At 70.4% G+C, this 57,671-nt stretch carries 46 protein-coding genes (1 of these 46 running past the window's edge); 28 read left to right on the top strand and 18 right to left on the bottom strand.

Translation table 11 applies throughout. The features are described 5' to 3' along the window. The 3 genes in view from ABD716_RS07800 to ABD716_RS07790 are tightly spaced (each overlapping or abutting the next) and all read left to right on the top strand, a layout consistent with a single transcriptional unit that may run on beyond the window. Window positions 1-444: the 3' portion of an FUSC family protein gene (locus ABD716_RS07800; protein ID WP_344775534.1), read on the top strand. Its footprint begins 969 nt before the window's first position; the window shows 444 of its 1,413 coding nt (coding positions 970-1,413); its start codon lies off the left edge, out of view; its stop codon occupies window positions 442-444. Beyond that, the gene (locus tag ABD716_RS07795; protein WP_344775532.1) at window positions 437-1,360 is read left to right on the top strand and encodes a ribokinase; all 924 of its coding nucleotides are present in this window, start codon (window positions 437-439) and stop codon (window positions 1,358-1,360) included. Before ABD716_RS07800 ends, ABD716_RS07795 begins: the two co-directional genes overlap by 8 nt. Then, window positions 1,360-1,740, top strand: coding sequence for an RNA-binding S4 domain-containing protein (locus ABD716_RS07790; RefSeq protein WP_344775530.1), 381 nt, complete (start codon window positions 1,360-1,362; stop codon window positions 1,738-1,740). Before ABD716_RS07795 ends, ABD716_RS07790 begins: the two co-directional genes overlap by 1 nt. 16 nt (window positions 1,741-1,756) lie before the next feature. Here ABD716_RS07790 and ABD716_RS07785 read toward each other — a convergent pair whose 3' ends face one another. Further along, window positions 1,757-2,929 carry an acyl-CoA dehydrogenase family protein gene (locus ABD716_RS07785; protein ID WP_344775528.1) on the bottom strand — a complete coding sequence of 391 codons (1,173 nt, stop codon included), beginning with the start codon at window positions 2,927-2,929 and terminating at the stop codon, window positions 1,757-1,759. Window positions 2,930-2,986: 57 nt separating this feature from the next. Here ABD716_RS07785 and ABD716_RS07780 point away from each other — a divergent pair, with 57 nt between their 5' ends. Next, a complete protein-coding gene (locus tag ABD716_RS07780) occupies window positions 2,987-4,003 on the top strand; it encodes an aldo/keto reductase (protein WP_344775526.1) in 1,017 nt (338 codons plus the stop codon). A 56-nt stretch (window positions 4,004-4,059) separates the two neighbouring features. Here the strand turns inward: ABD716_RS07780 and ABD716_RS07775 are convergent, their stop codons facing one another. Further along, window positions 4,060-4,281 (bottom strand): hypothetical protein, encoded by a 222-nt coding sequence (locus tag ABD716_RS07775; protein WP_344775524.1) that lies wholly within the window; start codon window positions 4,279-4,281, stop codon window positions 4,060-4,062. A 47-nt stretch (window positions 4,282-4,328) separates the two neighbouring features. On the opposite strand from ABD716_RS07775, the gene ABD716_RS07770 reads away from it, so the two are divergent. Both ABD716_RS07770 and ABD716_RS07765 read left to right on the top strand, forming a co-directional pair. Then, entirely contained in the window at window positions 4,329-4,802 is a 474-nt protein-coding gene (locus ABD716_RS07770; protein ID WP_344775521.1) for a MarR family winged helix-turn-helix transcriptional regulator, read from the top strand. A 353-nt stretch (window positions 4,803-5,155) separates the two neighbouring features. Then, a complete protein-coding gene (locus tag ABD716_RS07765; RefSeq protein ID WP_344775519.1) occupies window positions 5,156-6,154 on the top strand; it encodes a hypothetical protein in 999 nt (332 codons plus the stop codon). Between the two features lie 128 nt (window positions 6,155-6,282). Here ABD716_RS07765 and ABD716_RS07760 read toward each other — a convergent pair whose 3' ends face one another. Continuing rightward, the gene (locus ABD716_RS07760) at window positions 6,283-7,512 is read right to left on the bottom strand and encodes an MFS transporter (protein ID WP_344775517.1); all 1,230 of its coding nucleotides are present in this window, start codon (window positions 7,510-7,512) and stop codon (window positions 6,283-6,285) included. Window positions 7,513-7,753: 241 nt separating this feature from the next. Here ABD716_RS07760 and ABD716_RS07755 point away from each other — a divergent pair, with 241 nt between their 5' ends. The 4 genes from ABD716_RS07755 to ABD716_RS07740 all read left to right on the top strand — a co-directional run bounded on the left by ABD716_RS07755 (window position 7,754) and on the right by ABD716_RS07740 (window position 13,033). Further along, the gene (locus tag ABD716_RS07755) at window positions 7,754-10,252 is read left to right on the top strand and encodes a ribonucleoside-diphosphate reductase subunit alpha (protein ID WP_344775515.1); all 2,499 of its coding nucleotides are present in this window, start codon (window positions 7,754-7,756) and stop codon (window positions 10,250-10,252) included. A gap of 6 nt (window positions 10,253-10,258) precedes the next feature. Beyond that, window positions 10,259-11,242 carry a ribonucleotide-diphosphate reductase subunit beta gene (locus ABD716_RS07750; protein ID WP_344775513.1) on the top strand — a complete coding sequence of 328 codons (984 nt, stop codon included), beginning with the start codon at window positions 10,259-10,261 and terminating at the stop codon, window positions 11,240-11,242. A gap of 119 nt (window positions 11,243-11,361) precedes the next feature. Continuing rightward, entirely contained in the window at window positions 11,362-12,258 is an 897-nt protein-coding gene (locus ABD716_RS07745; RefSeq protein ID WP_425553406.1) for a sulfurtransferase, read from the top strand. Window positions 12,259-12,334: 76 nt separating this feature from the next. Continuing rightward, window positions 12,335-13,033 carry a hypothetical protein gene (locus ABD716_RS07740; protein WP_344775511.1) on the top strand — a complete coding sequence of 233 codons (699 nt, stop codon included), beginning with the start codon at window positions 12,335-12,337 and terminating at the stop codon, window positions 13,031-13,033. Between the two features lie 15 nt (window positions 13,034-13,048). Here the strand turns inward: ABD716_RS07740 and ABD716_RS07735 are convergent, their stop codons facing one another. From ABD716_RS07735 to ABD716_RS07725, 3 genes are all read right to left on the bottom strand, one after another. Further along, the gene (locus tag ABD716_RS07735; RefSeq protein ID WP_344775509.1) at window positions 13,049-15,721 is read right to left on the bottom strand and encodes a phosphoenolpyruvate carboxylase; all 2,673 of its coding nucleotides are present in this window, start codon (window positions 15,719-15,721) and stop codon (window positions 13,049-13,051) included. 92 nt (window positions 15,722-15,813) lie between these two features. Further along, entirely contained in the window at window positions 15,814-19,662 is a 3,849-nt protein-coding gene (gene hrpA, locus ABD716_RS07730; RefSeq protein WP_344775507.1) for an ATP-dependent RNA helicase HrpA, read from the bottom strand. Window positions 19,663-19,739: 77 nt separating this feature from the next. Beyond that, window positions 19,740-20,660, bottom strand: coding sequence for an alpha/beta hydrolase family protein (locus tag ABD716_RS07725; protein ID WP_344775505.1), 921 nt, complete (start codon window positions 20,658-20,660; stop codon window positions 19,740-19,742). Window positions 20,661-20,754: 94 nt separating this feature from the next. Here ABD716_RS07725 and ABD716_RS07720 point away from each other — a divergent pair, with 94 nt between their 5' ends. Continuing rightward, window positions 20,755-22,035: an O-acetylhomoserine aminocarboxypropyltransferase/cysteine synthase family protein gene (locus tag ABD716_RS07720; RefSeq protein WP_344775502.1), complete on the top strand. Its 1,281-nt coding sequence runs from the start codon at window positions 20,755-20,757 to the stop codon at window positions 22,033-22,035. Window positions 22,036-22,452: 417 nt separating this feature from the next. Here ABD716_RS07720 and ABD716_RS07715 read toward each other — a convergent pair whose 3' ends face one another. The 4 genes from ABD716_RS07715 to ABD716_RS07700 all read right to left on the bottom strand — a co-directional run bounded on the left by ABD716_RS07715 (window position 22,453) and on the right by ABD716_RS07700 (window position 26,257). Next, entirely contained in the window at window positions 22,453-23,634 is a 1,182-nt protein-coding gene (locus tag ABD716_RS07715; RefSeq protein WP_344775500.1) for a MalY/PatB family protein, read from the bottom strand. Between the two features lie 40 nt (window positions 23,635-23,674). Further along, a complete protein-coding gene (locus ABD716_RS07710) occupies window positions 23,675-24,523 on the bottom strand; it encodes a PPK2 family polyphosphate kinase (protein WP_344775497.1) in 849 nt (282 codons plus the stop codon). Between the two features lie 41 nt (window positions 24,524-24,564). Further along, the gene (locus tag ABD716_RS07705) at window positions 24,565-24,897 is read right to left on the bottom strand and encodes a hypothetical protein (RefSeq protein WP_344775495.1); all 333 of its coding nucleotides are present in this window, start codon (window positions 24,895-24,897) and stop codon (window positions 24,565-24,567) included. Between the two features lie 91 nt (window positions 24,898-24,988). Next, a complete protein-coding gene (locus ABD716_RS07700; protein WP_344775493.1) occupies window positions 24,989-26,257 on the bottom strand; it encodes a citrate/2-methylcitrate synthase in 1,269 nt (422 codons plus the stop codon). A 52-nt stretch (window positions 26,258-26,309) separates the two neighbouring features. Here ABD716_RS07700 and ABD716_RS07695 point away from each other — a divergent pair, with 52 nt between their 5' ends. The 4 genes from ABD716_RS07695 (at window position 26,310) to ABD716_RS07680 (ending at window position 30,163) form a co-directional block, all read left to right on the top strand. Then, window positions 26,310-27,464, top strand: a complete 1,155-nt coding sequence (locus tag ABD716_RS07695) for a citrate/2-methylcitrate synthase (RefSeq protein ID WP_344775491.1) — start codon at window positions 26,310-26,312, stop codon at window positions 27,462-27,464. A gap of 26 nt (window positions 27,465-27,490) precedes the next feature. After that, window positions 27,491-28,249 carry a hypothetical protein gene (locus ABD716_RS07690; RefSeq protein ID WP_344775489.1) on the top strand — a complete coding sequence of 253 codons (759 nt, stop codon included), beginning with the start codon at window positions 27,491-27,493 and terminating at the stop codon, window positions 28,247-28,249. 102 nt (window positions 28,250-28,351) lie between these two features. Next, window positions 28,352-28,789 carry a hypothetical protein gene (locus tag ABD716_RS07685; protein ID WP_344775487.1) on the top strand — a complete coding sequence of 146 codons (438 nt, stop codon included), beginning with the start codon at window positions 28,352-28,354 and terminating at the stop codon, window positions 28,787-28,789. A gap of 87 nt (window positions 28,790-28,876) precedes the next feature. Beyond that, window positions 28,877-30,163, top strand: coding sequence for a M18 family aminopeptidase (locus ABD716_RS07680; RefSeq protein WP_344775564.1), 1,287 nt, complete (start codon window positions 28,877-28,879; stop codon window positions 30,161-30,163). Between the two features lie 119 nt (window positions 30,164-30,282). On the opposite strand, the gene ABD716_RS07675 is transcribed toward ABD716_RS07680, so the two are convergent. Continuing rightward, window positions 30,283-30,651 carry a DUF5997 family protein gene (locus ABD716_RS07675; protein WP_344775562.1) on the bottom strand — a complete coding sequence of 123 codons (369 nt, stop codon included), beginning with the start codon at window positions 30,649-30,651 and terminating at the stop codon, window positions 30,283-30,285. Window positions 30,652-30,732: 81 nt separating this feature from the next. Between ABD716_RS07675 and ABD716_RS07670 the strand changes: the two genes are divergently transcribed. Beyond that, the gene (locus ABD716_RS07670; RefSeq protein WP_344775485.1) at window positions 30,733-31,458 is read left to right on the top strand and encodes a LysR family transcriptional regulator substrate-binding protein; all 726 of its coding nucleotides are present in this window, start codon (window positions 30,733-30,735) and stop codon (window positions 31,456-31,458) included. Here the strand turns inward: ABD716_RS07670 and ABD716_RS07665 are convergent. Then, complete coding sequence (locus tag ABD716_RS07665) at window positions 31,361-32,293, bottom strand: sulfurtransferase (RefSeq protein ID WP_344775482.1); 933 nt, start codon at window positions 32,291-32,293, stop codon at window positions 31,361-31,363. The genes ABD716_RS07670 and ABD716_RS07665 overlap by 98 nt on opposite strands. Window positions 32,294-32,501: 208 nt before the next feature. Between ABD716_RS07665 and ABD716_RS07660 the strand changes: the two genes are divergently transcribed. Next, complete coding sequence (locus tag ABD716_RS07660; protein WP_344775480.1) at window positions 32,502-33,506, top strand: ATP-binding cassette domain-containing protein; 1,005 nt, start codon at window positions 32,502-32,504, stop codon at window positions 33,504-33,506. Next, a complete protein-coding gene (locus tag ABD716_RS07655; RefSeq protein ID WP_344775477.1) occupies window positions 33,503-34,336 on the top strand; it encodes an ABC transporter permease in 834 nt (277 codons plus the stop codon). The genes ABD716_RS07660 and ABD716_RS07655 overlap by 4 nt, the downstream gene beginning before the upstream one ends. Before the next feature lie 8 nt (window positions 34,337-34,344). On the opposite strand, the gene ABD716_RS07650 is transcribed toward ABD716_RS07655, so the two are convergent. The 3 genes from ABD716_RS07650 to ABD716_RS07640 all read right to left on the bottom strand — a co-directional run bounded on the left by ABD716_RS07650 (window position 34,345) and on the right by ABD716_RS07640 (window position 40,773). After that, window positions 34,345-37,770: an AfsR/SARP family transcriptional regulator gene (locus ABD716_RS07650; protein WP_344775475.1), complete on the bottom strand. Its 3,426-nt coding sequence runs from the start codon at window positions 37,768-37,770 to the stop codon at window positions 34,345-34,347. A 47-nt stretch (window positions 37,771-37,817) separates the two neighbouring features. Further along, a complete protein-coding gene (locus tag ABD716_RS07645) occupies window positions 37,818-38,753 on the bottom strand; it encodes a nucleoside hydrolase (RefSeq protein ID WP_344775473.1) in 936 nt (311 codons plus the stop codon). Window positions 38,754-39,072: 319 nt separating this feature from the next. After that, window positions 39,073-40,773: a dolichyl-phosphate-mannose--protein mannosyltransferase gene (locus ABD716_RS07640; RefSeq protein WP_425553405.1), complete on the bottom strand. Its 1,701-nt coding sequence runs from the start codon at window positions 40,771-40,773 to the stop codon at window positions 39,073-39,075. A gap of 50 nt (window positions 40,774-40,823) precedes the next feature. Between ABD716_RS07640 and rsmI the strand changes: the two genes are divergently transcribed. After that, on the top strand, window positions 40,824-41,639 hold the full coding sequence (gene rsmI / locus ABD716_RS07635; protein WP_344775469.1) for a 16S rRNA (cytidine(1402)-2'-O)-methyltransferase: 816 nt from the start codon (window positions 40,824-40,826) through the stop codon (window positions 41,637-41,639). On the opposite strand, the gene ABD716_RS07630 is transcribed toward rsmI, so the two are convergent. Further along, the gene (locus ABD716_RS07630; protein ID WP_344775467.1) at window positions 41,636-42,073 is read right to left on the bottom strand and encodes a DUF4190 domain-containing protein; all 438 of its coding nucleotides are present in this window, start codon (window positions 42,071-42,073) and stop codon (window positions 41,636-41,638) included. The two genes, rsmI and ABD716_RS07630, sit on opposite strands and share 4 nt — an antisense overlap. A 133-nt stretch (window positions 42,074-42,206) precedes the next feature. Here ABD716_RS07630 and metG point away from each other — a divergent pair, with 133 nt between their 5' ends. Genes metG through ABD716_RS07610 form a run of 4 tightly spaced genes read left to right on the top strand, consistent with a single transcriptional unit; the run spans window position 42,207 to window position 46,469 of the window. Further along, entirely contained in the window at window positions 42,207-43,781 is a 1,575-nt protein-coding gene (metG, locus tag ABD716_RS07625) for a methionine--tRNA ligase (RefSeq protein ID WP_344775465.1), read from the top strand. 3 nt (window positions 43,782-43,784) lie between these two features. Continuing rightward, window positions 43,785-44,684, top strand: a complete 900-nt coding sequence (locus ABD716_RS07620; RefSeq protein ID WP_344775463.1) for a TatD family hydrolase — start codon at window positions 43,785-43,787, stop codon at window positions 44,682-44,684. After that, the gene (gene rsmA / locus ABD716_RS07615) at window positions 44,681-45,538 is read left to right on the top strand and encodes a 16S rRNA (adenine(1518)-N(6)/adenine(1519)-N(6))-dimethyltransferase RsmA (RefSeq protein ID WP_344775461.1); all 858 of its coding nucleotides are present in this window, start codon (window positions 44,681-44,683) and stop codon (window positions 45,536-45,538) included. The genes ABD716_RS07620 and rsmA overlap by 4 nt, the downstream gene beginning before the upstream one ends. Next, complete coding sequence (locus ABD716_RS07610) at window positions 45,531-46,469, top strand: 4-(cytidine 5'-diphospho)-2-C-methyl-D-erythritol kinase (RefSeq protein WP_344775459.1); 939 nt, start codon at window positions 45,531-45,533, stop codon at window positions 46,467-46,469. Before rsmA ends, ABD716_RS07610 begins: the two co-directional genes overlap by 8 nt. Before the next feature lie 183 nt (window positions 46,470-46,652). Here ABD716_RS07610 and ABD716_RS07605 read toward each other — a convergent pair whose 3' ends face one another. After that, window positions 46,653-49,547: a helix-turn-helix transcriptional regulator gene (locus tag ABD716_RS07605; RefSeq protein ID WP_344775457.1), complete on the bottom strand. Its 2,895-nt coding sequence runs from the start codon at window positions 49,545-49,547 to the stop codon at window positions 46,653-46,655. A 153-nt stretch (window positions 49,548-49,700) separates the two neighbouring features. Between ABD716_RS07605 and ABD716_RS07600 the strand changes: the two genes are divergently transcribed. Next, window positions 49,701-51,617: an ABC-F family ATP-binding cassette domain-containing protein gene (locus ABD716_RS07600; protein ID WP_344775455.1), complete on the top strand. Its 1,917-nt coding sequence runs from the start codon at window positions 49,701-49,703 to the stop codon at window positions 51,615-51,617. Between the two features lie 139 nt (window positions 51,618-51,756). Here ABD716_RS07600 and ABD716_RS07595 read toward each other — a convergent pair whose 3' ends face one another. Then, window positions 51,757-53,580 carry a DUF4209 domain-containing protein gene (locus tag ABD716_RS07595; protein ID WP_344775453.1) on the bottom strand — a complete coding sequence of 608 codons (1,824 nt, stop codon included), beginning with the start codon at window positions 53,578-53,580 and terminating at the stop codon, window positions 51,757-51,759. A 235-nt stretch (window positions 53,581-53,815) separates the two neighbouring features. On the opposite strand from ABD716_RS07595, the gene ABD716_RS07590 reads away from it, so the two are divergent. From ABD716_RS07590 to ABD716_RS07575, 4 genes are all read left to right on the top strand, one after another. Beyond that, entirely contained in the window at window positions 53,816-54,334 is a 519-nt protein-coding gene (locus tag ABD716_RS07590) for a Pycsar system effector family protein (RefSeq protein WP_344775451.1), read from the top strand. Continuing rightward, complete coding sequence (locus ABD716_RS07585; RefSeq protein ID WP_344775449.1) at window positions 54,331-55,029, top strand: adenylate/guanylate cyclase domain-containing protein; 699 nt, start codon at window positions 54,331-54,333, stop codon at window positions 55,027-55,029. Before ABD716_RS07590 ends, ABD716_RS07585 begins: the two co-directional genes overlap by 4 nt. 144 nt (window positions 55,030-55,173) lie before the next feature. Then, on the top strand, window positions 55,174-56,355 hold the full coding sequence (locus tag ABD716_RS07580) for an ATP-binding protein (RefSeq protein ID WP_344775447.1): 1,182 nt from the start codon (window positions 55,174-55,176) through the stop codon (window positions 56,353-56,355). Between the two features lie 44 nt (window positions 56,356-56,399). Continuing rightward, complete coding sequence (locus ABD716_RS07575) at window positions 56,400-57,632, top strand: DUF6414 family protein (protein WP_344775445.1); 1,233 nt, start codon at window positions 56,400-56,402, stop codon at window positions 57,630-57,632. Window positions 57,633-57,671 lie beyond the last annotated feature (39 nt).

Genomic DNA, 57,671 nt, shown 5'->3' with positions numbered 1-57,671 from the left:
CTCGGGCAGGGCGGCACCGAGGTGCTCGGCCAGCGCCTGCTCGCCATCCTGCTCGGCGGCCTCATCGCGATCGTCGCCAGCTGCTTCGTCGCGCCCGTGCGCTCGATCGACGTGGTGCGCCGCCGCACGGCCGAGCTGCTGGCACTCGGGCGCGAGGTGCTCACCGGCGACCGCTCTGCGCCCGCATATGCCGGACTCGCCGCAGAGACGCGCGCGGCGACGGCGCGCATCGAGCAGCTTGCGCCGCCCTTCCATGCCCTGCGCATCGTCACCTTCGGCCGTGTGCCCGCCGGGCGCCGCACCGCCGATCTCATCGATCGGGGAGTGGCGCTGGGCACCGGTCTGCAGCGGTTCGTCGCGGCGCCGTCGCGCGAGCTCGGCGGTCGGCTCGGTGGCGAGCTGCGCGCCCTGCGCGAGAGTTTGGTTGCATTGAGACGTGACTGAGCACATCGTCATGGTCGGGGCGCTGAACGCCGACCTCGCCATCCGCGTCGAGCGGCTGCCCGCGCCCGGCGAGACCGTCGCGGGGCGCGACGTGCAGGTGCTGCCGGGCGGCAAGGCCTCGAACCAGGCGGTCGCCGCGGCTCGTCTGTGCGGGCGCGTGCGGCTGGTCGGGGCGGTCGGCGACGATGAGAACGGGCGGATGCTTCGCGAGCACGCGGCCGCGGCGGGGGTCGACGTCGCGCACGTCGCCGTCCTTCCCGGGGTGGCGACCGGCCAGGCGATCATTCCCGTCGACGACGCCGGCGAGAACGCGATCATCCTTGTGCCGGGCGCCAACGGGGCGATCGCTCCCGACGACATTCCCGTCGAGGCATATCTCGATGCCGCGATCGTCTGCCTCTCGCTCGAGGTGCCGATGCCGGTCGTGCAGCGCGCCGCGGCCCGGGCCGCCGCGGCCGGCGCGCGGGTCGTGCTCAACCCCTCGCCGTACCGCTCGCTGCCCGCCTCGCTGCTCGACGCGACCGACGTGCTGATCGTCAACGAGCTCGAGGCCGGCCAGCTGCTCGGCACCCCGATCGACCTCGACGCCGATGGCATCGCGGCACTGCGCGCCGCCGTCGCGCCCCGCGGAATCTCGCAGCTCGTCGTCACCCGTGGCGCGCAGGGCGCGCTCGCGGTTGACGGCGGCGCGGTGGCCGAGATCGCGGCGACGCGCGTCGAGGCGGTCGACACCACCGGCGCGGGGGATGCCTTCACCGGCGCCCTCGCCGTGGGTCTCGCCGCGGGGCGTTCTCTGCCGGATGCCGCGGCCGAGGCATCCCTCGTCGCCGCGTTCAGCACCACGCGGCGCGGCGCGCAGCCGTCCTACCCGACTGCCGCCGAGCTCGCCGACCTTCGCGCCGCGGGGGTGCACTGATGGCCGCCGCGGGCGCTCCGCCGACCAGCGTGCGCGTCGACGTGTGGGCGTGGTCGGTGCGGCTCTACAAGACGCGGTCGGCGGCGACCGAGGCGGCCAAGGCGGGGCACATCCGCGTGAACGGCGACCGTGCGAAGCCCGCCCAGCCGGTCAAGATCGGCGACGAGGTGCGCGCCTTCACCGACCGCGAGCACATCGTCTTCGTGAAGCAGCTGCTGACGAAGCGCGTCGGCGCCGCGGTCGCCGCTGCCGCGATCGACGATCGCACGCCGGCTCTCCCGCCGAAGGAGGAGCGGGCTGCGCCCGTCGTGCGCGAGCGCGGCTCGGGGCGCCCGACGAAGCGCGACCGCCGCGCCCTCGAGCGGCTGCGCGGGCACTGACCGGCGAGCCGGGCCGCTACTCGGCGGGCCCCAAGAGCGCGTTCGCGACGGTGCTGTGCGCCGACTCGTCGTCGGAGGGGTGGAAGATGCCCGCGAGCACATCGCGGTAGAGCCGCCCGAGCTCGGACGAGGTGAAGTACGACGAGCCGCCCGAGACGCGGATCGCCTTGTCGACCACCTCGCGGGCGGTCTCGGTCGCGCGGATCTTCACGCCGACGAGCTTCGGGAACCACTGGCCGCCGTGGTTCACGAGGCCGTCGACATCGCTCGCGACGGCCTGGATCTGCGGAGCGAGCGCGTCCTGCTGGATCGCCGCGGACGCGAGTCGGAAGCGGATGTCGGGGTCGTGGGCGTAGGGCTTGCCGGTCTTGAGCGAGGTGCGCCGCTGCACCGTCTCGGCGGCGATGTCGAGCGCGCGCTGGCCGATGCCCGTGTAGACCGAGGCGAGCAGCACCTCGAAGTTCGCGAAGATGCCGAACACGAGGCTGTCGGGGTTCGGGCCGGGGGCGAGTCGGCGCACGATGCGCTCGGCCGGGGCATACGCCCCCTTCAAGACGGTCGTGCGCGACTGCGACGCGCGCATGCCGACGGTGTCCCAGTCGTCCTTGATCTCGACACTGCCGCCGGCGACCGCGTCGCGGGTGATGAAGCCGTAGACGACGCGGGGGCCGTCGGCACTCGCCGTGTCGAGGCCGGTCACGCCGAGCCGGGTCCATGCGGGCGAGAGCGAGGTGAAGATCTTGGTGCCCGTGAAGCGGTAGCCGCCGCCCGGCTCCGGAGCGGCCTCGGTCGTCGAGCCGAAGAGCACGAGGTCGTTGCCCGCCTCGCTGATGCCGAAGCCGAACAGCTCGCCCGCCCCCGCCTCGCGCAGCACGAAGTCGAGGGAGTCGTCGCCGCGATCGCGCAGCACCTTGGCCACGCCGGTCCACACGAGGTGCATGTTCACGGCGAGCGCGGTCGCGGGGGCCGCGCCCGCGAGCCGCTGCTGCTCGCGTGCCACCTCGGCGAGCGTCATTCCGAGGCCGCCGTAGCCCGCGGGCACGAAGGCCTTCAGGTAGCCCGCGGCGGCCAGCTCGGCGAGATCCTCGTCGAAGAACCCGTTGTCGCGGTCGTATCGGGGGGCGCGCGACCGGATGCGCGCGAGGAGCTCATCGGAGAGAACGGAGACGCCCGGGATCGATTCAGCCACGGCGTGAGCATATTCCCGGCATCCGACATGCGTGGCGACCCACTTAGAGTGGAACCCATGCAGCAACGGACGCTCGGCAGGACGGGGCGCGAAGTCTCCGTCATCGGACTCGGTACGTGGCAGCTCGGGGGCGACTGGGGGAACGTCAGCGAAGTCGACGCGCTCGCCGTGCTCGAGGCATCCGCTGAGGCCGGCGTCACGTTCTTCGACACGGCCGACGTCTACGGCGACGGGCGCAGCGAGTCTCTCGTCGGGCGATTCAAGGCGGCGCATCCGGATGCCCCGCTCACGGTCGCGACGAAGATGGGTCGCCGCGTCGACCAGGTGCCCGAGAACTACACCCTCGCGAACTTCCGCACCTGGCTCGACCGCTCGCGCGCGAACCTGCGCGTCGACACGATCGACCTGGTGCAGCTGCACTGCCCGCCGAGCCCCGTCTATTCGAACGACGAGGTCTTCGACGCCCTCGACCAGCTGGTCGACGAGGGCGTCATCGCGAACTACGGCGTCAGCGTCGAGACCGCGGCGGAGGCGCTCGCCGCCATCGCGCGGCCGAAGGTCGCGACCGTGCAGATCATCCTCAACGCGTTCCGCCTCAAGCCGCTCGACGAGGTGCTGCCCGCGGCACGCGAGGCCGGCGTCGGCATCATCGCGCGGGTGCCGCTCGCCTCTGGGCTGCTCTCGGGTCGCTACACGAAGGACACCACCTTCCCCGAGAGCGACCACCGCAACTACAACCGGCACGGCGACGCATTCGACGTGGGCGAGACGTTCTCGGGCGTCGACTTCGAGACGGGCGTCGCCGCCGCGCAGGAGTTCTCCGACGCCGTGGCCCAGCTGCGCGAGGAGTGGAAGATCGACAACCATGCTCTGCTCACGCCCGCGAAGGCCGCACTCGCCTGGGTGACCCAGCAGCCGGCCGTCTCGACGGTCATCCCCGGCGCTCGCAACGCCGACCAGGCGCTCAGCAATGCCGCCGCCTCATCGGTTCCCGAGCTCGGGCCCGAGTTCAATGCGCGCGTGCGCGACATCTACGACCGCTACTTCCGGGCGGCGATCCACGAGAAGTGGTGACCGGGGGGCGCTGAGGCAGGCGGTGCGCAGGCTCGCAGTGCGCGGGCCGGCTGCGCTCAGGCGGTCGGGCACACGAGCCGCGTCGGCTCGCGCTGATCGGCGGCCCGCAGCACCTCGTGCTCTGTCATCGGGTGCCCGCAGATCGGGCACGGGGCGGACGCATTGCGCACCTCCGGTGCTTCCGGGTGGCCGGCGCCGATCTGTGCAGGGCCCGTGAACGTGCGCACGACCCGATTCGCCTTCTGATAGAAGCTCCAGAACCCCTTGGCCTCGGCCACCACGCGCCCGCTTTCGTTAGTGCACTAATCGTTTGTACACTGATCATATGTCGGATGCCGCCCCTCGCGCCACTTCATCGGAAGACCTGCTCGCGCTCGAGAACCAGGTGTGCTTCGCGCTGGCCGTGGCCTCGCGCAGTGTGATCGGGATGTATCGGCCGCTGCTCGAGCCGATGGGGCTCACGCATCCGCAATACCTCGTGATGCTCGCCCTGTGGGAACGCGGGCCGCACTCGGTGCGTGCGCTGGGCGATGCTCTGCGCCTCGAGCCGGCGACGCTCTCGCCGCTGCTCAAGCGCCTCGAGGCGCTCGGCTACGTGCGGCGGAGCCGCTCGCCCGAAGACGAGCGCGCACTGCGGGTCGAGCTGACGGATGCCGGGCGTGCACTGCGTGCCCAGGCCCTCGAGGTGCCGCCCGCCGTGATGCGACTGCTCGGCATGGACGTCGCAGAGCTTGCGACGCTGCGCGACACCCTGCACGGGCTGATCGCGGCGGTCGAGTCCGCTCCCTCGCGCGCGTAACCCTTCCCGTTCCCGTTCCCGTTTCCGTTCCCGTTCCCGTTCCGCGGCACGGCCTGCGTCCCGTTCTCCCCGGCACGGTCTGCGTCCCGCCGCCCAGCACGGTCTGCGTCCCCGTTCGCCGGCAGGGTTTGCGTCCCGGGCCGACAGGTGCGCCCTCCGGGTGAGTCACTTCTGTCGGCCGGGGACGCAAAAGACCGGACGAAGAAGACGGGACGCAAGAGACCGGGGACGCAAGAGAACTGAGCGCCGCGGCGGTGCGGCTTCCCCAGCACAGCGCTCGACATGCGTGAGTAGTCCACGGATCCGCGGGACGAGGCGACGGCGCCCCGATTGCCTGGGCTAGCAATGCGTGCATGGAACTCGAACCTCCTGACTTCACCCGGTTGCGTCTCGCTTTCCGAGACAGCTCGCACGGCGACGCGGTGCGGGCGTTTGAGCGCCGTCGGGCGAGGGGCGAGTTGGAAGCTCTGCGCGTCGGAGTGCTGCGGCCGGTGCTTCCGCCGCTCGCGACGATCGAGGGCGACGAGCGCTATCTGGAAAGCCGTCGTCGCTACCTCGACCTCATCGCCGCCGTCGGGCTGACACGTCGATCGGCTCCTGTCGTGTTCTCGCACCGCAGCGCGCTCGCCATTCTCGGGTTGCCGACCGTCGCTGCGTGGGGCCGATCGGTCGACGTTCTTGAGCCGGCCACGAGCGCACGACGCAGCAAGCACGGCGTTCGTGTGCACCGCACCGGCTATCTGCCGGAGGAGATCATGCCCTGGGGCCCGTTCTTTGTGACGACGCCGGCGCGAACGATCGCGGATCTCGCGCGGTCTGGGGACTTCATGTCGACGGTCGTCGCTCTTGACGCGGCCCTGCGCCCGACCGCGCGGTCGCTCGTGAGGCTCTCGAAGTCGGACGTGGCTGAGGTGCTCTCGCGCCACGGCGACTGGGGGCTCGCTCGAGCGGAGTTCGCCGTCGAGTTCGCCGACGGCCGAGCGGCCAACGCCGGGGAATCGGCCAGCCGCGTCACGATCTATCAGCTGGGCTGTGAGGTGCCGGACCTGCAGGTGCGCCACTTCCACGCCGAGGGCTATTTCGACGTCGACTTCAAGTGGCGGCGCGGCCCGGGAATGCCACGGCCGCTGATCGGCGAATTCGACGGAGGGGGGAAGTATGTGAAGCCTGAATACCTCGGGGGCATGACTCCGGGGGAGGCCGTGCTCAAAGAGAAGCGCCGCGAAGACATCTTGAGGCGCCAGGACAACGACTTCGGCCGGTGGGGGTGGCCGGAGGTGAGGCATCCGATCGACCTCGACCGGATCCTGCGCGAGTGCGGACTACGGCCGATTCGTCGCCGGCTCATCTGACCTTTGCGTCCGCCGCCGACAGATGTGCACGACGAGCCGGACGCGGATGTCGGGCGAGGACGCAAAACCTCCACCCGGGGAGTGGGGAGCGGGGAGCCGGAGGGGCGCGGGGAGCCGGAGGGGGCGGGTCAGCTCGGCTGGATCGCGATCGGCTCGGTGTCGGGGATGGGGCTCGAGTCGCGGCCCCGCAGGTCGGGCAGCTTGCGCACCGCGAGCGCGGGCACGATCACGCCGACGAGCGCGAAGGCCCCCGACACGAAGAACGCCCACTGCGGGCCGTTCGAGTCGATGACCGAGCCCGCGATCGCCGAGCCGATGCCGGCGCCGATCAGCTGGCCGGTGCCGATCCACCCGAAGGCCTCTGCCGTGTCGCTGAACTTCACCGACGACGAGGTCATGGCGAACATGGCCGCGAGCGCGGGCGCGATGCCGGCGCCGGAGATCAGCAGCGCCGGGACCATCCACCAGACGTTCAGCCAGATGCTCGCGAGCGCGACACCGGCGAACATCAGCAGCATGCGCCGCGCGAGGGACCAGGGCGAGAGCGGCAGATGCCCGAAGGTGATGCCGCCGAGCAGCGAGCCGAGAGACCAGATCGCGAGCACGACCCCCGACTCGTAGCCGTGGGCAGAGGCATCCGCCCCGGTGCCCTGGAAATTCGCCACGACGCCCGCCTCGACGGCCGAGCACGAGCCGATCAGCAGCAGGCCGACGAAGGTCGAGATGATGACGGTGGGCCGGGTCAGCACGACCCCGAAGCGGCGCTTCGAGCGAGGAATGCGCACGCGCCCGAGCTCGGGCGACAGGATGAACCACAGGCCGCCGAACACCATGAAGAACGCGCACAGCACCAGCGCGAGCACGGTCGAGACCTGCGTCGCGACGAAGGTGACGACGACGGGGCCGGCGATCCAGATGATCTCCTGTGCGGAGGCGTCGAGCGAGAACAGCGGGGTGAGCAGCTGCGAGGTCACGAGCTTCGGGTAGATCGTGCGCACCGCCGGCTGCACCGGGGGCGTCGCGAGCCCCGAGACGAACGCGACCAGGATCGTGAGCGGGATCGACATGGTCACGAACGCGATCGTGAGGATCGCCGCGGCGCAGAGCGCCGTCGTGACCGCGAGAACGGGGCGGATGCCCAGCCGGCCCATCAGGCGGCTGGTGAGCGGCCCGGCGACGGCCTGGCCGACGGCCCCGCCCGCGAGCACGAGACCCGCGGAGCCGTAGCTGTCGTGCACCTGCTCGACGTGGAGCAGCATGCCGAGGGACAGCATTCCGGAGGGGAAGCGCGCCGTCAGCTGCGCGGCGATGATCCGGGCGACGCCCGGCGTCTTCAGGACACTCGAATACGCGCTCACGGTCTGCCCAGTCTATCGATCGCGGCGGCCTGACCCGGCGCGCGCCGCGATGTCGGTGGTGCCGCTTAGCCTGTGGAAAACGGGCAGAAGTTATGCACATTTGTGGACGACACGCCCACTAGATGTAGGGGCAAGGGGGAACGGGCGCCCCGCTATATAGTGATCAAGCTGTTCGGGGAACTGCAGCCCAACCGGTGGCGAAAAACAGCGCAGAACACAGGGGAACGAAGGAGAAACAGTCGTGGCAATCACCGTTGTCAAGCGCGATGGAACGCGCGAGCCGTATGACGCGAACAAGATCAACCTCGCCATCGAGAAGGCCGCGGAAGGCCTCGACGAGAACATCACCTGGGTGACGCAGATCGCGAGCGAGCTCGAGCTCACGCTGTTCGACGGCATCACCACGCAGCAGCTCGACGAGGCGGTCATCCAGGTCGCCCTGCAGAACGTCAAGGACGACCCGGCGTTCGACACCGTCGCCGCGCGCCTGCTGCTGAAGACGATCTACAAGAGGGTGCTCGGCGATTACGCCACGGATGCCGAGCTGAAGCAGAAGCACCAGGAGCAGTTCCGCGCCTATGTCGAGCGCGGTGTCGCCGAGCAGCTGCTCGACCCCCGCTTCCCGCAGCTCTTCGACCTCGACCGCCTGGCGGCGGCGCTAGAGCCGGCGAACGACCAGCTGCTGCGCTACATCGGCCTCGTCACGCTGAACAACCGCTACGGCATCAAGGCCCGCAACGGCGAGCCGCTCGAGGTGCCGCAGTACTTCTGGATGCGCATCGCGATGGGCCTCTCGCTCAACGAGGCCGACCCCACCGCCATCGCCCTCGAGTTCTACGAGACGATGTCGCGCCTCGACTACCTCGCCGCAGGCTCGACGCTCGTCAACGCCGGCACCAAGTTCCCGCAGCTCTCGAACTGCTTCGTGATGGAGATGCACGACGACATCGAGCACATCGCCAAGTCGGTGCGCGACGTCATGTGGATCACGAAGGGCACCGGCGGCATCGGCCTGTCGGTCACCAAGCTGCGCTCGCAGGGCTCGCCGATCCGCTCGAACAACACAGTCTCGACCGGCCCCATCCCGTTCATGCACACCATCGACTCGGTGCTGCGCGCGGTCAGCCGCGGCGGCAAGAAGTTCGGCGCCCTCGCCTTCTACATGGAGAACTGGCACCTCGACTTCCCCGACTTCCTCGACCTTCGCCAGAACTCGGGCGACCCCTACCGCCGCACCCGCACCGCGAACACCGCCGTGTGGATCTCCGACGAGTTCATGAAGCGCGTGCAGAACGACGAGCCGTGGTACCTCTTCGACCCGCTCGAGGTCGGCGACCTCAACGAGCTCTACGGCAAGGCGTTCTCCGAGCGCTACGCGTTCTACGCCGCCGAGGCCGAGGCCGGCCGCCTGCGCATGTTCAAGAAGCTGCCCGCCCGCCAGCAGTTCAAGGACATCCTGATGAGCCTGCAGACCACGGCGCACCCGTGGCTGACCTGGAAGGACACGATCAACAACCGTGCCCTGAACAACAACACGGGCACGATCCACCTGTCGAACCTCTGCACCGAGATCTGCCTTCCGCAGGACATCGACAACATCGCCGTCTGCAACCTCGCGTCGATCAACCTGCCGCGCCACCTGCGCGCCGACGGCACCTTCGACTGGGAGTCGATCAAGCGCTCGGTGCGCCTCGCCGTGCGCCAGCTCGACAACCTGATCGACATCACGATGTCGTCGGTGCCCGAGGCCGACAACGCCAACCTCAACAACCGCGCCATCGGCTTGGGCATGATGGGCTACACCGACGTGGTCGAGAAGCTCGGCCTGCCGTATGACTCGGAAGAGGCATACGACCTGATCGACGAGGTCGCCGAGCGCATCTCGTACTACGCGATCGAGGAATCCGTCGACCTCGCCGCCGAGCGCGGCGCGTACCCGAACTTCGCCGGTTCGCGGTGGAGCCAGGGCCTTGTGCCCTATGACACCCTCGACCTGACCGAGAAGGATCGTGGTGTGCCGATCGACGTCAGCCGCCGCACCACCCTCGACTGGGACTCGCTGCGCGAGCGCGTCAAGGGCGGCGTGCGCAACGCGACCCTCATGGCCGTCGCGCCGACCGCGTCGATCGGCCTCGTCGCCGGCACCACGCCCGGCTTCGACCCGCAGTTCTCGCAGATCTTCAGCCGTGCGACCTCGAACGGCAAGTTCCTCGAGGTGAACCGCAACCTGGTCGCCGCCCTTCAGGAGAAGGGCCTGTGGGAGCAGGTGCGCGAGCAGGTGCTGCGCAGCCAGGGCGACATCCAGGGCATCGCGGCGATCCCCGACGAGATCAAGCGCGTCTACAAGACGAGCTTCCAGCTCTCGCCGATCGCATTCCTCGAGGTCGCGGCCCGCGCCCAGAAGTGGATCGACCAGGCGATCAGCCGCAACATGTACCTCGAGACGCGCGACCTCTCTGACATGGTCGACATCTACTCCGAGGCCTGGAAGCGCGGCGTGAAGACGACGTACTACCTGCACATGAAGCCGCGCCACCAGGCCGAGCAGTCGACCGTGCGCGTCAACAAGAGCGAAGAGATCGGCGGGGCGCGCAAGGGCTTCGGCGCCGCAGGCTCGGGTCAGGCATCCGCGCCGGCCGCGACGCCCGCCGCAGAGCCCGCGGCCGCCGGCGCCCCCGCGCGCCGCGGCTTCGGCTTCGGCGGCCTGACCTCCTCCACCACCGAATCGGAAGGCAAGTAACACCGCATGGGAATCCTCGGTACAGGCGTCAAGGACGGCCTGCTCCTCAAGCCGATCACCTACAAGTGGGCGATGGACCTCTACGACCAGGCGGTGGCGAACACCTGGTTCCCCAATGAGATCCAGCTCGGCGAGGACCTGGCGGACTTCAAGAGGATGACGGAGGAGGAGCGCCACGCGGTCACCTTCCTGATCTCGTACTTCAACCCGAACGAGCTGCTCGTCAACAAGGCTCTGGCCTTCGGCGTGTACCCGTATGTGAACGCACCTGAGGCGCATCTCTACCTCGCGAAGCAGATGTGGGAGGAAGCCAACCACTGCATGTCGTTCGAGTACGTACTCGAGACCTTCCCCATCGACCGCGACGAGGCCTACAACGCCCACGTCGACATCCCGTCGATGGCCAAGAAGGAGGAGTTCGAGGTCAAGTTCATCCGCCGGATGACCGAGGAGACGCTCGACATCACGACGACGGCGGGCAAGCAGGACTTCATCCGCAACCTCGTCGCGTACAACATCATCCTCGAGGGCATCTGGTTCTACTCGGGCTTCATGGTGGCGCTCTCGTTCCGCCAGCGGAACCTGCTGCGCAACTTCGGCTCGCTCGTCGACTGGATCGTGCGCGACGAGTCGCTGCACCTGAAGTTCGGCATGAACCTGATCCTCACGGTGCTCGACGAGAACCCCGACCTGCAGACGCCCGAGTTCGCGAACGAGATCAAGCAGATGATCCTCGACGCGGTCGAGATGGAAGAGCAGTACAACCGCGACCTGCTGCCCGGCGGCATCCTCGGGCTCAACGCGAACTACATCAACCAGTACGTGAAGTACCTCGCCGACCGCCGCCTCGAAGAGCTCGGCTTCGAGCCCGAGTACAAGGTGAGCAATCCCGCGAAGTGGATGGCCACCGCGAACGACACGCTCGAGCTGGTCAACTTCTTCGAGTCGACCAACACCTCGTACGAGTCGAACGCGAAGGCGTCGAGCTGAGTCCCTCGGTTCATCGAGCACCGCGGTGAACCGCACGTAGGGCGCGAACCGCACGTAGGGCGCACGTTTTCTTCCGAAACGTGCGCCCTACGGCGTTTCCGCCGCGTTAGCGTCGAGGCGTGACCGAACGCGAACGCCCGATCCTCACCGACCCCGACGAGCTGGAAGTGGCCCTGCGCGATGGGCGCTATGCCGACGGCGGCCCTGTGCGCGTGCTCGATGTGCGCTGGGGCGGCGTCGGCCGACCCGCCGGCAAGCCCGACGGCCGCGACGCCTTCGAGCTGGGGCACATCCCCGGGGCGGTCTACGTCGACCTCGACACCGAGCTCGCGCTGCCGCCCGCGCGCCGCCGCCCCGAGGACGGCCGCCACCCGCTGCCCGAGCTCGACGAGCTGCAGCAGTCGGCGCGCAGCTGGGGCATCGACCCCGGCGACACCGTCGTCGTCTACGACGACCTCAAGAACCTGTCGAGCGCTCGGGCATGGTGGCTGCTGCGCTACGCGGGCGTCGCCGACGTGAGGCTGCTCGACGGCAGCCTGCGCGCATGGGTGAGCGCGGGAAATCCGCTCGAGAAGGGCCCGGGCGACCCGCCGGTTCCGGGCACCGTGACGCTCGCGTACGGCGCCCTTCCCGTGATCCCGCTCGAGGGCGTCGCCGAGTTCGCAGCATCGGGCGTGCTGCTCGACGCACGAGCGGGCGATCGCTTCCGCGGCGAGGTCGAGCCGGTCGATCCGCGCGCCGGCCATATTCCGGGCGCGGTGAGCGCACCGACCACCGCGAATGTCGACGCGAACGGGCGGTTCCTAACGCCGGGGGAGTTGCGCGCGCGGTTCGAAGAGCTCGGCGTGACGGATGCCTCAGCCGTCGGGGCCTACTGCGGCAGCGGCGTCACCGCGGCGCACGAAGCGGTCGCGCTGACCCTGGCGGGCTTCGCGCCCGTGCTCTACCCCGGCTCGTTCAGCCAGTGGTCGAACCACCCCGAGCTGCCGATCGAGACGGGCGAGACCGCGGAATAGGCATCCGTCAATCCCCCTTGCCGCGACGGTTCTGCAGAGTGATGATCTAGGGATCATCGACACGAGCGAGGTCGCAATGAGTTCACGCATTTCGACACCGGATTACCTTCCGCGCCTCGGGGCGGGGCGGCACCGCACGCCGCGCCGTGGCGCCTGCTTCATGGAGTTCGCCTCGTACCTCGCGGGCGAACGCTGGAGCGATCACCCCAGCTGCACCGACCCGGTGCTGGCCGCGCTCGCCCGCGCGGTCAACGACCTGGTCAGCGACACACGCCGGCAGGAGCTGCTGCAGGACGTGCCGCGCGTCATCGGCCTCACGGCCTCGCGCGCCGGCACGCTGCGGGTTGCGGCGAGCGCCGCCGCGTCGGCGCTTCCCGTCTCGAGCATGCACCGGCAGCACGCCCTCGCTGTCGGGCTGCGGGCGAGTCTCGGAGCGCTGGACGAGCTGGGCGTCGACGCGCCCGAGCTGCGGGCGCGGGCCGAGGCCGCGTTCACCGCAGCGCCGGGGGCGACCGAGTGGGTCGCGCGTCACGTGGAGTTCAACGGCGCCATCCCGCCCGGCCGGCAGGAGCGGGCGGGGCTCGAGATCGTCCGTGTCGCCGCGTGCGGCATCGCCGAGGCGTGCGTCTGGGACGCCGACGACCGGCTGATCGCCCTGCTGCGCACGGCCATCGCCGAACTCGAGCAGGCGAAGACGTCGGCGCCCCGCGCACCAGAGGCACGTCCGGCGGCACGAGGCGAGGCGCTGCGGCCCGAGGCATCCCTCACGGCCTGAGCCCCCCGCCGCCTGTCACCCGGTGTTCTGCAGGCCGGCGGCGACTCCGTTCACCGCGAGCAGCATGAGCCGATGCGGCTGGTCCTCGGCGTCGGTCGAGCCGGTCGCGCGGATCTCGCGCAGGGCACGCAGCTGCAGCAGCGAGAGCGCGTCGACATAGGGCGACCGCAGCTGCACCGCGCGCTGCAGCACGGCACGGCCCTCGAGCAGCTCGCTGTGGCGCGAGGTCAGCAGCACCTGCTCGCGCGTCAGCGCCATCTCGTCGAGCACGAGCTGCGCGAGGTCTGCGCGGCCGTCGAGGGCCAGGTAGCGGCGCGCGAGGCGCTCGTCGGTCTTCGCAAGCGACATCTCGACGTTGTCGATCATGGTGCCGAACAGCGGCCACTCGTGGTAGGCCTTCTGCAGCAGCTCGGGGTCGCCGATCGAGGCGAGCGCCGTGCCGAGGCCGAACCAGCCGGTGAGGTTCACACGGGCCTGCGACCAGGCGAACACCCAGGGGATCGCGCGCAGGTCCTCGAGCGACTCGAGCGACAGGCCGCGGCGTGCGGGGCGCGAGCCGAGGGCCAGCAGACCGACCTCTTCCTGCGGCGTGACGCGGCCGAACCACTGCGCGAAGCCGTCGGCCTTCACGAGCTCGAAGAAGCGTGCGCGGCTGGCTTCGTCGAGGCGCGCCGCGAGGGCGGCGTAGGCGACGGATGCCTGCTCGTTGCGCTCCTGATTCGAGGGTGCCTCGGCCAGCAGCGTGGCGCTCGCCATCTGCTCGAGGTGTCGCGCGGCGATGGTCTGGTCGCCGTACTGCGCGAAGATCACCTCGCCCTGCTCGGTGAGCTTGAAGCGGCCCTCGACCGAGTGCGGCGGCTGCGCGAGCACGGCCTCGTTCGCGGGGCCGCCGCCGCGGCCGAGAGCGCCGCCGCGGCCGTGGAAGAGCGTGAGCTCGATGTCGTTGCGCCGGGCCCACTGGGCGATGCGGCTCTGCGCGTCGTAGAGCGCCAGGGTGGCGGAGACGGGGCCGACGTCCTTCGACGAGTCGGAGTAGCCGAGCATGACCTCGAGGCGGCGGCCGGTCGCGGCGAGCCGCGCCTTAACCGGCTCGAGCTCGATGAGCCCGTCGAGGATGTCGGTCGAGTTGTTGAGGTCGGCGAAGGTCTCGAAGAGCGGGATGACGTCGAGCACGGGCGCCGCCTCGGCCGAGCCGAGGGCGCGCTTCGCGAGTTCGTAGACGTTCGCGAGGTCCTCAGCGGACTGCGTGAACGACACGATGTAGCGACGGGCGGCGTCGACGCCGAACCGCTTCTGCAGGGCCGAGATCGTGTGGAAGACCTCGAGCACCTCGTCGGCGAGCTCCGAGCGGGGCGTGGCGCCCGAGCGCAGCTCTTCGAGAACCTGGCGGTGCACCTTCGAGTGCTGTCGCACCTCGAGGTCGGCGAGGTGGAAGCCGAACGACTCGACCTGCCAGATGAGGTGCTGCAGCTCGCCGGACGCGGCGCGCTCGGCGCCGCCCTCGCGCAGCGAGGACTGGATGATGCGCAGCTCGGCGAGCAGCTCGTCGGGGCTTTCGTAGGCGAGGTCGGCGTCGCGGGTGCGGGTCGCCACGATGCGGCGGGTGACGAACAGCAGCGCGCGGCGGTGCGGCTCGGTGTGCGAGCGCTGCTCGAGCTCGTCGGCGGCGAAGCCGGCGAGGGCGCGCTGCCGGATCCACAGCTCGGAGAGCGCGGCCGAGGGCGGCGTGTCCTCCGCAGACAGCGTCAGGGTGCGGCCGATGCGCGATGCGGCGCGCTCGTAGCCGAGCAGCACGTGCTCGCTGGCGATCTGGGCGGCCTGCCGGGTCACCTTGGCGGTCACGAAGGGGTTGCCGTCGCGGTCGGCGCCGATCCACGAGCCGTAGCGCACGAAGGCCTTCGCGCGGGCCGGCGCGCGACCGGCATCCGGGCCGAGCAGCCAGTCGTCGAGCGCGCGGTACACGCGCGGGACGACCTGGAAGAGCGAGGTGTCGAACACGTTCATCGCCGTGCGGACCTCGTCGACCGGGGTCGGCTTCTGCGCGCGCAGCGGGCTGGTGCGCCACAGGGTGTCGATCTCTTCGAGCAGCCGGCGCTCGTTCTCGAGACCGCTCGCATAGCCGAGGCGCGGGTCGTCGCGCTCGGCGAGCAGTTCGGCGATGCGGCGGATGGCGCCCGAGATCGCGGGGCGGCGGGCCTCGGTCGGGTGGGCGGTGAGCACGGGGTGGAAGCGGAGCTCGGCCACACGGCGCGCGGTCTCCTCTTCGCCGACCTCGCTCGTGAGCTGGGTGATCGCGCCGGCGAAGGTGTCGGTGCGGGTCTCGGCGCGGCCGGGGACGTCGCGCTCGCGCAGGCGGCGGATGCGGTGCTGCTCTTCGGCGAGGTTCACGAGGTGGAAGTAAGCCGTGAAGGCGCGGGCGACCTGCTCTGCGCGCTCGGGCGTGAAGCTCGCGACCAGAGCCTCGGCCTCTTCGAAGCGTTCCTGATCGTCGTTCTCGTAGGCGGCGATGGTGAGGGCCCGGAGCCGTTCGACGTCTTCGAGCAGGCCGGGGGCGCTCGCGTTCAGCACGCGGCCGAGCAGGCCGCCGAGCGTGCGCACATCGGCGCGGAGGGGCTCGTCGACCTCGGCGCGGGCGTTGTCGCGGCGGCGAGAGGGCGACGGGGCGGTGTCTGGCTGAAGGTCGCTCACGCAGTCAGGTTAGGTGACGCGCGCGGTCCTAAGCCAATTGGCCCGTTACATGGGCGTTACGGTATGCCGCGTGTTACGCCGAGCGCCCGCGGCTACTCGGCCAGCACCTTGGCGATGCGCTGCACCGAGACGCTCTCTGCGGTGCCGAGCGGCTGGGCGAACAGGCTGATGCGCAGCTCCTCGAGCATCCAGCGGGCGTGCCGGATGCTGGGGCGGGCACCCGGCTGCAGGGGAAGCGTGCCCCCGGCATCCGTGTATCTCGCGGTCGCGTTCTGCACCTCGGTGAGCCATACGCGGTCGCGGCCCGGGTTGTCGGGCAGCCTCTCGATACGCCACGCGATGCCGTTCAGGTAGCGCGGCAGGTGGCGCAGCTGCGCGCGCCCCGTCGCCGAGATGAAGCCGGGGTAGACGAGGTTCGCGAGCTGCTGCTTCGCGTCGGCGAGCGGGGCGAGCAGGGCGAGGCTGCTGGTCGAGGCGAGCGCCTTCTCGGCCGCGCGCGCGGCCGTGAGCGTCGCGGCCACCTGCTTGACGGTGTCGAACATCGCGTCGACGACGACCTGGGATGCCTGATCGCGCACCCGCTCGTAGTCGGTGCGCGTGAACACCATGCCCTGCGACGCGTCGTTCTCGAGCACCTCGTCGATGACCGCGGCGAGGCAGTCGGCGAACAGCGCGGGCGTCGACGCGTAGGGGGCGGTCGCGAGCGCGAGCTTCTCGGGGGCCGTCAGATGCTCTTGCACGTACGACGCGGGCGACGGGATCTCGGCGAGCAGCAGCCGCCGCACCCCGCGCGGGTGCTGCCTGGCCTGCTCGGCCGGGGTCGCGAGGATGCGCAGCGCGACGGTGCCGCGCTCGTCGACGAGAGCCGGGTAGCCGCGCACCGTGTTCTGCAGCCCGCCGACCGTCGTGTCGACCTGACGGGGGAGCTCTCTCATGTCCCACTCGGGAACGCTGGCGCGCTCGAGCGCGTCGGGCACCCGGGCCGTCGCGACGGCCGCGACCGAATCGCGCGCCTTGCTTTCGAAGCGGTGCTGCAGCGCCGCGAGGTCCTTCGAGCGGCCGAGCCGCTTGCCCCGCTGGTCGATCACGGCGAACGTCGGCCGCAGATGCGCCGGAATGCGCTCGAGGTCGAAGTCGCCGGGGTCCACCGGGGCGTAGGTGAGCTTCTTGATCGCCGCCGCCACGACGTCGGCGAAGGGGCGGCCGTCGGGCTCGGCGGGCACCTCGGCGACGATCTTCGCCGCCCAGTCCGCGGCGGGCACGACCGAGCGCCGCAGCGCCTTGGGCAGCGAGCGGATCATCGCCGTGATGAGCTCGGCGCGCAGCCCGGGCACCTGCCAGTCGAAGCCGGCGGGGGCGAGGCGGGCGAGCAGCGGCAGCGGAACGGTGACCGTCACGCCGTCGTCCTCCGCTCCCGGCTCGAAGCGGTAGGAGAGCTGGAAGCGCTGGTCGCCCTGCCGCCAGATGCTCGGGAACGCGGTCTGGTCGACGAGCTCGTCGGGGGAGTCGTCGCCGAGAAGCATCCGCTCGGTCATCGTCAGGAACTCGGGGTCCTTCGCGCGCGCCTCGCGCCACCAGCGCTCGAAGCTGCGCGTGTCGACGACGTCGCGCGGCACGCGCTCGTCGTAGAACGCGAACACCGCCTCCTCGCCGCCCGTGATGTCGCGGCGGCGCGTCTTCTCCTCGAGCTGCGCGATGCGCGTCACGAGCGCGCGGTTCTTGCGGTCGAACTCGAACAGCTGCCCCTTGCGCGCGGTGGGCCAATCGCCGTCGACGAGCCCGTGGCGCAGGAAGAGCGTGCGGGCGTATGCCTCGTCGATGCGCGCGAACTGCACCCGGCGGCGCTCGATGATCGGCACGCCGTAGAGCGTGACGCGCTCGTAGGCGACGGCGGCGCCCTGGTTCTTCTCCCAGTGGGGCTCGGAGTACTGGCGCTTGAGCAGCGCATCGCCCGCGATCGGCTCGGCCCAGGCCGGGTCGATCGCGGCGTTGACGCGCGCGAACAGGCGGCTCGTCTCGACGAGCTCGGCGCTCATCAGGGCTGCGGGCTGCTTCTTGGCGAGGGCCGAGCCGGGGAAGACGACGAAGCGCGTGCCTCGGGCGCCCGCGTAGTCCTTCTTCTGCAGATCGCGCAGGCCGAGGTGGCTGAGCAGCCCGGCGAGCAGGGACTTGTGGATGCCGTCAGGGTTCACCGCGGGCTCGCCCACGGTCAGGTGCAGCTCTTTCGACATCCGGCGCAGCTGGCGGTAGACGTCCTGCCATTCGCGCACGCGCAGGTAGTTGAGGAACTCGGCCTTGCAGAGCCGCCTGAAGGCGCTCGAGCTGAGCTCGCGCTGCTTCTCTTCGAGATGGTTCCAGAGATTGAGCAGGGTGAGGAAGTCGCTCGTCGGGTCGATGAAGCGGGCGTGCAGTTGGTCGGCGGTGCCGCGGCGCTCGACGGGGCGCTCGCGCGGGTCCTGGATCGTGAGGCCCGCGACGATGGCCATCACCTCGCGCGTGGTGCCGTGCCGCCGGCTCTCGAGCACCATGCGCGCGAAGCGCGGGTCGATCGGCAGGCGCGAGAGCTCGCGGCCGATGCGGGTCAGGCGCAGCTCTGCGCCCCGCCCTTGCAGGGCCCCCAGCTCGGTGAGCAGATCGAGGCCGTCTTTCACGCCGCGCGGGTCGGGCTTGGTGAGGAACGGGAAGCTCTCGATCTGGCCGAGGCCGAGCGAGATCATCTGCAGGATGACCGCCGCGAGGTTCGTGCGCAGGATCTCGGGCTCGGTGAACGCGGGGCGCTTCTCGAAGTCGTCCTGCGAGTAGAGGCGGATCGCGATGCCGTCGCTCGTGCGGCCGGCGCGGCCTGAGCGCTGGGTGGCGGAGGCCTGGCTGATCGCCTCGATCGGCAGCCGCTGCACCTTGGCGCGCGTCGAGTAGCGCGAGATGCGCGCGGTGCCGGTGTCGATCACGTACTTGATGCCGGGAACCGTGAGGCTCGTCTCGGCCACGTTCGTGGCGAGCACGATGCGGCGGCGGATGCCTGGCCGGGTGCTCGTCTCGAAGACGCGGTGCTGCTCGGCCGCGCTGAGGCGCCCATAGAGGGGGAGCACCTCGGTCTGGTCGGCTTTGCCCTGTCGGGTGAGGTGGCCGCGGATGGCGTCCGCCGCGTCCCTGATCTCGTTCTCACCCGAGAAGAAGACGAGCACGTCGCTGAGGCTTTCGCGGGCGAGCTCGTCGAGGGCGTCGAGGATGCCCTCGTTGAGGTCGCGATCTTCCGATGGTCGAGTAGCCCGCGAAGCGGGCGTATCGAGACCCGTACCTGCGGCATCCACGTCGTCGTCTTCGACATCCTCAGCCACGAGCGGCCGGTACCTGACCTCGACGGGGTAGGTGCGCCCCGACACCTCGATGATGGGCGCGGGGTTCCCGGCGGCGTCGGCGAAATGCTTCGCGAACGACTCTGGGTCGATCGTCGCTGAGGTGATGATGACCTTGAGGTCGGGCCGGCGCGGCAGCAGCCGGGCGAGGTAGCCGAGCAGGAAGTCGATGTTGAGGCTGCGCTCGTGCGCCTCGTCGATGATGATCGTGTCGTAGGCCGTGAGCTCGCGGTCGCGATGCATCTCGTTGAGCAGGATGCCGTCGGTCATCAGCTTGATGCGAGTGCTCGCGCCGACCTGGTCGGTGAAGCGCACCTTGTAGCCGACGGTCTGCCCGACGCTCTCGCCGAGCTCGTCGGCGATGCGTTCGGCGATGGTGCGGGCGGCAAGGCGGCGGGGCTGGGTGTGGCCGATGCGCTCGCGCCCGATGCTGAGGGCGATCTTCGGCAGCTGGGTGGTCTTCCCCGAGCCGGTCTCGCCCGCGACGATGACGACCTGATGGTCACGGATCGCCGCCGCGACCTCATCGCGCTTCGCGCTGACCGGCAGTTCGGCAGGGAAGCGGATCTCGAGATTGTCGGACATGCCTCGTCGATTCTCCCATGCGCGCGACGCCGAGGAGTGAGTTCAGGCTCCCTCTTCGCGAAAGAGGCGACCCGAACTCACACTTCGGGGGAGGTCGGGAGCGGCGATGCCGACGCGGGGGCCGGGTGCTCGCGGGCCCAGGACTGCATCGTGTCGAGCACCGCGTCCGCGTTCTGACGGGGCCACCGCACATGGTCCCAGGCACGGCCCTCGTTGGCATCCGTGCCGAGATGCACGCGCTCGGGAGTGACGGGCCCCACCCGCTGCGCCAGCATGTCGACCGCCCGAGACGACACGAGCGTGTCGCCGGCGAACGACAGCTGCAGCACCGGCACCTCGACGTGGTGCAGTGCCTCTTCGTAGTCGGTCGAGGTGTTCGCGAAGATGAACCGGTTGGTGCGCGCCTCACGGTGCCAATCGGCGATCATCGTCTTCGGCTGCCGGTCGCCGAAGCCGAGCCTGTGCCCCGGGAAGTAGCCCCAGACCTGCGTGATCGTGCGAGCCCACGGCGTGACGAGACGCCGCTGCATACGCGCGACGAAGCCGTCGCGCGAGGTGAAGTGCGCCGCACCGCTCGCCGCAGTCATGACGCGGTCGGGGCGCAGGATGCCGGCGCCGGTCGCCGTGAGCGCGAGCAGTCCCCCGAGACTGTGCCCCACGACCGTGAGGTGCTCGATCTCGCCGAGCGGCGACTGCCGGAACGCGGCCGGGATGTCCTGCTCGATGATCGTCGCGTAGCCCCAGTCGTGCTTGCGCATATCCGTCGTCGACGTGCGCGGGCGGCCGCGCATCTCGAGGCCGAAGATGCGGATGCCGCGCGCGGCGGCCTTCTCGAAGAGCGGCCGGTAGTACCCGATCGGGACGCCGAGAGCGGGCAGGAAGAGGACCGCGGCCGAGGCATCCATCGACCCGCTTGTCTCGGAATGCGCCTGCGGCCGGTATTCGTCGACGACGGTGCGAGTGCCGTCGGGCGCGGTGATCGGGTGCTCCGTTGCCATGCTCGCAACGCTAGCCACGCCGCCGCGCGCGGTCATTGCGCCTTGTGAACTGCCCACAAGAGGCCGCCGGAAGCGAGCCAATACAGTTGTCCGCATGCCCCTCGACTTCGAAACGCGCCAGATCCACGCGGGTGCGGTGATCGATGCGCATGCCCAAGCGCGCGTCACGCCGATCTACCAGACCGCCGGCTACGTCTTCGATGACTTCGACGACGGCGAGGCGCGCTTCGCCGGGCGCGGGGGGCGGGCATACTCGCGCAACGAGAACCCGACGAACTTCGTCGCGGGGCAGCGCATCGCCGACCTCGAGGGCGGTGTCGACGGCATCGTCGTCGCGAGCGGGCAGGCGGCGATCCTCGTCGCGGTCGCGGCGCTGGCGGGTGCAGGCGACCACGTGCTGATCACGCGGTCGCTCTACGAGGGCACCAACGAGATGTTCCGCGGGGTGCTCGCCCGCCAGGGGATCGATGCCGAGTACGTGCCCGACGACGCGAGCGACGAGGAATGGGCCGCGCGCTTCCGCCCCACCACGAAGGCTCTCTACACCGAGAGCCTCACGAACCCGCTGGGCCAGGTCACCGACCTCGCGCGGCTCGCCGCGATCGCCCACGCGCACGGCGTTCCCCTCGTCGTCGACAACACCGTGCCGACGCCGTATCTCGAGCGGCCGATCGAGTTCGGCGCCGACGTCGTCATCCACTCGACCTCGAAGTGGCTCTCGGGCCACGGCTCGGTCATCGGCGGCGCGGTCGTCGACGGCGGCCGCTTCGACTGGGCCGCCTCTGGCCGCTTCCCGCAGCTGACCGAGGCGCCGAGGCCCGGCGTCGGCTCTTTCGTGGAGCGCTTCGGCGCCGGCGCGCTCGGCGCCTATCTGCGCACGGTGATCGTGCTCGAATACGGGCCGACCGTGCCGCCCACGAGCACCTTCCTGCTGCTGCACGGCATCGAGACGCTGTCGCTGCGCATGGAGCGGCACGTGGCCAACGCCCAGGCGGTGGCCGAGTTCCTCGAGGGGCGGCCCGAGGTGGCATCCGTTCTCTACCCGGGGCTCGCCTCGAGCCCGTACCGCGCACTCGCCGAGCGCTACCTGCCGCTTGGTGCGGGCTCGGTCGTGTCGGTCGACCTCGGGTCGCGCGACGCGGCGCGGCGCTTCATCGACGCGCTCGAGCTGATCACTCCCATGACGCACATCGGCGACGTGCGCACGCTGGCGATCCACCTGGGGTCGACGATCCACCTCAAGCTGAGTGACGAGCAGCAGGCGGATGCCGGCATCACGCCGGGCCTCGTGCGGCTGTCGGTCGGCATCGAGAGCGCGCGCGACATCCTCGCCGACCTCGCGCGGGGGCTGCAGGCGGCCGGCTCGGTCGCCTAGCGTCTGGGGCCTGGGGCCTGGGGTCTGGGGTCTGGGGACCCCTGGGGCCCCCTGGAGCCTGAGGCCTGGGGGCTGGGGCCTGGGGTCTGGGGCCCCTGGGGCCTGGGCCTGGCACCCGGCACCCGGCGCCTGGCGCCTCGCCCGCACCGCGCGGCGACAATAGTTGTCGGAAACCCCGACGGCCGTTCCACGCGGCGACACTCGAGGCGGGTTCGACCAGGGCGAAGCGGCATCTACTGTCGCCGCCCAACGGAAGTCGGACGCGAAGCGACATCTAGTGTCGCCGCGGGCGGGGTGTCCGGCTCGAAACGGCATCTAGTGTCGCCGCGGGCGGGGTGTCCGGCTCGGAGCGACATCTAGTGTCGCCGCGGGCGGAGAGTCCGGTTCGACGGGGCATCTAGTGTCGCCGCACGGTGACTACAACGAGCCGACCCCGAGCCGCGCGCCGACGGCGGCCAGTGTGCGCTCGATGCGGCGCACCGCCTCGACCACCGTCGACGGCTCGCACGCCAGGTTGGCGCGGGCGAAGCCGCGACCGACGGAGCCGAAGCTCGGCCCCGAGTTGAACGCGACCCGGCCCACCTCGCGCAGCACCGCGGCGGGGTCGTCGCCGAGCGCGGTGTCGCGGAAGTCGAGCCACACGAGGTAGCCGGCGTTCGCCGGCACGAGCTTCACCTCGGGCGCGTGCTCGGCGAGCTCGGATGCGAGCAGCGCGACGTTCGCGGTGATGCGCTCGACGGCGGCATCGCGCCAGTAGGTGTTGGCGAACGCGGCGATGTTGGCGCGCAGGCCGAGCAGGCTCGTGCGCGCGGCGAGCTCTTCGGGCAGGCCGTCCAGCTGCGCCGCGGTGCGCGGGTCGTTTCCGACGACGACGGCGCACTTCACGGCGGCCAGGTTCCAGGCCTTGCTCGCGCTCGTGACGGTGGCGCTGCGCGCACCGGCCCCGGCGGCGACCGCTCCGAACGGCACGAACTCCGTGCCGGGGTGGGTGAGCGGGGCATGCACCTCGTCGCTCACGACGAGCACGTCGTACGTCGCGGCGAGCCGGGCGAGCGCCTCGAGCGACGCGCGCGTGTGCACCCGACCGGTCGGGTTCTGCGGGTGACACAGGATCATGGCGTCGACGCCGTCTCGGAACGCGGCTTCGAGGCCCGCCAGATCGAGAGACCAATCGGATGCCTCGACGAGCGGCACCTCGACGGGCTCGGCCCCGGTCTCGCCGATCATCTCGTAGAACGGGTTGTAGACGGGCGGAGTGATGACGACGCGGCCGCCCGTGCGCGGCAGTTCGAGGCGCAGCACCTCGACGATGCCGACCGTGACGTCGGTGGCGAGGTGCACCCATGCGCGGTTCACCTGCCACCCCCACGACGCCGCCGCGAAGTCGGCGAAGGCGGGGGCCAGCGGGCCGGGGTTGTCGAGATATCCCGTGTCGCCCGCGGCCAAGGCATCCGTCACCGCGGCCGTGATCTCGGGCGCGATGCCCCAGTCCATCTCGGCGACGAACAGCGGCAGCACATCCTCGGGGAACCGGCGCCACTTGATGCTCGAGCGCGTGCGGCGCAGGTGCGGGAGAGGCAGGGCCGGCTCGAAAGTCATGCCCCCAGGATGCCGCGCGGCGCGCGCCCGCCGGAAATCGCTATGACTTCTTGAGTCTCTTCTTCTCGGCGGCGATGTCGTAGTCGGGCAGCGGCCACGTGAGGTCGAGGCCCTCGAGCACGCCGTCGAGCAGGCGCTGCACGGCGATGCGGGCGAACCACTTCTTGTCGGCGGGAATGACGTACCAGGGGGCGACGTCGGTCGAGCAGCGCTCGATCGCCAGCTGATACGCCTCCTGGTACTCCTTCCAGAAGCCGCGCTCGGTCACGTCGGCCGGGTTGTACTTCCAGTTCTTCTCGGGCCGGTCGAGGCGCTCCTGCAAGCGCTTCTTCTGCTCGTCGGGCGAGATGTGCAGCATCACCTTGAGCACCGAGATGCCACGGTCGACCAGCCCCGCCTCGAACTCGTTGATCGCGCCGTAGCGGCGCTCGATCTCGGCCGCCGGGGCCATCTGGTGCACCCGTTGGATCAGGACGTCCTCGTAGTGCGAGCGGTTGAACACGCCGAGCTTCCCCGGCTCGGGCACGCGCCGCGCCACCCGCCAGAGGAAGTCGTGGCGGCGCTCCCACGCGGTGGGCGCCTTGAACGACGTGAGCTGCACGCCCTCGGGGTGGGTCATGCCGACCACGTGGCGAACCGTGCCGTCCTTCCCCGCCGTGTCCATGCCTTGCAGGACGAGCAGCACACGCCGCTCGTCGCCCTCCACACCGCGCGCGTAGAGGCGCTGCTGCAGCTCGGTCAGATCGGCGGCGTCCGCGGCGAGCACCTCTTCACCGGTCTTCTTGTCGCCCTTGAAGCCGGGGGTCGACGCGGGGTCGACGTCGGCGAGCACGAAACCGGGGCCTGCCTTGAGCGACTCGGCCGGGTCAACCTTCCATGCCTTGTGCATGGGCTGACTCTATTGCCCCCACCACGGGGGTGCGCTAGAGGCTAGGCCGCATCGTGAAGTCGGCCGAGCAGGCCCCACACGGCGCGCGTGAGGCCGGGGTGATCGAGGGCGATTCCGCGCAGCACCCCGTATTCGAATCGCTCGGCCGCACCGTGCGCGGCGGTGGGGTGGTAGGCGCGGGCGCGCTCTTCTTCCAGGCCGGCCGCCTCGATGCGCTCGAGCCGCATCGTCAGCACCACCTGCTCGTCGACGCTGGGCAGCTCTGGCAGGAACTCCCACGGGTCGTCGCCGAGCCGGCACTTGAGCTCGATGATGGCGGAGAGCTCGTCGCGCGCCTCGCGGCGCCGCGTCTCGAGGTCTTCGCTGCCGGTCATGCGGGCCACCCTACGCCAGCCCTCTGACCCGCTGTCAGCACCGGTGCGCAGAGGCGCGTGGTAGTGGGAGCAGCAGCGGCGGGGGCCGCGCTCACGGCCCGACGTAGCGGCCCCGCGGCCGCAGGCGCAGCGGGCGCTGCTCGTACTCGTCGAGCGCGTGCGCGACCCAGCCGACCAGGCGTCCGAGCGCGAAGACCGCCACACCGGCGTCGGGGCGCAGCCCGGCGGACAGGGTCAGGGCGGCAAGCGCGAGGTCGACGTTGGCATGCAGGCCCGCGCGCCGGCCCACCTCGGAGCAGAGCGCGTCGACCGCGGCGAGCACGGGTCGCGAGCCGTCGAGCTCGGCGATCACGGGCAGGAGCGCAGCGGCACGGGCATCCGCCCCCGCATACAGCGGTTGGCCGAAGCCGGGCACGCCGCGTCCGCCGTCGCGCACGGCGGCGGCGAGCGCGCGCTCGGGCGAGGTGCCCGCGATCACCCGCTCGAGCAGCTCGGCGGCGGCGCGGCTCGCGTTGCCGTGCAGGGGCGAGTCGAAGGCGCCGAGTGCGGCGGTGACGACGGCGTAGGCGGAGCCGCGCGCCGACGCCGCGACGCGCGCCGCGAGCGTCGAGACGGCGAGATCGTGGTCGATGAGCAGCACGAGCGCGGCGTTGAGGGCGCGGATGCCGGCAGGTGTCGGCCGCCCGCCCCCGAGCGCGGGCCAGAGGGCGGCGGCGAGCGATTCGCCGGAGGGCGCGGCCTGGGCATCGGGGGAGAGGGCGCGGGGGATGCCCGCGAGCAGCAGCGCGCCGGAGCGCACCAGGTTCTCGGGCCGCGCGTCGTAGCGCAGCGGGTCGGCGGCGGCGAGGCCGAGCACGGCGGCGTGAACGCGGTCGAGAAGCGCGGCGTCAGGCGGTAGCGCGGCGACCACGGCGCGGGCGGCGGCGATCATGGCGGGGTCCGGGGCGGGGTCAAGGGCGGGGGCGGGGTCAAGCGAGGCGGCCCCGCCCCAGAGCCAGGCCGCGACACCCTCGACGCGGTCGTCGATGAGCGCGGTCGCCGGGCGGCCGCGGAAGAGCAGTTCGTCGTCCTCCACCGTGGCGATGTCGGTGTCGAGCACCATCAGCGGGGTGCCTGCTGCTGCGGGCGAGAACCCTGGGCGCGCCGAGCCGGAGCTGCGGGGGATGACGGTGTCCCGTCGCCGCCCGCGCGCGAAGCCCTCGACCTCGAGGGGGTCGAAGGTCGAGCCGGCCGCCGTGCGCTCGCGGCTGAGCAGCCCGCGTGAGACATACGCGTAGAGGGTCGCCTGCTTGACGCCGAGCCGAGCCGCCGCCTGGGCCGCGGTGAGGCGGGGCAGCGGGTCGCCTTCCGCAGCGCTCACGTTGACTCGATCAAGATTGACCGCACGTGAATCACGTTCGCACACTGAACGCATGGACGACAAGCTCATCGACGTGCCGCGCGGGCTCTCCGGCGTGGCGGTGGCCGAGACCGCGATCAGCGACGTGCGCGGCGCGGAGGGCTACTACCAGTACGGCCCGTATTCGGCCGTCGAGCTCGCGCGCACGGCGAGCTTCGAAGAAGTCTGGCACCTGCTCATCACGGGGCGGCTGCCGTCTGCTGACGAGGGTGCGGCGTTCCGGGCGCGCGTGCGCGAGGCGCAGCAGTCCGCCGAGCTGCGCGGCGTGATCGCCTCGCTCGTGCGCGATGCGGGTCGGGATGCCGGCGCTCGTGCGCCGCGCCCGCCCGTCGCCCCGCTCGCGGGGCTCAAGGCGGCGTGGCCGCTGCTGTCGGCCGCGTGCGGAATGCGGCCGGTCTTCGACCTCGATGAGGCGGATCGCCGAGCCGACGCGATCGCGCTCGCCGCGGCGGCTCCCGTCGTGCTCGCGGCACTGCACCGCGACTCGGCCGAGCCGCTGCCCGTTCACGACGATCGCGGGCTGGTCGCCAACTACCTGTACCAGGTGACGGGCGAGGTGCCGGATGCCGCTCGCGAGCGTGCCCTCAGCGCATACCTCGTCGCCGCGATGGATCACGGCTTCAACGCCTCGACGTTCACGGCGCGCGTGGTCGCCTCGACCGGCGCGGACGTCGCCTCGTGCCTCGCCGCGGCCCTGGGCGCGCTTTCGGGGCCGCTGCATGGCGGTGCGCCGGCGCGGGCGCTCGACAGCCTCGACCAGGTCGGCTCGCCCGAGCGCATCGAGCCCTGGCTGCGCGAGCAGCTCGCCTCGGGGCGCCGCATCATGGGCTTCGGGCATGCGGTGTATCGCACGGTCGACCCGCGCTCTGCGCTGCTTCGCGAGGTCGCGCAGGGGTTCGGCGGGGCCCGCGTGGAATTCGCCCTGCAGTTCGAGGCCGCGGCCGAGCGGCTGCTTGCGGAGCACAAGCCGGCCCGCCCGCTGCACGCGAACGTCGAGTTCTACGCCGCGGTCGTGATGGAGCTGTGCGGGCTGCCGCGCGAGATGCTGACGCCGACCTTCGCCGTCGCACGGACGATCGGGTGGACGGCGCACGTGCTCGAGCAGGCTCGCGATCCGAAGATCATCCGCCCGTCGGCGCGCTACGTCGGGCCGGCACTCGCGAGCTGATTCTGCGCCGGTCATACGCTACTCACGTGCAGGTCCTCGGCATCGATATCGGCGACGAGACGCTTGACGCATGGCGGGCATGGCTGATGCCGGCGACCCAGCCGTTCGTCGTGCCGCGCGCGCTCGCGGAGCGCAATGGGTGGCCCGACGCCCGCCGCGAGCTCGCCTTCGAGGTGGTCGACACGTTCGAGCTCTACGGCGTTGGCCCCGATGAGGCCATCGTGTGGCTGGCGCGCCCGGAGGCCCGGGCGCTGCCCCCTCAGGTGCGGCGCAACCAGCCGGCACCGCATCGTTGGCCGAGCGCCGACGCGGTCACCGACCGGCTGCGCGCCGTGCGCTTCGTCGAGGCCGGGCGGCGCGCGAGCCGACATCGAGAGCTCGACGGCCGCTGGGGGCCGGTCGACGACGTGCTCCCCGGCGCTCGCGCGATCGCCGGAACCTTCGCGGGGCGCAGCGGCCCGAACTGCTTCGGCACCGTGATGGGCGCCGCCGGCGTCTCAGGAGCGTCCGAGGAGTGGATGCAGCTCGCTCCGTTCGAGGAGTGGCTCGCTGCGGCGACCGTTCCGGCGCGGGCCGACCGCGACGATCGGCCGGGCACGGTGCTGGTGTGGCGCACGACCGGGGGAGATCCGGCGCACGCGGCCGTGACCCTCGGCGGCGGGTTCCTTCTGCACAAGCCGTCTCAGGGCTGGATGTCGCCGAGGAAGGTGCTCACCGTCGCGGAGGGCAAATTCAGTGCCCGTAGGGCCGGTCTGCATCTCACCCGCCGTGCGCTCGCGAGCTGATTCGGCGCGTCTTCCCCAGCACAGCGCGGGGCGTGGGCGAGCCGTCCACATTCCCGGCGATCGAGCGGATGCCGCATCGGTAGCGCCCGCCACGATGGCCGCATGGACACGATCGACCGCGACGAACCCCTCATCACCGATCTCGACATCAACGACCGCGTCGCCCGGCTCATCGGGCGCGCCTGCCGCCGGCAGCTCTGGCTCCTGTTCCTCGACGAGAGATCGGTGATGCTGCCGACCCTCATGCCGAACGACGAGCTGCCCTCGCCGCTCGACGCCGAACTCGCCGACGGCATCGCGGCGATGCTGCGCCATGCCATCGGCGGCACGCCGATCGAGTCGGTGATCCTCGTGTGGGAGCGGCCGGGCGGCCCGATCGCGAGCGTGGAAGACAAGCAGTCGGCCGCGGCGCTCGCCTGGGCCTGTGCCGACTCCGGCGTTCCGGTGCGCGCCCAGCTCATCAGCCATGACTTCGGGGTGCGAAGCCTCGGGCCCGAGGAGTTCACCGAACTCATCTCGCCTGCCGCCGACCCCGCGTAGGGCCTGCCGCCGACGGCGTTCGCGTAGCGTGGAGGGGTGACTGACGCTGAGGGCCTCGCAGACCGCACCGACTTCGCCGATTCGACCGTGGTCGACGCCTACATCGACGATCTGGCCACGTTCGTCGAGGCGTCGCCCAGTTCGTATCACGCGGCCGCAGAGGTCGCGCGCCGGGTCGAGAACGCGGGCTTCGCCCGGCTCGCCGAGACGGATGCCTGGCCTGCGGCCCCCGGCCGCTACGTCGTGGTCCGCGACGGCGCCGTCATCGCGTGGGTGGTCCCCGAGGGCGCCGGCGCCACGACGCCCTTCCACATTCTCGGTGCGCACACCGACTCGCCCACGTTCAAGCTGAAGCCCAAGCCGACGATCGAGAGCTCCGGCTGGCTGCAGGCGGGCATGGAGGTCTACGGCGGCCCCCTGCTCAACTCCTGGCTCGACCGCGAGCTCGAGCTCGCCGGCCGTCTCGTCACGCGCGACGGGCGCGAGCACCTCGTGCGCACCGGGCCGCTGCTGCGCATTCCGCAGCTCGCGATCCACCTCGACCGCGGCGTCAACAGCGACGGGCTCGTCCTCGACAAGCAGCGCCACACGCAGCCGGTCTTCGGGCTGGCCTCTGATGCATCGCTCGGCGGCGCCGACGTGGTCGGTCTGCTGGCGGAGGCCGCTGGAGTGCGGGCATCCGATGTGCTCGGCTACGACATCCTGGCCGCCGACACGCAGCCGCCCGCCCGGTTCGGGCAGGGGCGCACGCTGTTCGCGAGCCGCCGACTCGACAACCTGAGCTCGGTGCATGCTGGCGTCACGGCGCTGCTCGCGGCGGCCGAGGGCGCGGCGCAGGGGGCGCAGATCCCGGTGCTCGCAGCCTTCGACCACGAAGAGCTCGGCTCGGAGTCGCGCTCGGGGGCCTCCGGCCCGTTCCTGTCCGACGTGCTGACGCGCATCTCCGAGGGGCTCGGCGCCGCAGACAGCGATCGTCTGCGGGCGTATGCCGGCAGCTGGGTGGTCTCGGCCGACGCAGGGCACTCGGTGCACCCGAACTACCCCGACCGCCACGACCCCGCGAACCGGCCGCTTGCCGGCGGCGGCCCGCTGCTCAAGATCAACGCGAACCAGCGCTACACGACCGACGCCGCCGGGGCGGCGCTCTGGGCACGGCTCAGCGAGACCGCGGGCGTGCCGTATCAGGAGTTCGTGTCGAACAACGCGATGCCCTGCGGCTCGACCATCGGCCCGCTGACCGCGACGCGCCTCGGCATCGCGACGGTCGACGTCGGGGTGCCCCTGCTGTCGATGCACTCCGCGCGCGAGCTCTGCCACGTGAACGACCCGGTCGCCCTGGGCAGCGCCCTGGCGGCGTTCTTCGCGCTGGGGTAGCCGCTCGCGGCGGTTTCGCGCCCGCGACCGACGTTTGCGTCCGCCGCGGAAGGCGCAGCTGTCGGCCCGGGACGCAAAACCCCGGACGGGGCGCGCGGGCGCGCGGGGCGCGGGGCGCGTCAGTCGGTGGGGCGCGCGGCCTTCGCGGCGCGAGCCTCGTTCACGCGAGCGTTCTCGGCGCGCACAGCCGCCTGCGTCGCGCGCTCCTTCACGAGCCACTCGGGCGGGGCCTGCAGCAGCGCGGTGATCTCGGCCGTGGTCAGCGCCTCGGTGATGCCGGCGCGGGCGAGGCCGGAGGCCGAGACCCCGAGCTTGCGTGCCACGACGTCGCGCGGGTGCGGGCCGGCGAGGCGCAGTTCGACGAGCCACTCGGGCGGGTTCGACTGCAGTTCCTGGAACTCGGCGCGCGTCAACGCGCTCGACTGGAACGACTCCGGCGTGGCCGGCAGGTAGATGCCGAGCTTCTTCGCGGCCGTGGCCGGCTTCATCGCATCGGGGCCGGCTGGGCGGGGCGCGTTGTCGCTCATGCTCCCCAGGTTACCGGCGAGGCAGAACGCTAGCCTGGCCATGTGCCTGACAGCCTGCGCATCGCCTACGCCCGCGGCGTCACGCCCGGCAAGTGGGCGCGCATCTGGGGCGAGCGCCACCGCGCGCACCCCCTCGAGCTGATTCAGATCACGGCGGTGACGGATGTGTCGGCCGAGCTCGCCCCGGTGCGAGAGGGCGCCGCCCACGCGGCCTTCATCCGGCTCCGGCCGGGCGAGAGGCAGCCCGATTCCTTCCACCTCATCGCCCTGTATGACGAGCGCCCCTTCGTCGTCGCCCCCAAGGGCCACGTGGTCGAGGCCGCCGACGAGGTGGTACTCGCCGACCTCGAGGGCGAGGTGAGGCATCCGTTCGACGACGACGTCGACACGACGATCGAGGTGGTCGCCGCGAACGTGGGCATCGTCGTCGTGCCGCAGTCGATCGCCCGGCTCTCTGCGCGCAAGGACGTCGTCGCACGGCCCGTCGCCGACGCCGACGGCTGGCGCGTGGGGCTCGCATGGCCGAAGGACGCCGCGCCCGATGTCCTGCCGCAGATCGACGACTTCATCGGGGTGGTGCGGGGGCGCACCGCCAACTCGTCGCGCGGTGCCGCCGCGACGTCGGCCGAGTCCGGGAAGAAGGCGGGCCCCGCCACGAAGGGCAACCCGGCTAGTCCGGCTTCCTCAGGTGCCGACCGCCGCCGGAAGCCGCCAGCACCGGGGCGCTCGTCTCGATCGGGGCGCTCGCGTCGGCGACCCACTCGTTGAGCGAGCCGTCGTAGACGCGCACCTCGTCGTGCCCGAGAAGGGTCAGGGCGAGAGCCGCGCCGCTCGAGGCGATGCCGGCCTGGCAGTAGGCGATGACGGGCCGAGGCGAGGTGGCCGCTTCGCCGAGCGCGTCCCGCAGGCGCTCGCGCGGCAGATACGTGTTCGACGTCGGGTCGATCAGGCGCGTTGCGGGCGCGCTCACCGAGCCGGGGATGTGGCCGGCGCGCGGCCTGCCCGACTCGCCCGCGAACTCGCTCGTCGACAGGGCGCAGAGCAGAACGGCGTCGCTCTCGCCGGCCAGCACGGCCTCGACGTCGGACTTCGCCGCCCAGGCATCCGTGTCCTCATATGCCGAGAACTCGCCGGCGCGGCGGGGGCGGACATCGCCCACCGAGACCGGCCGGCCTTCGGCGCACCACTTCACGAAGCCGCCGTCGAGCACGCGCACGCCGAAGCCGAACGACCGGAACAGCCACCACAGCCGCGCCGCCCAGTAACCCGTGCCGGTGTCGTAGACGACGACGGCCGTGTCGTTGTCGATGCCGTGCGCCTGCGCCGTGCGCTCGAAGTGCCGCGCGCTGGGCCGGCTGAAGGGGTACTCGCCCTCCGGGTCGCTGAAGTCCTCGAACAGGTCGGCGAACACGGCACCCGGAATGTGCCCGTTGACCAGGTACTGCTCTTCCCCGGTGACGAAGGCGTCCGCGCCGTTGAAGCCCTTCACCTGCAGCACGGTCGCGTCGAGGACGACGAGGTTCTCTGACCCCCGGTGGTCCTCGAGCCACTGCGTCGAGACGAGGGCCGGGTCCGGAAGTCCATCGAAGAGGGGGTGCGACACAAGCGCAATGCTAGGCGGCTGTTCAACGGCTGTTAAGGGGGTTGCCGGATGCCTCGGCCGAAGCCTCGCGCCCGGGGTCCTCGCCCGCTCCGGCTCCCGCCGCTCTCGGCTGCCGCGAGCCCTTGTAAGCGCCACGCAAGAGGCGTGAAAGTGGGGCATCCCATGATCGGAATCACGAACTCACGCTTCTCACGAAAGAAGACACGCAATGACTTCCACCGAACTCGCCGTCGAGGCCGAGGGCCTCGTCAAGGTGTTCGGGTCGAACCGGGCGGTCGACGGCGTCGACCTGCGCGTCGCGGCGGGCACCGTCTACGGAGTGCTCGGCCCCAACGGCGCCGGCAAGACCACGACCATCTCGATGCTCGCCACCCTGCTCAAGCCCGACGGCGGCGTCGGCCGCGTCTTCGGCCACGACGTCGTCAAAGAGGCGAACATCGTCCGCCAGCTGATCGGTGTCACCGGTCAGTACGCCTCGGTCGACGAGAAGCTCTCGGCCAACGAGAACCTCTACATCTTCGGCCGCCTGCTCGGGCTCTCGGGCAAGCAGGCGCGGGCCAAGGGCGACGAGCTGCTCGCCGCCTTCGGCCTGACAGAGGCCGCCAAGCGGCCGCTCGCCAAGTTCTCCGGCGGCATGCGGCGCAGGCTCGATCTCGCCGCGAGCCTCATCGCGCAGCCGCCGCTCATCTTCCTCGACGAGCCGACGACGGGCCTCGACCCGCGCACCCGCGGCCAGATGTGGGACACGATCCGCAGCCTCGTCGCCACCGGCTCGACCGTGCTGCTGACCACGCAGTACCTCGACGAGGCCGACCAGCTCGCCGACCGCATCGCCGTCATCGACACGGGGAAGGTCGTGGCCGAGGGCACGGCCGACCAGCTGAAGGCATCCGTCGGCACATCGTCGCTGATCCTGCGCCTCGCGGATCGCAATGAGAGTGGCGAGGCCCTGCGCCTCATCGCCGAGGTGTTCGGCGTGCAGGGCACGCCGTCGCCGGAGGCCGGGCGCATCACGGCGCCCATGTCGAACCCCGACGCGGTCACAGACCTGCTGATCCGCTTCCGCGAGGCCGGCATCCGCCTCGACGAGTTCTCGGTGCAGAAGCCGACCCTCGACGAGGTGTTCCTCACCATCACCGGCCACGGCGTCAGCGCCGACGAGGCCGGCGACGACTCGGATTTTGAAGACAACGCCGCGGAGGTGCGCGCATGACCACCATCTCGTCCACTCGGATCGTTCCGGCATCCGAGCGCAAGCTCAAGAACCACACGAGCGTTCGCCAGACGTTCTCGAACTCGCTCACGATGGCCTATCGCGGGCTCGTCAAGTTCCGCCGCACGCCCGAGCAGTTCTTCGACGTGACCCTGCAGCCGATCCTGTTCACGGTCATGTTCACGTTCCTGTTCGGCGGTGCGGTGACCGGCACGCACGGCGACATCTCGGGGTATCTGCCGACGATCATCCCGGGCGTTCTCGCCCAGACCGTCATCACGGCCTCCGTCGTCACCGGCGTGCAGCTGCGCGAGGACATGGACAAGGGCGTCTTCGACCGCTTCCGCTCCCTGCCGATCGCGCGCATCGCCCCGCTCGCCGGCGCGCTCACCGCCGACACCCTGCGCTACGCGATCGCGACGACGATCACGTTCCTGACCGGCCTCGTCATCGGCTGGCGGCCCGAGGGCGGCTTCCTGGGCCTCGTGCTCGCCGGCCTGCTGATCATCGCGGTCGCCTGGGCGATCAGCTGGATCTTCGCCTTCTTCGGCGTGATCGCGCGCACGGCGAGCTCCGTGCAGGGCATCTCGTTCATGGTGCTGTTCCCGCTGACGTTCCTCTCGAACGCCTACGTGCCGACGGCAACCATGCCGAACTGGCTGCGCTGGTTCGCCGACGTGAACCCCGTGTCGCACGTCATCACGGCGATGCGCAACATCGTCGCCGCGCAGCCCGTCGGCGCCGACGTGTGGTGGACGCTGCTCGGCGCCGCGGTGCTCGTGCTGGTGTTCGCGCCGCTCACGGTGCGGGCCTACATGCGGAAGGCGTAAGCGCCCGCTCAGAAGCGCGTGACGCGCAGCAGCTCGTCGAGCGCCGCGGTCGCGGCCGCCAGATCGTCGCGCGTGGCCACTCGAGCGCGCGCCGAGGCGACACCGGATGCCCCGACCACGCGCTCGGCGAGCTCGAAGGCGCGCGCGCGGATGAGGCTCGGCTGGTCCTGACGCGAGTGCAGGCGCTCGGCGAAGGCGAGCAGCAGGGCGCCGGCGTCTCGCGCGGCATCCGTCGCCCCCGGCCAGCCGAGCAGCCAGACTCCGAGACCCGCGGCGGCCGTCGCGAGCACGGGGCGGTCGACCATCGCGGGGCCGCCGCGCCCGCGGCCGCGGGCCGCGACCCGCGCGTTCAGCCGCAGCCGGCGCGCGATCGCGAGCGCGTCGTCATCGGCGCGGTCGAAGTAGACGGATGCCGCGAGCGCGGCGGCCTCGCTGATGAGGAACCAGCCGCCGAGCGCGGCGGGTCCCGGTTTCGGGCCGTAGAGGCCCACGGCGGTGCGGTAGAGGTCGACCGCCCGGTCGGCGTCGCCGTCCGCCGCGGCGAGCTCGGCGAGGCAGGCCCAGCCGATCGCCCGGGTGTCGGGGCCGTCGAAGCCCTCGCGCGGCCCCGAGTCGTCGTTCGCGAACCGCTCGAACGCCTCGGCGACACCGTCGCGGCGCCCGAGCTTGAGCTTGTTGATCGCCATGATCCAGTCGAACTGCCCGATCTCTTCGATGGCGTCGATTCTCGCGAGGCGCTCACGCGCGCGCTCCGCCCAGGCGAGCGTCTCGGCCGGGCGGTCGTCCTGGCTCGAGAGATTGGCGATGCTCTGGGCGGCCTGCCCGGCCATCCAGTCAAGGCCGAGGCGCTCGGCGCCCTCCCACGCGGCGGTCACATAGGCCAGCGACCGGTCGAACTCACCGGTGTTCTCGGTGAGCAGGCCGCTGAACAGGTTGCCGATGATCCGAATGACCTCGTCGTTGGAGGCGCGCAGCGCCTCGAGCTGCCACAGCCCCCACTCGGCCTGGAAGCGCAGCGCCGCGCTGAGCACCTGGGCGACGGCCGCGAGCCACGGCGACACCGCCCCCGAGCGGACGAGCCGCCGCACCTTGACCGCCGCGCGCAGGCCGGAACGCAGCATGACGGTCGGCGGCACCGCCTGGAACTCCGCGAGCTCGGGCGGCATCTCGGGCCGCCTCTCCGCATCGCGGCTTCCGGGCTTCGGCGCCTGAGAGCCCGCGATGCCCATGACAGCAGCGAACATCAGGGCGATGGCCGTCGCGTCGGGGAACTCCGCGGAGGTCTGGGCTTCAGCCGCGGCCCGGGCGATGACGGGCGCGAAGGCGAGCGCCTCGCGGAACTGGTTGCGCACCATCCAGTGGAAGAGCAGCGCCGAGAACACGGGGATGACCGTGGCCGGGTCGCTCTCGTGCGCGCGCAGCACCGCGACCAGGTTGTCGTGCTCGAGCTCCAGCCCCCGGATCGCCGCCGTCTGGCCCGGCGTCGGAAGCGCCGCGATCGCCTGGACCGCAAACCGCCGCGCCCAGCGCGACTGCGCCGTGGCGACGAGCTCGTCCTCGCCGGCATCCACCAGCGCCATGTCGCCGAACTCGCGCACCGTCTCGAGCATGCGGTAGCGCAGGCCGAGTGGCGTCTCGGTGACCGAGACGAGCGATTGCAGCACCAGGGCATCGAGGTCGTCGGATGCCGCGAGCCGCGCGTCGGCCTCGCGAGACGCGTCCGCGTCGACGAGCGCGACCGCCGCGGCGGCCTCGGCCGAGAAGCCGTCGGGGAAGCGGGACAGCCGGCGCAGCATCCGCCGCTCGCTCTCGCTGAGCAGATTCCAGCTCCAGTCGATGACCGCGATCAGCGTGCGGTGCCGCTCGGGGGCGCTGCGGTCGCCGCCGCGCAGCAGCGCGAAGCGGTTGGAGAGGCGGCGCTCGATCTCGTCGACGGACATCGAGCGGATGCGCGCCGCGGCCAGCTCGATCGCGAGCGGCAGGCCGTCGAGGTGCTCGCACAGCCGAGCGACGGCGTCGAGGGGCAGCGCCGCTCCGGGCCGCGCCGCGCGGGCGCGCTCGAGGAACAGCGTGACGGCGGGGCCGTGCTCGTCCGCCGGCAGCGAGCCGAGCGGGTAGACGCTCTCGGCCCCGAGCTGCAGGGGCGAGCGGCTCGTCGCGAGCACGCGCACGGTCGGGATCTCGGAGAGCACCTGGTCGACGAGGTGCGCGGCGCCCTCGATGACGTGCTCGCAGTTGTCGAGCACCAGCAGCGTCTCGCGCTCGGAGAGCGCGGCGCGGATGCGCGTGCGGACCTCCAGCAGCACGATCGGATCGCGCAGGCTGAGGCGCCCGGCGCCGACCTCGCCGATGCCGAGCGTCGCGGCGACCGCGAGCGGCACGTCGTCGGACTCGCGGATGCCGGCGAGCTCGACCACCACGACGCCGGGGGTCGTGCGGGCCGCGCGGTTTGCGAGCTCCTGCGCGAGCCGGGTCTTGCCGAGGCCGCCCGGGCCGAGGATCGTGGTGAGGCGCGACGCCGCCATGAGCTTCTCGAGCGCGGCGATGTCGGCGTCTCGGCCGATGAGCTCGTTGGGAGCCGCGCGCAGCCCGATGACGACGTGCTTCGGCTTATCCGATGGCCGGGTAGCCCGCTCTGCGACCGTATCCGCCGGGTCGAGTAGGTCGCTCTGCGACCGTACCGAGACCAGACCCTCTCCTGGCGAGGAATGGGTCTCGATACGCTCCTTCGTCGCTACTCGACCAGCGGGAAGCGACGGCTCGTCCGCGCGCAGCAGCTCGGCGTTGTAAGCCACGAGCTCGGCGCCGGGCCGCGCACCGAGCTCGTCGTCGAGCCGCTGCCGGAACTCGGCGAAGGCGCGCAGTGCCTCGCCGCGGCGGCCGGCGGCGGCGAGCGACCTCATGAGCAGCAGCTGGGCGTGTTCGTCGTAGGGGGTGGCGTCGGCGAGTGCGCGGGCGGCGTCAACCGCCGCAGCGGGAGAGCCGGAGTCCACGGCATCCGTCACCCGTTTCTCGAGAGCGCGCACGCGCACACCGTCGGCGGTCTCGCGCAGCCGCGCGGCCAGCTCGGTCTCGCCGAGGTCGGCGCCGGGCTCGCCGCGGCGCGCCGCATCGGGCGACCACAGGTCGACCGCGTCGACCGGCGCGCCGAGCCGGTAGCCGCCCGCGACCGACTCGATCAGCTCGTCGCCGGTGATCGCGCGCACGCGCGAGACGAGGGTCTGCAGGGCGGCGCGGGCGTTGCGCGGCGGGTCGTCCTGCCAGATGTCGTCGACGAGAGACGGCACCGAGACGACGGCGCCCTTCGCGAGCACGAGCGAGACGATCAGAGCCTTGCCGTTGACGCCGGGCACGTCGACCCAGCCGCGCGGCCCTGCGACCCGCACGGGCCCGAGCACCTGCACGCGCGGCTCGGTCACGCCCGTCTCTGCCACCCGCCCAGTTTAGAGAGCGGGGGATGCCTCGGGCGGCGCCGCCGCGCTCAGCGCACCGCGTCGGTCACGAGCCCCCAGAACCAGTCGGCGTCGAGGCCGAGGGCGACCGCGGTCGGCACGTCGCGCTGCACCCACGGCCGCAGATCGACGACGGTCATGCCGGTGGTGTGCTCGCCCTTCGTCTCGACGGCGATCGGCGCGCGCCTGAGCTCGACGTGGCCGCCACCGAGCTCCTCGTCGATGACGATCGCGACGGCGACCGGGTCGTGCACCGGCGGGGAGTCGAAGCCCTGCACATCCGAGTAGCGCCGGCCGTATTCGGCGATCAGATCGGTCATGAACTCGGCCTTCGGTCCGCCGACGGCCGTGATCCGCTCGGCGACCTCGGGCGTCGCCAGCGCCTGGTGGGTGACGTCGAGCCCTGCCATCGTGACGCGCCAGCCGGCCTCGAAGACCTCTGCCGCCGCCTCGGGGTCGAACGCGATGTTGAACTCCGCGACGGGAGTGAGGTTGCCGAGGTGCGCCGCGCCGCCCATGAGCACCACCTCGCGGACCCTCTCGACGAGGCGCGGCTCGCGCCGCACAGCCAGCGCGATATTGGTGAGCGGCCCGGTCGGCACGAGCGTGATCTCGCCCGGCTCGTGCGTCATGACGAGCTCGACGATGAGGTCGACGGCATTGCGGGCGTCGAGGGCGACGGATGCCTCGGGCAGCACGACCCCGTCGAGGCCCGAGTCCCCGTGAATGTCGGCGGCGAACTCGGCCGAGCGCTGCAGCGGCCCGTCGGCGCCGGCCGCGATCGGCGCGGTGATGCCGGCGAGCGTTGCGATGCCGAGTGCGTTATGCGTCACCTTGGGCAGGCTCTGGTTGCCCGCGACCGCCGTGACGGCCAGCAGTTCGATCGCGGGGTGCGCCTGCGCGAGCAGCAGGGCGACCGCGTCGTCGTGGCCGGGGTCGCAGTCGAGGATGATCTTGCGGGGCATGCACCAACTCTCGCGCACGGCGGGCGAGAGGAGGGGCTCCACGCCCAGAAGCGAGCTCACCCGATGCGCGAGCTTGCCCCACACGTCAACGGTGCAGGATGCCCCGACGCGCGGGCCTCGGCGAGGTCGGCGTCCGCGAGACGACCCGTGACGCCGCTTTCGCCGCGGATTCGCGCACGACGGGTCGTCCAACGAAGAGGCCAGACTGCGAGACGACCCTAGGTGTCGGAACTCGTGGCCAGAGGCGCATTACGGGTCGTCCCGCGGGGCTCCATCGGCGGCCCTGAGATCGCCGCCCACAGGCATCCGCGCCCCGGCCCTAGATCCAGCTGCGCAGCCACATGTGGGCGCGCCAGAACTCGTACGAGGTCTGCACGCCTGACCAGATCGGCCAGAAGAACGCGCTCGCCGCGAGCACGATCGCGAGGTACGCGGCGACGCTCGCGATGCCGCGGGTGCGGCGGTACGTGGAATCCGAGGGGCGGCCGAGCACCTTGGCCACGAAATAGACGATCGCGAGGATCAGGTACGGCTCGAAGGCGATGGCGTAGAAGGTGAAGATGGTGCGCCCGTGGTACAGGATCACCCACGGCAGCCACCCGGCGCCGACCGCCGTGAGCAGCAGCCCCGCGCGCCAGTCGCGGTGCCGGATCAGCACGTAGACGAGCCCGAGCAGCGCGAGCGTGCCCGCCCACCAGATGAACGGGTTGCCGAGGTCGGTGATCGCCCGCGCGCACCCGAACTGGGCCGCCGTGCACCCGCTCTGGCCCGTTCCGATCGACTGGTAGAACATGCTCGTCGGCCGCAGCATGAGCGTCCACCACAGCGAGTTCGACTGGTACGGATGCGTCGCGTGCAGGTTGATCGAATAGCCGTAGAGCTCGGTGTTGTAGTGCCAGAGGTTCTGCGCCCAGTACGGCACCCACGACAGCAGCCCGTGCCAGGCGTTCTGCCCGGGATTCGCCTCGACCCAGTGCCTGTCCCACCCGCCGCTCGTGAACAGCCAGCCCGACCACGCCACGAGGTAGGTCGCGATCGCGATCGGCACCATCGTGACGAAGCTGACGACGGCCTGGGCGAGGCCCTCCGTCGGGGCGAGGAACCCCGCCTTCCGGTAGGCCACGAAGTCGGAGAGCACGGAGTAGACGCCGAACACCGCGAGGAAGTAGAAGCCCGACCACTTGACGCCCGCGCACAGGCCGAAGGCGAGCCCGGCGGCGAGCAGCCAGGGGCGCCACAGCACCGGGCCAGGCAGACGCTTCGCGTCTCGCTGGGCGGAGCCCGGCGGTGGCGAATCGGCGCCCGTGAGGCGGCGAATCCGCCGGTCGCGATAGGAACGATCCAGCAGCACCGCGCCCACGCCGAGCAGCGCGAAGAGCATCACGAAGTTGTCGAGCAGTGCCACGCGGCTCATGACGATCGCGCTGCCGTCGACAGCCATCAAGAGGCCCGCGATGCACCCGAGCAGCGTCGAGCCGTGGAACAGCCTCTTGGCGATCAGTATGACGAGCACGACGGCGAGGATGCCGGCCACGGCGGTCGACAGGCGCCAGCCGACCGAGCTGTCGATGCCGGTGAGGTGCTCGCCGAGGGCGATGATCCACTTGCCGAGCGGGGGGTGGGCGACGAACTCGGGCTTCGCCGACCAGCCGCTCGCGTTGCCCGCGTTGAAGTCCTGGTCGGCGTTCGCCACCCAGGCGCCCTCGTAGCCGAGGTGCGAGAGCGTCCACGCGTCCTTCACGTAGTAGGTCTCGTCGAAGACCAGCGAGTGCGGCAGGCCGAGGTGCCAGAGGCGCAGCGCGGCGGCGAGCAGGGTGACGGCGATCGGGCCGCCCCAGTCCCAGAGGCGGCGGCCGAGCGGCGTCGCGAGGCGTGCGGCCCACCAGCTGTCGAGGCGGGTGCCGGTCGGCTCGGGCTCGTCGGGCGGCTCTGGTCGCTCCGCGTGCCGGGAGGAATCGACGATCTCGTCGAACTCGGCGTCTGCGGCGTCCGGGTCGGCGGGCTGGCTCACCCGCGCCATGGTACTCGGGCCTTCGATGGCCGATCTGGGCGCGGCATAGGCTCGTGGGCATGCTCATCCTCGCCGCGACGCCCATCGGAAACCTCGGCGACGCGACGCGGCGGCTGGTCGACACGCTGGCCTCGGTCGAGCTCGTCGCCGCCGAGGACACGCGGGTGGCGCAGCGGCTGCTGCAGGGCCTGGGCGTCGAGAACCGGCCACGGCTCATCGCTCTGCACGACCACAACGAGCGCGACCGCTCGGGCGACCTCGTCGAGCTCGCGCGTGCGAGCGACGTGCTGCTGATCTCGGATGCCGGCATGCCGACCGTCAGCGACCCGGGCTACCACCTCGTGCAGGCCGCGATCGCCGCCGGCGTCACGGTGACGGCGCTGCCCGGCCCGTCCGCGGTGCTGACCGCGCTCGCCCTCTCGGGGCTGCCCACCGACCGCTTCGCGTTCGAGGGCTTCCTGCCCCGGAAGGAGGGGGAGCGGGCCAAGCTGCTGACGGCGCTCGCCGACGAGCGCCGCACGCTGGTGTTCTTCGAGTCCCCGAACCGCCTCGCGGCATCCCTCGCCGACATCGCCCGCTTCTTCGGCGACGATCGCCGCGTCGTCGTCGCGCGCGAGCTCACCAAGCTGCATGAGGAGGTGCGCCGCGGCACCGCCGCCGAGCTCGCCGCCTGGGCCGCGGGCGGCGTGCGCGGCGAGATCGTGATCGTCACGGAAGGCGCGGCCGAGAAGGTCGTGTCGCTCGAGAGCGGCGTCGCCGATGTCCTCGAGCGGGTCGCGGGCGGCACGCGATTGAAGGATGCCGCGGCCGAGGTCGCCGGCGAGACCGGGCTGTCGCGCCGCGAGCTCTACGAGGCGGCTCTGCGCGCGCGTTAGTTCCCCTGGCCGCCGTAGGGCGTGACCCGCGGCGTGGGAATCGGGAAGTTGCGGTTCCCGCCGAAGCCGCCCTGGCGGTAGACACCGTCGCTCGCACCGCCGAAGTGCGTGAACGCGAAGACGATCCACACGACGATCAGCACGAGCCAGAGCGCGGTGAAGATGTAACCGAGGATGAGGCCGGCCTTCGCATACTCCCGGCCGCGCTCGGGCAGCCCCTTGCGGTACTCGGCGAGGGTGATGTGCCCGCACACGATGCCGACGACGGGAATGATGAAGGCGCCGATGAAGGTGATGAGCGCCATCACGTTGAAGGGCGGCAGCTGAGCCCGGTCGACGACCGGCTGGGCCGAGTAATAGGTGCCAGCGGCGGGAGCCGGCGCGGGGGCGGCCCCGGGCGCGGGGGCCTCGTGGGGTTCGTTCGGAGTGCTCACACCGTGACAATAGGCCGGGCATCCCGGGTGCCACGATGACAAAGCCGGTGTCTTGGATAAGGATCGGCGGGCGAAACGTAACCTCATCAGGGACGGCGCAGGCGCAGCGGCATCCGCCCCTAGGATTTAACGCATGCCAGACGGCCGCTCGTTCTACCTGACCACGCCCATCTTCTACGTCAATGACGTGCCGCACATCGGCCACGCCTACACCGAGGTTGCGGCCGATGTCATGACGCGCTGGCACCGTCAGGCGGGCGACGACACCTGGCTGCTCACGGGCACCGACGAGCACGGCCAGAAGATCCTGCGCACCGCGACCGCGAACGGCGCGAGCCCCAAGGAATGGACCGACCGGCTCGTCGAGACCGCGTGGAAGCCGCTGCTCGAGACGATCGACATCGCCAACGACGACTTCATCCGCACCACCGACGAGCGGCACGAGCGCCGCGTGAAGCTCTTCATCGAGAAGCTGCGCGAGGCCGGCCACATCTACGAGGCCGAGTACGAAGGGCTGTACTGCGTCGGCTGCGAGGAGTTCAAGCCCGAGTCCGAGATCGTCGAGGGCGCGGGCGAGTATGCCGGGCAGAAGGTCTGCGCCATCCACGGCCGCCCGCTCGAGCTCCTGCAGGAGAAGAACTACTTCTTCCGCATGAGCGCGTTCCAGCAGCAGCTGCTCGACCTCTACAAGTCGCAGCCCGACTTCGTGCAGCCCGAGAGCGCGCGCAACGAGGTCGTCGCCTTCGTCTCGCAGGGGCTCAACGACCTCTCGATCTCGCGCTCGAGCTTCGACTGGGGCATCCCGATCCCCTGGGACGAGAAGCACGTGCTCTACGTGTGGGTCGACGCGCTGCTGAACTACGCGACGGCGATCGGCTATGGAGAGGACGACGAGCAGTTCCAGCGCCGCTGGCCCGCCCGCCACATCGTCGGCAAGGACATCCTGCGCTTCCACGCCGTCATCTGGCCGGCCATGCTGCTCGCCGCCGGCCTTCCCGTTCCCGCGGGCGTGTTCGGCCACGGCTGGCTGCTCGTCGGCGGCGAGAAGATGTCGAAGTCGAAGCTGACGGGCATCGCGCCGAACGAGATCACGGACACCTTCGGGTCGGATGCCTTCCGCTACTACTTCATGCGCGCGATCTCCTTCGGGCAGGACGGCTCGTTCTCGTGGGAGGACCTCGCGGCGCGCTACCAGGCCGAGCTCGCGAACGGCTTCGGGAACCTCGCCTCGCGCGTGATCGCGATGGTGAAGCGCTACTTCGACGGCGTCGTGCCGCAGCCAGTCGCCGACGAGGCCGCCGATCTCGCCGTGCAGACGACCGTTGGCGCGGCCGCACTCGAGGCCGACGCCGCGATGGAGCGTTTCGCGATCCACGACGCGCTCGCCGCGGTGTGGAAGATCGTCGACGCGCTGAACGGCTACATCACAGAGCAGGAGCCGTGGGCGCTCGCGAAGGACGAGGCCACGCGCGACCGCCTCGCGACCGTGCTGTACACCGCCACAGAGGGCCTGCGCGCTCTCGCCGTGCTGCTCTCGCCCGTGCTGACGAAGGCGACGCCGAAGCTGTGGTCGGCGCTTGGCGTCGAGGACTCGCTGGGGGCCCTCCCTGAGCAGCCGCTGCGCGCGGCCGGCGAGTGGGGCCAGCTGAAGCCGGGCACCGTCGTCGGCGAGCTCGAGCCGCTCTTCCCGCGTATCGAGGCTGTCTAGCGCGTGGCATCCGACCGCTCCTACCCGCCGCTGCCCGACGCGCTCGCCGTGCCGGTCTACGACGATCACACGCACCTCGACCCGGCGATCCATCGCGACGAGCCCGGCCTCGAGCAGCTCGGGTGGCGCGAGCAGCTCGACCGTGCGGAAGCCGTCGGCGTGCGCGGGGTGGTGCAGGTCGGCGTCGACGTCGAGACGTCGATCTGGAGCGCGGAGCACGCCGTGCGCGACCGCCGCATGCTGGCCGCGGTGGCGCTGCACCCCAACGAGGCGCCCGAGCTCGCGGCATCCGGCGCTCTCGACGACGCCCTCGCGACGATCGACGAGCTCGCCGCTCGCCCGCGCGTGCGCGCCGTCGGCGAGACCGGGCTCGACTTCTTCCGCACCGACGAGCCGGGCCGCGCCGCGCAGTTCCAGAGCTTCGAGGCGCACATCGACATCGCGAAGCGGCACGGTCTCGCCCTGCAGATCCACGACCGCGACGCCCACGACGAGGTGGTCGCGACGCTGCTGCGCGTCGGGGCGCCCCGGCGCACCGTGTTCCACTGCTTCTCGGGCGATGCGCGACTGGCGCGGCTGGCGGCGGAGCACGGCTGGGTGCTCTCGTTCGCGGGCACCGTCACGTTCAAGAACGCGCCCGCGCTGCGCGAGGCGCTCGCCGTCGTGCCGCGCGATCTGATCACGGTTGAGACGGATGCCCCGTACCTGACGCCCACGCCCTATCGCGGCCGCCCGAACGCCCCCTATCTGGTGCCTCACACGGTGCGCTTCATGGCCGAAACGCTCGGCATGCCCGTCGACGAGCTCGCCGCGCAGCTCGCGGCCAACGCCGAGACGGTCTACGGCTCGTGGGACGCAGAGCTCGAGGCGCTCGTGGGCGACGGCGCGGGGGCCGGCGCGTGAGCCAGGGACTGCTCGGCCCGGCGGAGGTGCGCGACCTCGCCGAGCTGCTCGACGTGACCCCGACCAAGAAGCTCGGCCAGAACTTCGTCCACGACGCGAACACCGTGCGCCGCATCGTCCGCGTCGGCGAGGTGCAGGCGGGCGACACGGTCGTCGAGGTCGGCCCGGGGCTCGGGTCGCTGACGCTCGGGCTGCTCGAGGCCGGGGCGAACGTCGTCGCCGTCGAGATCGACGGCCGGCTCGCCGCGCAGCTGCCGCACACGGTCGAGGCGCAGCTGGGGGCGGATGCCGCCGCGAGGCTCACGGTCCTCCACCAGGACGCGCTGACTGTCGACGCGCTGCCGGGGGAGCCGACCCGCCTCGTGGCGAACCTGCCGTACAACGTCTCGGTGCCGGTGCTGCTGCACCTGCTCGAGAGGGTGCCGTCGCTGCGCTCGGGCGTCGTGATGGTGCAGGCCGAGGTGGGCGAGCGCATCGCCGCCGCCCCCGGCTCGAAGGTCTACGGCGCGCCGAGCGCGAAGGCCGCCTGGTACGGCCGTTGGCGCACCGCGGGCAATGTCAGCCGGCAGGTGTTCTGGCCGGTGCCGAACGTCGACTCGATTCTCGTCGCCTTCGAGAAGGGCGAGGCGCCGGGCGACGAGGCGCTGCGCCGCCGCACCTTCGCCGTCGTCGACGCCGCCTTCCAGCAGCGGCGGAAGATGCTGCGCCAGTCGCTCTCCGGCGTGTTCGGGGGTTCGGCCGAGGCATCCGCCGCCCTGGAAGCGGCAGGCAGCCCGCCGACCGCCCGCGGCGAGGAGCTCGATGTGGCGGCGTTCATCGCGATCGCGCGGGGGCTGGGGGTGACGGGTGACTGAGGCGACCGAGACCGGGCGGGACGCGCGCGTGCACGTGCGCGCGCCCGGCAAGATCAACGTCTATCTCGGCGTCGGCGAGGTGATGGCCGACGGCTACCACGAGGTCGCGACGGCATATCAGGCGGTGAGCCTGTACGAAGAGGTGTACGCGAGCGAGTCGTCCGACTTCAGCGTCTCGTTCCGCGGACCCATCGACTGCTCGGTGCTGCCGGTCGACGAGACGAACCTCGCGTTGCGCGCGGCGCGGCTGCTCGCGACGCACGTGGGCTATGCGGGGGGCGTGCGCCTCGAGATCGAGAAGCACGTTCCGATCGCGGGCGGCATGGGCGGGGGTTCGGCGGATGCCGCGGCCGCACTGGTCGCGTGCGATGCGCTCTGGGGCACGGCGGTTCCGCGAGACGAGCTGCACGAGCTGGCCGCGCTGCTGGGCGCCGATGTGCCGTTCGCGCTCGCGGGCGGAACGGCGATCGGCACGGGGCGCGGCGAAGAGCTCTCGCCCGCGCTCGCGCGCGGCACCTTCCACTGGGTGCTCGCGCTTCCCGACACGCAGCTGTCGACGCCCGCCGTGTACAGAGAGCTCGACCGGCATCGCGACCGGCACCGGGCGGAGCTGCCGGCGAGGCTCGCGCCCACCGTGGATCCGGCCGTGCTGCAGGCGCTGCGGGCGGGCGATGCCCGGCAGCTCGCCGAGGTGCTGGCGAACGACCTGCAGGCGGCGGCGATCCACCTCGCGCCAGAGCTCGCCTCTGTGCTCGAGACGGGGGAGCGGGCGGGCGCGCTCGCCGGGCTGGTCTCGGGCTCGGGGCCGACGGTCGCGTTCCTCGCAGAAGACGGCGACGCGGCCCTCGACCTGCAGATCGCCCTTTCCGCGTCGGGGCTGCTGGCCGAGCGGGTCACCGGCCCGGTGCACGGCGCCCGCGTCGTCGGCTGAGCCGGCGCCCGACGCGCCTGAACCGGTTAAGGCGCCGGCGGGGGACCGTTCGGCTCGTCGGGTCGAACCACGGGGTTGGGAGAGTTGGGGGGTGTGGGGCGCACCTAGAAGCGTGACCCCCCGCCTGGCTCGATCAGGCTAACCGGGCGTCTAGGTACCCTTCCCGCGCGGGCCCTCAAACCGTCAAGACCTGACTGGCCCTTCACCCCGGTGAACGATCGCGCGCAGTTCGCGCCGCGACCGCAGCCCGAGCTTTCCGAGGATGTTCCGCACGTGGAAGTTGACGGTCGTCACCGACACGTACAGCAGTTCCGCGACCTCGCGGTTGGTGAGGCCGCCCGCGACGGCGAGGGCGACCTCGCGCTCGCGGGCGGTGAGCTCGGCGAGATCCGCGGATTCCGACAGGGGAGCGGCAGCGGGCGCCGCGCCGCCCTCGGGCACGGGCCCATCGACGAGCGCATCCATGCTCTCGAGGGTGCGCAGCAGATACGTGCTCGCCTTGAGCGTGCGGAAGACGGCCGCGGCCTGCTCGAGCTGCTCGAGGGCGAGGGCACTCTCGCCCGAGGCGCGCAGCGACTCGGCGTAATCGACGCGGTCGCGCGCGAGCGAGAACGGCAGACCGGCGGCCGTGTGGCTGCGCACGACCCCGGCATACAGGCGGTTCGCCTGCTCGAAGTCGCGGGATGCCAGTGCGATGCGTGCCCGCAGGCGGCTGACCGCGAGCGGAGACCGGCTCCAGGGGGAGTCGCCCGACAGCGCCTCATTGGCGATGCTGATCGCCTCGGCGGTGCGGCCGAGCTTCAGCAGGGCATCGATGTGGAGTGACAGCCAGCTCCACACGCTGCCGCGCCGGGTCGCGACGCGCGCGGTCTCGGTCGCCTGGAACTGCGCGAGCGGGTCGCCGACCGCCAGCGCGAGCTCGGCCCGCAGCAGGTCGGGCAGGTCGGGGTCGTAGGGCACGGCGCCGCCACCGGAATCGGGCAGCAGGCTCAGCATCCGCTCGATGTGGCGCACCTGATCGACCTCGGCGCGCGCGGCTGACACCAGCCCCGACACGGCGTAGGCCGTCGGAAGTGTCGCCGGATAGGGGTCGTCGAACGCACTGTCGAGCGCCATGCGGCCCGAGAGCAGCGACTTCTCCCAGTCGCCGATGAGGAAGAGCACGTGCGCGTGCATCGTGAGCGCCATGTGCCGCAGCCACGAGCCGGGGAAGCCGGCTGCCACGCGGATGACGCGGTGCAGGCGGTTCGCGGCATCCGTCACCCGCCCCGCATAGAGGAAGGTGCGTGCCTGGTAGACGAGGGCATCGACCGCGGCGGGGGAATCGGGGCTGCCGCGCAGCAGCCGGTCGATGCGCGACATGCGGTCGGCGAGTCGCTCGGCGTCGCGCAGGCGCGCGGCGGCGACGAGCTCCCAGGCGGTCAGCCAGAGCTCGTTGTCGGCTGGGCGCACGATCCACCTGAGATCCTGCTCGACCTCCTGCGGGCGTGCGGGGGCCTCGGCAAGAACCCACCGCGCGAGCGCGACGTGCTCGGCGATGGACTCGTGCTGATCGTTGATGGCGTCGTAGAGGGGCAGCATCGCGGCCGAATGCGCGGCGAGTGCGCGCAGCGACGGCGAGCCGCCGCGTGCCGCGATGACGGCGAGGGCGCGCTCGATGCCGGCCTCGCGGTGGCCCGTGACGACCTCGAGGTCGGCGAGGATCGCGTCGCGCAGGGCCGTAGCCGGCAGCGAGGCCAGGTCGCCCTTGAGGTGGAAGATCCGCTGATGCTCGTGCAGGCGGATGGCGAGGGTGCCGACGAACAGCAGCGCGTGCTCGTACTCCGCGCCGGGGGTCGCCAGCTGCAGCGCCGCGAGCGCCAGCGACATCCCGTGCTCTCCGTCGCCGACGGAGACGCGCGTGCGGGCGGCCTCGAGCAGGTCCGCGACCAGCGCCGTGTCCTCGGGCCGCGCCGCGCCGATGCGGTGGCGCAGTTGCGCGGGGCCGGTCAGCACGTCGGCCGCGGCGGCGTGGATCTCGCGGCGGCGTTCGAGGGGGATGTCCGCCGCGATGCAGTCGGCGGCGACCCGCGTCGGCGGGGCGACGGTCGGAACCGCGGTCTCCTCCATGACATGCACCAGGCCCGAGCGCTCGGCGGCGTCGAGGTCGAAGGCGCCGAAAGCCTCGGTGAGACCGAGCCACGCGGCGATCCGCCCGACGGTCGTGACCGCCGTCGGCTCACGAAGCACGGCCACGATCCCGGCGGCGGTGCGCGCGCCGGGCGCGGCGGACTGGAGCGCGCGCTGCTGGCTCGGCAACAGGGGCACGACCCGCCCTCGGTCGAGGTCGACGGCCGGGGGGTGCGGCGCCTCGAGCACGTCGCTGCGGTAGGCGTCGAGCAGCGCCGCGACCAGGGTGGGGTTCCCGTCGGTGTCCGCCGCGAAGCGCCGTGCCACCCGTCCCGCCACCGGGCGACCGAGCCGCTCGACGGCGATCTCCTGGATGTCGCCGGGGGAGAGCGCGGGCAGCCGCACGAGCTCGTTGTGCTCCGGGCGGGAGTGGGCGAAGCCCTCGAGCAGCCGCGCGGTCGGGTTCGCGAGCGACTCGGTCGACATGACGAGCAGATGCGGCCGCCGCGCATTGCGGCGCACGGCGAACAGAACGGCGTCGGCCGACTTCTGGTCGGCGAAGTGGATGTTCTCGGCGAGCAGGCAGATCGGGCCGCCCACGGCAGCGAACGCGCGCGCGAGGCTGCGGCCCACCACGGCGGGGTCGTCGGGAGACCCCGGCGCCGAGAGCGGCGTCACGACCTGTGTGCCGAAGCGCGCGAGCGACGCGTTCACGATCTCGAGGAAGGACCAGTCGGTGCGGCGCTCGCGCTCGTCGGCGACCGCTGTGACGAGTGTCCAGTCCTCGAGCAGCCGGATCGAGTCGCGCAGCAGGGCGGCTGACTGGTAACCCTCGGGACCGTAGATCAGGACGGAGCCGACGCGCGCATGCGGCTCGAGAGCGAGCGACGACACGCGCTCGACGGCGGAGCGCAGCTGCTCACGGGTCGCCGCCGTCGCCACCGCATGCGGCGTCGGGTATGCGCTCATGCCGTTCCCCCCGGGCTGAAAAACAGCGACAGTGCCCAGCGTTCGGGTTCCGGCGGCACGGTCGGCTTTCAGGGTGCCACAGAGTTGCGGCGCGAGCACCCGCCGCGCATCCCCCAATTAGGAGGTGCATGCCCGCGCCCTATCCTGGAAGGAATGGCTCACCTCCTCGGCGCCGAGTCGCTGCACCTGGAATTCCCGACCCGTGTCGTCTTCGATTCCGTGACGCTCGGACTGCAGGAGGGCGATCGCGTCGGCATCGTCGGTCGCAACGGCGACGGCAAGTCGACGCTGATGCGCCTGCTCGCGGGCCGGCTCGAGCCCGACGCCGGGCGCGTCACACGCCGCCGCGACCTGCGCCTCGGAATGCTCGACCAGGCCGACACGCTCGACCCGGCGCTCACGGTGTCCGAGGCGATCGTGGGCGACGCCGCGCACCATGAGTGGGCGGGGGATGCCCGCACGCGCGACGTCCTCGCGGGGCTGGTCGGCGACATCGCGTGGGATGCCCGCATCGAGACCCTCTCGGGCGGTCAGCGCCGCCGTGTCGCGCTCGCGGCCCTGCTGGTCGGCGACTGGGACGTGATCTTCCTCGACGAGCCCACCAACCATCTCGACGTCGAAGGCATCGCCTGGCTCGCCGGTCACCTCAAGACGCGCTGGGCCGCAGGCGCCGGCGCCCTCGTGGTCGTCACCCACGACCGGTGGTTCCTCGACGAGGTCTGCACCGCCACGTGGGAGGTGCACGACCGCATCGTCGAGCCGTTCGAGGGCGGCTACGCGGCGTACATCCTGCAGCGCGTCGAGCGCGACCGCATGGCGGCGGCCACCGAGGCGCGCCGGCAGAACCTGGCGCGCAAAGAGCTCGCCTGGTTGCGCAGGGGAGCGCCCGCGCGCACCTCGAAGCCCAAGTTCCGCATCGACGCCGCGAACGCTCTGATCGCCGACGTGCCCGAGGTGCGCGATGCCGTGTCGCTCCAGCGGCTCGCCGTCTCGCGCCTCGGCAAGGACGTCGTCGACCTGCTCGACGTGTCGGTCGAGTTCCCGCTCGCAGCCGAGGCGTCCTCGCCCTCGCGGGTCGACTCGGCGGAGCCGCTCTCGCTGGTCGACTCGGCGTCCCCGCCCTCGCTGGTCGACTCGGCGAAGCCGAATGGAGACCGGCGCACGGTCTTGCGCGACATCACCTGGCGCATCGCGCCGGGTGAGCGCAGCGGCGTGCTCGGCGTCAACGGCGCGGGCAAGTCGACCCTGCTCGGGCTGATCTCGGGCACGGTCAGCCCCACGACGGGCCGCGTGAAGCGCGGCAAGACGGTGAAGGTCGCGACCCTCACGCAGCGCCTCGACGAGCTCGACGACGTGCTCGATGAGCCGGTGCGCACGGTCATCGGCCGGCTGCGCACGAGCTACACGATCGGCGCGGGCTCGAAGGCGCAGGAGCTCACCCCCGGGCAGCTGCTCGAGCGGCTGGGCTTCTCGAGCGCGCAGCTGTCGATGCCCGTGAAGGACCTGTCGGGCGGTCAGAAGCGCCGGCTGCAGCTGCTGCTGATCCTGCTCGACGAGCCCAATGTGCTGATCCTCGACGAACCGACCAACGACCTCGACACCGACATGCTCGCGGCGATGGAGGATCTGCTCGACTCCTGGCCTGGCACGCTGCTCGTGGTCAGCCACGATCGCTACTTCCTGGAGCGGGTGACCGATCAGCAGTACGCGATCCTCGGTGGGCGCCTGAGGCATCTGCCGGGCGGCGTCGACGAGTACCTGCGGCTGTCCGCCGCCGACCGACAAGCCGCCTCATCAAGTCCCCCTGGATTGACTGAAAGTGCTGGTCAGGCCGGTAGCAGCAAGCTCTCCGGCAAGGAGCTTCGCGACGCAGAAAAGGAGCTGGCTTCGCTGGAGCGGCGCATCTCTCGTCTTCAGCAACAGGTTGCCGACAGCAAGGTTGCCCTGGCCGACCTCGACCAGTCCGACTACGCGCTCCTAGGCGTCGAAATGCAGAAGATCGCGACCGTGGAGGATGAGATCGCGGCCCTTGAGAACCGATGGCTTGAGCTCTCTGCGCTATCCGAGTGATTGGGTAATAGCTGGAAACCGCGAGGAATGAGATGTTCGGATTCCAGGAACGAGACGTTGGGACTTTGAGGTCACAGGCTGGCCGCCGCGTTGTACTCACCGGGGCCAACTGTCGGACCGTTTTGGTCGGCTCAGCGGGCTAGTCCGAGTCGGGTTCCGGGACAGTTGGTTCGCGCGCTTCAGCTGCCTCTGGATCGTGCAGCGCGTTCCAGTAGGGCATGAAGACGAGCTTGAGTGTGAGCCACCAGAGGTAGATGCTGACGCCCGAAGAGAACACCGCGTCGCCGAGCAGTCCGTGTGCGACTTCGTTGCGGAGGTTTGGGCCGATAGGTCCGCACAGCAGTGCGCGAAGCTCGAACGCGACATCCTCTCCGAAAATATCGACGACTCGCTCGTTCTCCATGAGCGAGGAAAGACCGATCTCATTCTCATTGCCGTCGGCGCTGATCGTGCTCGTGCGCTCGCCCGCGTTTGCAAGGTGGAGCCGCACGAGCGCTTCGATGGCAGGTACGAGAAGGTGCACCGCGGCCCCGAAGTCGCCGCTGTATCCGTAGTGCAGCCCCCGTGCGAAGACTCCCTCGTGCGTGCTCGGAACGATGGTGCTACTTGCAGCAAGGGCCTGGAAGTCGCCGATGTGAAGCCGGTGATCAGTGGACAACTGTCCCCAAGCTCTCGGCAGCACGATGCCGCCGAGGAGATTGACCCGTAGCTGGTAGTGCTGGATCAGCCCTTCCCAAATTGATGCCTTCTCACCGTAGATCGTGGCGGCGTCACCAGTAGGCGAGCGGTACACGGTTCGTCCGTCGGAACTAAGAGTGCGTCGCCCAAAAAGGGATGAAAGGGGGAACTGCCGTTCACGCTGCTCCGCCTCCGTCCGAAACGCCGACAGGTTTGCGAAAGGCTGGATGCCGGCGAAACGCCGCACCGATTCGACTGGATCATCGCTACGGATCGCAGCAAGCAACTCTGTGACGTGGCCGCTGAGGTCGACACTTTCCGTGGTGAACACTCTCATCTGACCGATGGCCGCTGCGCCACTCTCCCGGATCCGGCGAGCGAGTTCCGTTGGTAGGTCGGCGACGCCGAGGCGCTCGCGGGCTGCGCGAGGCAGTGTGCGGAGAATCTTGAGCGCCATCTCCAAGTGGATGGATGCACGGAAGGCCTCAGAAGCGTCGGCCTCAGTGATCAATCGCTCAATGATTGCGTATGTCGCGTCCTCAGCAGCCTCTGGATCGCCTGCACGCCGATACCACTCGGCCGCGGTCTCCAGGGTGTGCTGGGCGGCGATTGACTCGATACCCTCTGCATGCCCCGCAAGGTGTTCCGCGATCGCCGCCGCATGCTCTCGTCCAAGCCGGTGGTCCCCGAGCAACCGAGCTGCGCGCACCGCGAGCCCGCCATCGGATGATGTGCTCGCGGCCTCGACAAGCTGGCGCTCGATCTCGTCGAGCTGCGCTGAGGCAACACCACGGAAGCGAACACCAACAGCAAGCCCGCGGTCCCACTGCTCATCGGCGTGCGTCATCGCCTCGCTCGTCACCCCGTGGTCGGCCAGCGCCTGGAGCTGCGCGGCATGCCGAATCGGGCGAAGCGCAGGGTCCCCAGCGATTGCTACGACGTCGAGCACGCGACTCCGGAGGACGAGGTTGGGGATCAGGTCGGCGATCTCAGCCAACACGGTGATGTCTGCTTCCACGAAATCCGCGGGAATCGGGCTCCGTCGGTCGCCGAATGCAGCGAAAGGACCGTAGGGGTTCGTCCAGTCGTTGGCGTTCGGCATGAACCATGCGACCGTTGCGAGAAGCCCCGCGAGGTATCGGACATCCTCATCGGCATCGGCGTCATCTGCAATAGCCCGGAGAGGACTGCCCATCAGGAGCGTCCCATCGTCGTTGGCGAGCGCGGCCTGCAAGTCAGGCTGTCGAGCAGCAGCCTGCCAGCGCGAGTCGGGGGTGGCGGTCACGAGATACAGGCTATGGGTGGCCGCCGACACTGGTTGCGGCTCGGCCCAGGACTGGCGCGACAATGTTCGACCCTGGTGAGTTCCCCCTCCCCGCGCTTTCCGATGGCCCGAGCTGCGCCGTCGGAGGCTCTGGCTACGCTGAGAGAACTATGAAAGTTCGCGTCGATTGGCCCGGCGAGGCTCTGCGCCCGCGGGGCAGCGTGAAGTACGTTGCCGGATACGTAGGGGCGTGTTTATGACGGCCCCTGACGAGGAGTTTGCCTGGCGGGTGCACGACAGCATCTCCGAATGGACGGCCCGCGTGGATGTCAAGGCGTCGATATCGTTAGCGATTGAGGCGGCGGTCCTGGGGTTCATCGTGACCCTCGCAACTGATGGTCGCGTCCTTGAAGGAATTGCAAACTGGACCGTCTGGCTACTTTGGGGCGGAGTCGCCCTGCTGCTTGCAAGCGTGGTGCTGTCTATTCTCGCCGTGCTGCCGCAACTCAGGCGTCGCCACATGAAGAGTGAGTATCGAAGGAACCGGATCTTCTTCGGGCACTTGCGGCTCTGGGACCCGGACGAGCTGGCGAAGAGCATGGTCGAGAATGACGAGTTGGGGGTCGCACAACTCGCGCGTCAACTCGTGAGCATGTCCAAGATTGCTTGGCTCAAGCACGTATGGCTTCAGGCATCGCTTTATCTCATGCTCCTTGGTATTGCCGCGATCGCGGCGCTGTTCGTGCTGCTGGTTCTGGGATGCGTGGCCAAGTGAGTGAACTCGAAGACCGGCTCAGCGCCTGGGTGAAAGATGCACTTGCCTCGACATGGGACAGGCGCAATGGGCAGAAAGTTCCAGAGCCGGCGGATCTCACCCTCAAGAACGAGGCGGTCGATCTTGACGCGGTCGTGCTTTATGCCGACCTCGCCGACTCGACGGACCTGGTGACTAGTCGGAGCGCGCTTTTCGCAGCGGAGGTATTCAAGACCTACCTCTTCTGCGCCGCGCAGATCATTCGCTCGATGGGCGGAGTCATCACCGCCTACGACGGTGATCGAATTATGGCTGTGTTCATTGGCGACTCGAAGAACTCGAATGCGGCAATTGCGGCGTATCGGATCGAATGGGCCGTCGAGAAGATCATTCAACCGGCGATCCAAGCGCAGTATCCGAAGAACACCTATGTGCTGAAACAGAAGGTGGGGATTGCCTCATCGCCAGTCACCGCAGTTCGCACCGGTGTTCGGAACGCGAATGACATCGTGTGGGTTGGCAACGCTGCCAACATTGCGGCAAAGCTCGCCGCGCTCAAGTCCGGTTACTCGACTTACATCACCGAGGCTGTCTTCAAGATGCTGAACGACAAGGCCAAGAAAAAGAACGACGGCATGAGTGCGATTTGGACCGACCTGGGTGGTGTGCAGACATTCGGTCGGGTCTACGGCACGACGTACTGGCGTTCTCCGTAGTAGAAATCTGATTTCCGTGACTACGCGGCCTGACGTGAGGACTCTGCGCCTTGGTCGAGAAATCTATGTCGGACACCCGCTCTAAACTGCGCGGGCTGTGTAGTCGCAGATGTTCTGCACACATTTCAAGCGGGCGGGAGCGACATGCAGTCGATCATTGCGAAGGTCGATCATCTCAGCAATGGGGTTCCCATGCTTCGCGCCACCAACGGAGTCCTATTTGTGGGAGATTCCGAGGTGACGAACCTGGGGCTGCAAGTTGGCGATGTGGTCCTTTGTGACAACGACGGCGAGTGGACGATCGGCGTTGAGGCTGACTGGGAACCGCGTATCAACGTCGGTTCGGTGACGCACGTCACTGACACCCAGGCGCTGATCCGGTCGGGTCTTGAAATCCACATGCGAACGATCCCTGATGGGATCGAGATTCAGTCCGGGGACACCGTCGCCTATGACGAACGCCCTGAGCTACTGGAGGTCGTCACCACAGAGCGCGTCAGGGCTTCCCTACTGGGAGAGGACGGCTTCGACGTCACGACCGTTCGGCGCCTACCCAATGCGGACCTCGAGTGGGACCAGTTTGCGGGTTCCCCCGACATCGTGCGCGAAGCAAAGGACATCGTGGCCGTGCATACGGATCTGGAAGCCCGCCGCCGTCTCAGCGCTCTCGGAGTTGATCCTGTTCGCGGCATTCTGTTTGAGGGACCGCCCGGTACCGGCAAGACATTCCTCGCTCAGATCATGGCCGCGAAGTCCGGCGCCATGCTCTACCTCGTCACGACCGCCTCGCTAGGCGGTCGCCTGGTCAGCGAAAGCGAGCAGCGCCTTGAATCGATCTATGAGGATGCTGCAAGACAAGATCTGTCCATCATCTTCATTGACGAGATCGAAGTGCTCACCCGGGAGCGGGGCTCGGAGCACGATCAGGGTTCCCGCCTGGTGAATGTGTTCTTGACGAACATGGATGGGATGGCCTCGCATGACAACGTCATCACTATCGGCGCCACTAACCGTGTACATGACATAGACCGCGCGCTGCGCCGACCTGGCCGATTCGATAGAGAAGTGAGCTTTCGCCTCCCAGATAGCGCTGACCGGTATTCGATCCTCACCGCGCGCCGCCGCGTCACGACCGGGGGTCTCGACTACGCCGGCGTTGCAGACGCCACGGACGGCTGGACAGCCGCCGATCTCGAAGCGATCTGGAAGCACGCCGGAGAGCTCACGGTCATCGCTGGGCGCTCGGCTATCCGGAACGACCATTTCCTGATGGGCTTCGAGCGGGCCAGAGATGCGCGAGCCAATCGACTGAATGGAACACGATGAGACGCCTAACAAATTGGTGGAACAGGCAACGCCGCGCCCGCGCATTGCGAAAGATCGACCGGCTCCGCCGCTTTACCGACCCGCTCGGCAACATCCGGCAGTTCCTCTACCTCGACAGCATCGCGCTGCGCAGCCTCTACATCTCTCGATATGGTCCGGAGGATGCTCGCATGACGATCACCCGGTCACAGACTCGCGATGCAGAGATCAACGGTGGTTTCGACTATTCGATCCCCGCGCTCGGCTCCGCCACAGCGGGAGCCAAACTCCGTAGCAGCACCTCCCAATCGATCCAGGTTGAGCGGGTCGCCTCCGAGCAATCCCTCTTCCGGGACTTCCTGGATCGCGAACGCGCGTTCGGGAAGGGAAGCCTGCTATGGCAGGGCGCACCAGATGAGCATGGAGTCTTCACTCACGCCGAAAGGCCGCTGCAACGCGGCGACCTCATCGAGGTCCGCATTCGCCTCGAAGCCGATCGGGCATTCCGATTCGGCTCATTCGCCTCGACGACGGGGTCGCTAGCGGAAGGGACGAGTATGTTCTCCTTCCCTGGCGCGAGACAGTTCGTGGAAGTCGGCGATCTGCTTCGACAACTACTCATCGAACAGGCGCCCATCGACTCAGAACTCGTGGACTGGGGCTGGGACGCCAAGCAAAAACTGATAACACGTGCCTCCGAGGCGACGGAGCCTCTGCGACTCGTTGCCTTGACTCAGGTGGACAACTACTGGATCGACGTACGTCGCGCGCTTTTCGACCGCGCTGAATGTACGGCACTCGTACGCGTAAGCCAGGATGTGCCCACGACAGGCTGGACCCCGGTGAAGCTCTTCGACGCGGTGAGAGACCTCCCAGGCCTCGAGTCGATGAGCGCGGCCATCGACATGATCACAGCGGGCTTCGACCCTGTGGCAAACCAAACCTCTGCAATACAGCCGCAGCTCTATGACGCGCTCCGACGCTATGCGGCTGCCATTTCATCACCGGAACGCGCCGTCGAACTCGACGAACAGATCTCGTTGATAGCCACGGCTATGGCGCCAATGCTTCCGAGCGCCTCATCGGTGGTTCAAGCCTTCAACGAGGTCGACCAACTATTCGACACCGAGAACGTTCCGTCGCCCGATCCAGACGTACGCGCCGAGGGCCGTGATCAAGCCTTAGCGGAAGCGCAGCTCGATCAGAATGGCAACTCACGCCAGGTACGGGTGGTGCCGACACGGACCGAAAAGCAATACCTGGTCGGAGAGAGGGACTGTCGGTTTAACGGTGTGTGAGGGTCCGGCCTGATCCGAGAGGAGACGGCCGTGTCGGAC

Origin of the sequence: Gryllotalpicola kribbensis, assembly GCF_039538245.1 — a bacterium.
Classification (GTDB): domain Bacteria; phylum Actinomycetota; class Actinomycetes; order Actinomycetales; family Microbacteriaceae; genus Gryllotalpicola; species Gryllotalpicola kribbensis.
The sequence above is the reverse complement of the archived record's forward strand: the minus strand, read 5'-3'. Positions and strand labels throughout refer to the sequence as shown.

Excerpts from the sequence above, each read along its gene's own strand:
- ABD716_RS07790 (WP_344775530.1), top strand. The coding sequence starts at position 1,360 with ATGGCCGCCGCGGGCGCTCCGCCGACCAGCGTGCGCGTCGACGTGTGG.
- ABD716_RS07780 (WP_344775526.1), top strand. The coding sequence starts at position 2,987 with ATGCAGCAACGGACGCTCGGCAGGACGGGGCGCGAAGTCTCCGTCATC.
- ABD716_RS07770 (WP_344775521.1), top strand. The coding sequence starts at position 4,329 with ATGTCGGATGCCGCCCCTCGCGCCACTTCATCGGAAGACCTGCTCGCG.
- ABD716_RS07765 (WP_344775519.1), top strand. The coding sequence starts at position 5,156 with ATGGAACTCGAACCTCCTGACTTCACCCGGTTGCGTCTCGCTTTCCGA.
- ABD716_RS07750 (WP_344775513.1), top strand. The coding sequence starts at position 10,259 with ATGGGAATCCTCGGTACAGGCGTCAAGGACGGCCTGCTCCTCAAGCCG.
- ABD716_RS07740 (WP_344775511.1), top strand. The coding sequence starts at position 12,335 with ATGAGTTCACGCATTTCGACACCGGATTACCTTCCGCGCCTCGGGGCG.
- hrpA (WP_344775507.1), bottom strand. The coding sequence starts at position 19,662 with ATGTCCGACAATCTCGAGATCCGCTTCCCTGCCGAACTGCCGGTCAGC.
- ABD716_RS07725 (WP_344775505.1), bottom strand. The coding sequence starts at position 20,660 with ATGGCAACGGAGCACCCGATCACCGCGCCCGACGGCACTCGCACCGTC.
- ABD716_RS07720 (WP_344775502.1), top strand. The coding sequence starts at position 20,755 with ATGCCCCTCGACTTCGAAACGCGCCAGATCCACGCGGGTGCGGTGATC.
- ABD716_RS07715 (WP_344775500.1), bottom strand. The coding sequence starts at position 23,634 with ATGACTTTCGAGCCGGCCCTGCCTCTCCCGCACCTGCGCCGCACGCGC.
- ABD716_RS07710 (WP_344775497.1), bottom strand. The coding sequence starts at position 24,523 with ATGCACAAGGCATGGAAGGTTGACCCGGCCGAGTCGCTCAAGGCAGGC.
- ABD716_RS07705 (WP_344775495.1), bottom strand. The coding sequence starts at position 24,897 with ATGACCGGCAGCGAAGACCTCGAGACGCGGCGCCGCGAGGCGCGCGAC.
- ABD716_RS07695 (WP_344775491.1), top strand. The coding sequence starts at position 26,310 with ATGGACGACAAGCTCATCGACGTGCCGCGCGGGCTCTCCGGCGTGGCG.
- ABD716_RS07685 (WP_344775487.1), top strand. The coding sequence starts at position 28,352 with ATGGACACGATCGACCGCGACGAACCCCTCATCACCGATCTCGACATC.
- ABD716_RS07675 (WP_344775562.1), bottom strand. The coding sequence starts at position 30,651 with ATGAAGCCGGCCACGGCCGCGAAGAAGCTCGGCATCTACCTGCCGGCC.
- ABD716_RS07660 (WP_344775480.1), top strand. The coding sequence starts at position 32,502 with ATGACTTCCACCGAACTCGCCGTCGAGGCCGAGGGCCTCGTCAAGGTG.
- ABD716_RS07655 (WP_344775477.1), top strand. The coding sequence starts at position 33,503 with ATGACCACCATCTCGTCCACTCGGATCGTTCCGGCATCCGAGCGCAAG.
- ABD716_RS07645 (WP_344775473.1), bottom strand. The coding sequence starts at position 38,753 with ATGCCCCGCAAGATCATCCTCGACTGCGACCCCGGCCACGACGACGCG.
- ABD716_RS07640 (WP_425553405.1), bottom strand. The coding sequence starts at position 40,773 with ATGGCGCGGGTGAGCCAGCCCGCCGACCCGGACGCCGCAGACGCCGAG.
- rsmI (WP_344775469.1), top strand. The coding sequence starts at position 40,824 with ATGCTCATCCTCGCCGCGACGCCCATCGGAAACCTCGGCGACGCGACG.
- metG (WP_344775465.1), top strand. The coding sequence starts at position 42,207 with ATGCCAGACGGCCGCTCGTTCTACCTGACCACGCCCATCTTCTACGTC.
- ABD716_RS07605 (WP_344775457.1), bottom strand. The coding sequence starts at position 49,547 with ATGAGCGCATACCCGACGCCGCATGCGGTGGCGACGGCGGCGACCCGT.
- ABD716_RS07600 (WP_344775455.1), top strand. The coding sequence starts at position 49,701 with ATGGCTCACCTCCTCGGCGCCGAGTCGCTGCACCTGGAATTCCCGACC.
- ABD716_RS07590 (WP_344775451.1), top strand. The coding sequence starts at position 53,816 with ATGACGGCCCCTGACGAGGAGTTTGCCTGGCGGGTGCACGACAGCATC.
- ABD716_RS07580 (WP_344775447.1), top strand. The coding sequence starts at position 55,174 with ATGCAGTCGATCATTGCGAAGGTCGATCATCTCAGCAATGGGGTTCCC.